Here is a 55485-nt window from a genome sequence, read left to right on the forward strand (position 1 = left end):
ATCCGGCGCTCGCGCGGCGGCAGCTTGGCCAGCAGCGGCTTGAGCGACTCCCGGTACTCCACGCCCTCCAGCGCGAGGTCCTCGTAGCCGAGCCGCTCGGCCAGCGGCCCCTCGCTGTCCTCCTCGCCGGGGCTGGAGTCCAAGGAGGAGGCGGTGTAGGCGTTGCCCACCGCGAGGCCCTCGACCACGTCCTCCTCGCTGACCCCGAGGCAGGCGGCCAGTTCGGCGACGGTGGGGGAGCGGTCCAGCCGCTGGGACAGTTCGTCCCCGGCCTTGGTGAGCGCCAGCCGCAGCTCCTGGAGCCGTCGCGGCACCCGGACCGACCAACTGGTGTCCCGGAAGAAGCGCTTGATCTCGCCGACCACGGTGGGCATCGCGAAGGTGGGGAACTCCACCCCGCGCTCCGGGTCGAAGCGGTCGATCGCCTTGATCAGGCCGATGGTGCCGACCTGGACGATGTCCTCCATCGGCTCGTTGCGGCTGCGGAAGCGCGCCGAGGCGTACCGGACCAGCGGCAGGTTGAGCTCGATCAGGGTGTCGCGGACGTAGGTGTGCTCCGCGCTGCCGGGCTCCAGTGCGGCCAGCCGCAGGAAGAGCGAGCGGGAGAGCGTCCGGGTGTCCAGCCCGGAACCGGGCGGTGCCGCGCCGGCGGCCCCGGCGCCGGGCGCTCCGGGGCCCGGCCTCGCGGGGGACGTGGCCCGCTGGAGCGGGATCCGGTCCCCGGCGACCGCCGTACCCTCGGCCTGACCAGCGTGGATCTCCGCAGTGCCCAGCTCTCCGGACATGCGCCCACCCCCTCGTGACTGACAGTTGAACGGGGGCCGTCGCACGGAGGTTCCCGGCGGGGGCCCAACCCCCTGCATACCGGAACACGGTGCACGGCAAACCCGAACGTCGCAAGATGTCACGCCGGGGTAACGCGCTGCAATCTCACTCTTCCCAGGAGTTGCCGGTCCGAAGCCTGGTCAGGATCCGTGAGAGCAGCCGGGAGACGTGCATCTGGGACATCCCCAGTTCGGTGCTGATCTGCGACTGGGTGAGGTTGGCGAAGAACCGCAGCATCACGATCCGCCGCTCCCGTTCGGGGAGTTGGACCAGCAGGTGGCGCACCATGTCGCGGTGCTCGACCTCGGCCAGCGCGGCGTCCTCGTAGCCGAGCCGGTCCAGCAGGGCGAGGCCGCCCTCGTGCTCCTGGGCGGCCTCCAGCGAGGCGGCGTTGTAGGCGCGCCCGGCGTCCAGGCAGGCCCGGACGTCCTCCTCGGGGATCCGGAGGCTGGCGGCGATCTCGGGCACCTTGGGGGCCCGCCCGTGCAGCACCGTCAGCTCCTCCATGGCGCCGCTGACCTGGACCCAGAGCTCCTGGAGCCGGCGCGGGACGTGCATGGTGCGGACGTTGTCCCGGAAGTAGCGCTTGATCTCGCCCAGGATGGTCGGCAGCGCGTAGGTGGGGAACTGGACGCCCCGGGTCGGGTCGAAGCGGTCGATCGCGTTGATCAGGCCGATGGTGCCGACCTGGACGACGTCCTCCATCGGCTCGCTGCGGCTGCGGAAGCGGGTGGCGGCGTAGCGGACCAGGGGGATGTTCACCTCGATCAGGGCGGCCCGGACCCGTTCCCGTTCGGGGGCGTCGGGGGGCAGCTCGGTGAGCCGCTCGAACAGCACCCGGGTGAGCGTCCGGACGTCCACGGCGGGTCGACCGCCGGGGCCGCGGAGCCCGTCCGGGCGGAGCTCGCCGGCCGGACTGATGATCGCGGCCAACACCTCGTCCACGGACACGTCCCCCCTCCCAAATCGACAACGGTGGGCCCTGCGGATCGGGTGTCGCGGCTGGTTCGGTACCTCGCCATGTCCGGCAAAACCGGTCATAGCATCACAAGGTGGGCGCAGGTCGGGCAAGCACCCGGTGGAGGTGTGTTGGTGGGGTGCGCAGCCGGTGGCCACCCGGTCGGCGAGACGCCGCAAGGATTGTTCCGGGGCAGACGGAGACGCCCCGCCCGGGAGCCGGGCGGGGCGGGCGCGGGCCGTCCGGGGGACGGCGGCGGGGGTCAGACCTCGATGTCGGCGATCACCCAGGTCGCGAACTCGCGCCACAGGCCGGCCGCGGCCTGGTGCGCGGGGTGGGTCAGGTACGCCTGGAGGGCCGTGCGGTCCTCGACCAGGCTGTTGATCGCGTAGTCGTACGCGATGTCGCGCTCGGTGGTGTTCCAGCCGCACTCCCACTCGCGCAGCTCGGGGATCAGCGCGCCGAGCTCCTCGAACGCCTTGGCGGCGGCGAGCACGCGCTGCTCGTCCTTGGCGACGCCTTCGTCGAGCTTGAACAGGACCAGGTGGCGGATCACGATTGCCGCTCCTTACTTGATCAGACCGGTCATGAAGGTGCCGACCGCCTTGGCCGCGTTCGAGATGCCCTCGAAGCCCAGCTGGACGAGTTCGGCTGACCGGGCCGGTGAGGTGATGATCGAGTAGAGCACGAAGATGAGCAGGAGGGCCATGCCGATCTTCTTCGCCTGCGCCATCGTGACCTTCCTCCCTGCGGTGGGCCGCCGTCATCCGGTCCCCGAGCAGCCCTGCACGGCAGCTTATCCACCGGACGGGCTATCAAGTGTGCGACGCGTTCGCCCGGCGGGACGAAGGTCCCCGCGAGTGGGGCCTTTCTCCGGATGCCCGGGCCGGGGCCGGGCGGCAGGATGGATGACGTGCCGAGGATCTGGCAGGAATCCCCGGCACGTGGATCCGGAGCCCCCGCTGTGGGACCGGTGGTCGCGGCTTCCCCCCTCGCGGCCCCGGTTGTGGGACTCCGCCGGGGGAGCGGTCAGTCCCCCCGAGCCGCTCCCCCTCCAAGGCTCCGTACGAGCCGGGCAATGGTGGTCATCGGCCCGGAGTACGGAGCCTTCTCCGCGTCCGGGAGCCTTTCCCGCGTCAGGTGGCGCCCCGCCGCCGTCCGGAGCGCACAAACGCCGAGGGCCCGTCCGTGATCGGACGGGCCCTCGGGCTTTCGAGCGGTAGCGGTGGGATTCGAACCCACGGTGGAGTTGCCCCCACACACGCTTTCGAGGTCTGTGCGGCCGTGTCCGGCGGGGTTCGCCGGGGTTCGGGCCCCTGGTCGGAGGGGTGTCGTTAGGGTGCGGTGAACCCCAGCGAACGGGGGCGAATGAGACCAGAATTGAGACCAGGAACCTGGTCGCTACCTGGGCGTTTGCGCCTACGACTCCGGCTCGATGGTACTGGGCCCCGTACTCAAGGCTTCCATGATCGCTTCCGTGGTCCAGGCGCCGGCCGCCCCGGGCCGGGCGCTCAGGTACGCGGCCGTTTCCTCCGTGGACCAGCCGTGCGCCTCGTGCAGCCCGGACGCAAAGTTGCGCAGGTAGGCAGCTGACGGGCGGGTTACCTTCGCGTCGGCGCGCCGCCACGGGGCGGTGAACGTCAGCACGGGGTAGCCGTCGATCTGCCCGGTGCACACCAACGTCTCGTAGCGTCCGGGGCCGAGGCGGACGCTCCCCAGCCTCAGAGCTGGTGCGAGATCGAGGTCCCGGCCGGGCGGCTCGTGCATCTCCTGGGCGGCGATGTCTGAGAACTGCTCGGGGGTGATCAGGAAGGCCCGGGCAGGCATCTCGCCGTCGTCCGTCTGGTCGTAGAAGCCCATGCCCCCGGTCCACACCTTGGACTCCAGGGAGAAGTAGAGCTGTCCCGGCAGCAGCACCGGCACCGCGGCGCGGGGCGGGCGCTGGTCGCGGCACCCCGGGTAGGCCCGTGTGCCGCCCGGCGGGCGGCCGCCTGCGATGTAGTACATCAGTCGGTCGAGGTGCATGTTCGAGCCGTAGGCGGCGTACCAGACGAGGTCTGGGATCGAATCGCGGTCGGTCAGGGGTTCTGGGCGGCGGGCAGTGCTCAGAGTCGTCATGTCAGTCCGTTGAGACGTCGTAGCGGATGACGTGCCTGTCACCGGGAAGCGTCGTGATCATCACCCGGAGGGGCTTTCCGTCCTTGTCGTAGCCGGTGCGGCGGTGGACCGCCACCGGTGTGGCGGCCGGAAGAACAAGCCGCTCGCTCTCGTCGCGGGTGGGCATCCGGACCGTGATCTCATCGCTGTACCGCACCTGGATCAGGCCGGCGCTGGCGAGCACACCTCCGGGGGCCGACACGTCCTCGGGGAGCATCAGCGGGGTGTTCCGGACCAACTCTTCCGGGAAGTACGAGTCGGCCAGTGCGTACGGCTCGTGATCCACGTAGCGGATCCGCTCGCGGACGACCGTCAGTGCCGTCGCCGGGTCGAGCTGCAGCTGTAGTGCCACCTCCTCCGGGGGGCGCCTGATGGACACCCGGATCTCCTGGCGTGGCTCGTGGCCGTTGGCAGCTATCTGGCTGGCCCACTGGTCGCCGGCGGTGTGGTTCGCCTCATGGACTGACCGGGACTCCATGGTGGTCCAGTTCCACACGGCCGGCTCGTAGCGCTCCCGGACGAAGCTGCCACGCCCTTGGGCGGACACCAGCAGGCCTTCGTCGGTCAGGCGGCCGAGCGCGAGCCGGACCGTGTTCCGGCTGACGTCGTAGGTCGTGGTCAGTTCCTCCTCGGACGGAAGCTTCTGGCCGGGAGCCAACTGGCCCTTCTCGATCTGAAGCCGCAGGTCATCGGCGATGGCGTGGTAGCGCGGGACCGGTTTGGCCATGTCGGATCTCCCTGACTTGGATGCCTTGTTCCAACAAGGTACCTCGAAGTGCTTGACGGGGCGAGTATCCATGCCCCAAGCTCATGCCATCAGCTTGTTGGAACAAGGTATCCAACAAGACCAGGTGAGATTGCATGCCTGGTAGGGCCTTCTTTGGGCTGCTCTGAGCTGCACAAACGCGCCCGGAGGGGTGGGGTGACAGCCCCCCGAAGGCAGCGCTCGACCTTTGAGAACTCAACAGAGTGCTTCACGACGGGGCTGATCCCCGTCCCCGCGCGGACCGGGTGACGTCCGCAGCGTTTCGAGTGTCTTTGGTCCCCGATCCGCCCGCTCGCCGGGCGGGTCGGGGGTCATGGCTGCTCGTGATGTGACGAGTAGCTGAGCCCGCATGAGTCGGGCCGCCGCGCTGTCCTTGGCCGGGTGCGCGGCGGCCCTGCGGGCTCACCCCTCAACTGGATGAGGTGACCCCATGAAACTGTACGTCGGAGGCCAGGAGGCCTTGACGCCCCTGGAGTTCGCGGAGCTGGCGCTCGGCGTCGGCGTCGACATCGAGCTGTTCATCGGCAGCGAGGACGAGTCCGACGAGGACCGGGCCATCCGGCTCGACGCCGCGCGGGACATCCTGCGGGACCTGGACGGCCCGGCGGCCGGCTTCGGGTCCGCACTGATGCACACCGCCGAGCGCTGCCGGATGCGGACCTGGAAGGCGGCGGCCTGATGACTCTCAAGGGCCGGCGGTTCAGGACCGCCATTCGCAACCCGCACCAGAGTGCCCGCTCGGCGGCGACCGTGCTCGCCGAGTACCGGCCGAACCCGGACAGCGACCTGCGCGGCGCCGCCTGCGCGGGCAGTGACACGACCCTGTTCTTCCCGGACCCCGAGGAGATGGGGACCGAGGCGGCCGAGTGGGCCGAGCGCCGCGCCAAGATGCTCTGCGCGGGCTGCCCGGTGAAGTCGATGTGTCTGGCCGACGCGCTGGAGCGCAAGGAGCCGCACGGCATCTTCGGCGGCCTGAACGAACGCGAGCGCGCCAGCGTGCTGCGACGGGCGGTCCGCTCCCGGGCCCGGGTGAACACCGGGGGTGCCGGGTGAACGTTCACCGCCAGGGCGGGGGTGTTCACCCGGTGCTCACCGAGGTGCCCACCCCGGCCCAGATCCGCCGTACGTCGCTCGTGATCAGCATCGGCACGTGGGTGTTGACGGGGGCGGTGGTCGCGGTGAGCATGTCCACCGCCGCGCCGTTCATCGCCGCCCATTCACCCGGCTACGGCACCGGCCCCGTCATGGCGATCGCCACCGACGGGTGCTTCATCCTCAGCCTCCAGTCGGACAGCACTCTGGCCCGCTTCGGGGTGAGCGGCGGACACTGGCCGGCCGCCTTCCGGTGGGTCACCGGGCTGGCCACGGTCTGGCTCAACATCGGGGCCGCCGCGCTGGTAGGCGACCTGGTGGGAGTGGTGATCCACCTGATCCCGCCGCTGTTGCTGCTGCTCGTCGCCGAGGCCGGACCTGCCTACCGCCGGGCCCTGGCCCGCCTCGCCCAGCGGCCCCAACCGCCGCTCCGTACCCGCCCGGCCACGGTCCCGCCGGCCGCCCGGCAGGCGGTGAACACCCCGCTGTTCACCCTCCCGCAGGCACCGTTCACCCCCGCCCCGCGGCCCGCCGCCACCCTGCCGCCCGACCCCGGAGCGGAGCCTCGGGAGGCGGTCGCGGCGGGTCCGGCGCAGGCGGTGAACACCGAGCCCGTTCACCCGGCGCTCACCACCGTTCACCCCGCCCCGGCCGACACCGCCGAACCGATCGCCGCCCCGGCCCCGGAGGTCGCCGACGACGTGATCGACGGCCCGGTGTACCCGGACGGACCGGACGTGGTGAACACCCCGGAGCCCGAGGCGTTCACCGCCGAGGACGAGGTGAACACTCCCTCCGACGAGGTGAACACCGACCCACGGGAACCGGTCCGGCTGGACGAGGCCGAGGCCGCCCGAGTGATCGAACAGTGCTGGCGCGACGGCGTCTCGCAGCGCCAGGCCGCCCAGCGCTCCACCCGCGCCGCCTCCTACGTCAACGTCGTCTACAAGCGGCTCAACGAGCAGTACGGCGCCGATGACGCGCCGGCCGCCGCCTGAGAACCGGGAGAACCCGATGAGCACCGACACCAACGCCGACCAGGTCAGCGCCGCCGGCGCGCTGCTGGCGATCATCACCGCCCACCCGAACCTGCCCGCCGCGAGGGTTCAGCTGCAGCCCATGCCGGTGCCCGGCACGTACGAGTGGGCGTGGGGCCTGTACATCGCGCTGCAGGACGACCTGAGCGAGTTCGAGCAGTGGCGCCAGGCCCTCGACCTCGACCCCGCCCGCGTGGAGCACAAGCACCACGACACGAGCGCGTGGCTGACGGTCACCGGCACCCACAGCGGCGCGCCGGTCGGCCTGTTCGGCTTCTACGCCTTCGACGCGGACGACGAGCGGTGAGCCGCCCGCAGCACTGGGACCCGGACGGCGCCCGCCACGGTGGTACCCCCACCTACCCGTGGCGCATGGCCCCGGCCGGGTTCTTCACCCGCCGGCAGCTCCGCGCCAAGGGCCTGCGTCCCGGCGGGCAGGACGTCGCCGCTCAGATCATGTGGCCCTCCCGCTTCGGCGGGACCCGCCCCGCCTACCTCTACCGGCTCGACCGGGCCAAGCCCGTTCGGCCGATGACCCCGGCGAAGGCCGCCGCGCTCGCCAAGGCCAACCGGGCGCGCCGCACCTGCCCCACCTGCCGACGGGACGCCGGCTACGTGCTCCCCGCGCACCTCGGCACCTGCCTGACCTGCGCCGACCACACCGCCCTCGCGGCCTGAACCCGAAGGAGAACCGCCATGCCCTCGACCGACACCCCGTCGACTGTCGAGCCCACCCACTCCTGGCTGATCACCCTCCAGCACCCGGTGCCCAACGGTTTCACCATCGCGACGCGCACCGGCAGCTCCACCTTCCCGCCCGGCTACCCCCGGCAGGACGCCTACACCGGCATCCGGGACTACCTGGCGCGACGCGAGCCCCTGCTGGCCGCCGCGGACGTCCTGTTCTTCTCCCTGGAGCCCTACCGGCTCTGAGTGCTTCAACTCCCCGCCTTCCCCGCCTGGTTCACGAACAGGAGAACGTCATGGCCGAGCGTGATTCGGTCTACAACGACCCCGCCTACGACATCACCAGCGTGCCGTCCTGGAAGGCGCCGCCGCTGCACGGCGCCTACGCCCCGAACGCCCGGCTGTCCCCCCGAGTCCTGGCCGGGATCGGCGCCGGAGCGGTCGTGCTGGCCGCCGCCGGGATGGTCGCCTACTCCAACTACGCCTCGGCCCAGGCCGACGCCGACGTGAAGAAGGCCCAGATCGCCCTGGACAGCTCGAAGGTGGAGCTGGAACGGCAGAAGCAGGCCGCCGACCTCGCGAAGACCGCCGACCAGGAGACCCCCGCGCAGAAGGCCCGCCGGGAGGCGGTCCAGACGTGCGTCGCCAAGGCCGGCAATGCGTACAACGCCGTCTCCGACTGCGGCAAGGTCTTCCCCTCCGTGGACGCGCCCGGGATGGTCAACACCTCCCGCACCGTCTCCGACGGGGGCGACGACGGCTCGACTCCGGGCGTCGGCCTGGTCGTCCTCGGCGTCGCCGGGAGTGCGGTGGCCGTCGGCTGGATGAAGCGGAAGTTCTTCCGTCCGTAACCGATTGTGACCTCCCCCCACCCACCCCCCATCCGGAGAAGCGTCTTCCCCACCCGCTCAGGGGCGTGGGAGGGGGCTTTCTGCTCGGGTGGGGGGTGGGTGGGAGGTTGCAGAGAGTGAGGAATCGCGATGACCGCACCCGCCGCTCCTGGCACTCCGCTCCCCCCGCCGACCCCGGCCGCACCGCCCGTCGTGGAAGCCGCCGAGGCTTCTCCGGAGGGGGCCGCACCGGGGTCGGGCACCGCCGCCGGTGGTCCTCCGAGCACCCTGGCGCAGATCCTCGCCCCCGTGCGCCCGGCCCGCCAGGGCGAGCCGCTCGGCACCACCGCGGCCCTGGCCCAGACCCCCGACACCCCCACCGGCCCCGCCGGCCCGAACCCCGCCGCCGAGAACCCGGACGGCGGGCCCGGTGCCGACGGCGCCCGGGAGGGCGCCCTCTCGGCGCTAGTGCGGGCGCTGGCCGAGCGGTGGCGCCGCACCGGCACCACGACCAGCATCAAGCGCGCCCACAACATCACCGAGAACCGGGTCTCCGGCACCTCGGCGACCACCACCAACGCCAACAAGTCCGACCGCCTCGCCAAGAACGAGCACGCCGCCCAGCACCGCTCCCAGCGCGACGCGAAGACCGCGGACCTGAACAACAAGACCAGCCAGCAGCAGCACCAGGGCCGCGACCAGCGCGACGTCAGGAAGAACGACACCAACGACGCGAAGAACCGCGACCACCGCACCAAGGCCGACACCGACGCCAAGACCGCCGACACGAAGGCCGCCAAGACCGACAGCTCCACCGCGTCCAAGGCCAACCACGACACCAAGACGGCCGACACCAAGTCCGACGCCAGGGCCGCCAAGAACGACACCTCGGCCAAGACCAGCGGCGACGACAAGAACCACCGCGACACCCGCTCCGCGAAGACCAGCACCTCGAAGGACACCACCACCCCCGTCAAGGCCGCCGACACCAGCGGCGCGAAGCCCGAACCCCCGGTCGGCGGCACGGGCAAGGGCGGGAAGGCCCCGAAGAACCCCGCCGCCCCGAAGCCCGACAAGAGCGGCGCCGGGAAGCCCCCGAAGACGACCCCCGCCGACAGGCCGGACGGCACGAGCGGCGAGAAGCCGGACAAGCCCGGCCCGGGACCGTCCGAGCCGCCGAAGCCCGCCGCCAAGGGCGTGGACAAGGGGCTGGACACCAAGTTCGACGGCGCCAAGGCCATCGAGGACAAGGTCCGCGGCGACAAGCCGAGCCCGCCCGCCCCGGCCGGCCCCACCGAACCGGACGCACCCGGCACGACGGCGAAGCCCCCGGCCACCGCGAAGACCCCGCCCCCGGTAGCGCCCGCCACCGCGGTGGTCGACGGGGAGAAGCCCGCTCCGCCGCCGGTGCCCGGCAAGGCCCCGGCCGGCGCGGACGAGACCGAGAGGAAGAAGCCCGTGCCTGACAAGACCCCGGGGATGGAGCCGGTCCACGGCTCGACCGCCGACATGGCGAAGAAGCCGCCCTCCCCCGCCGGTGAGGCCGGCGGGACCGCTTCGGGCCCGGCGCGCACCCCGCGCCGCCCGGCGCACCCCCCGCAGCCGACCCGCCCGCCGCAGAGCCCGGACGGGAAGCCGCAGGCCGCTCCGGTACGGGACATCGCCGTCGGCGCCGACAGCGTCTCGTTCACGGCCGGGCCGGGCGAGGGCACCCAGCACCGAATGAGCCGCGGCGAGGTGCGCACGCTGCGGCAGTTCGAACTCGGCCTGGCGGTGAAGCAGGAAAGGCTGACCCGGATCGCCGAGGACAGCAAGACCGCCCGCGAGCACGCCGCCGAGCACGCCAAGCGCGCCCAGCAGCTCGCCGAGGACGCCCAGCACGTCAAGGGCGGTATCGCCCTGGTCAACAAGCTGCGGCGCCTGGCCGAGCGCACCGCCGCCCTGGACAGCGCCGCCCAGGAGACCCAGCAGCGCGCCGCCCGGGGCACCGAGGCCGTCACCGTGCTGGCCTCCAACGCCCACACCCGCCACGGCCGGATCTACCAGGCCGTGATCGACAGCCCGCTCACGACGCCCGCCGAACGCGGCTTCTACCAGGCCCACCAGGGAGGCTGACATGGCAACCGACCTCACCTACCGCGAACTCGTACGCCAGGTCCGCGAGTTGTCCAGAAAGGTGCGGCGCGACACCGCCGCCTTCCAGGCCCTTGCCACCGCGCAGAAGGAACAGGCCCAGCAGACCGGCCGGCTCGCCGAGCAGATCGCCACCCTCCACGTGGACGCCGCCACGGTCGCCGAGACCCGCGAGGTCTCCCGGATCATGCAGGGCCTGTCCGACGCCGCGATCGCCTACGCCGCCTCCGCCGAGGAGGCCGGCCGGGAGGCCGTCGCCACCGAGCGGCAGGCCCACACCGACCACGACGGCATCCAGCAGGCCGTCGACTCCTCCCGCGTCCCCATGGCCGACCGCACGTGGTACACCCAGGAGTAGCCGAGATGACCACCCCTCACACCGCCCACACCACCCAGGCCCCCAACCCCGCCACCGAGAGGCGCTTCGCCGTCGCGCAAGTCGCCGCCCCGCTGCTGGCCGCCGGCGTGACGCCGTTCCTCGACCCGCAGGCCGCCGGGACCGTCGCCACGTTCATGGCCGCCCCGGTCCTGGTCGCCGGAGCCAACGCCGCCGGGATGCTGTCCGACCGGCTGCTGGACGACCTGCCCGGCGGGGACGTCCTGCGCGCCCACCGCCGCCCCTTCGCCCTGTCCGCCGTCGCCACCGCGACCGCCGCGGCCACCGCCACCGTGCAGGGCCTGCCCGGCATCGACGCCCTGCTCGCCGGGTGGATGACCATGCCCTCCCTCTCCGGGCTGGTCTCCACCGCCTGGTGGGCCACCACCGGCCTGGTCGCGTTCTCCCTGCGCCGCGTCCTCGGCACCAGCAAGCCCAAGACCAAGACCCCCACCGCCCCGGTCGCGCCGGGCGAACCCGAACTGCCCCCGGCCGTCGCCAAGGTCTTGCAGCTCTGGCTCGCCCACATCAGCGGCGAGTACGGCGCCCACCCGGGGCAGCACCTCACCCTCACCGGCCACGGGCCCGAGGCCTGGGAGGGGATCGTCGAGGCCGACCCCGGCCGGCCGGTCACCGTCACCCCCGGCGCGGTCTCCGGCGTCTACCGCGTCCCCGCCGCCTGGGTGAGCATCACCGACGGCCCGCACGACAGCGCCCGCCGCATCCACGTGCGCCTGATCGCCCCCGCCGAGCAGGACGGCCCCCAGTACTCCGCCCTGGAGGCCCTCTGGCTGCAGCGGGTCGCCCGCCGCGGCGGCTGCATGCCCGGCACCCACCTCGAAGGGCTCGTCCCCGACCCGGCGACCGGTGGTGTCGCGGCGTGGGTCATGGCGGACGAGGACACCGACGCCCTCACCGTCCCCGACCTCTACACGATCGCCGGGGCCCTGCGCACGACCCCGCTGCTGGTCTCCGTCGAGCGCACCGGCAACCCCCGCAAGGCGATCTTCCGCATGATGGACCGCTCCCCGCTGGAGGAGGGCCGCCCGCTGCCCGGCCCGGAGACCCTCGCGGCGAACAAGAACGGGTTCGTGCAGCTCGGCACCGGGGTGTCCGGCAAGCCCGCCCGGGTCCAGCTCTACGACCCCGAAGGCGGGGCCCGCCACGTCCTGGTCGCCGGGGTCACCGGCTCCGGCAAGGGCGGCGTCCTCCAGCTCCTGGGCCTGAGCTACCACGTCAACGGCGCCGCGATCATCTACGCCGACCCCAAGGGCTCCTCCAACCCGGACGTCGAGGACATGGCCGCCTACGCCGGCTGCGGGCTGGACGGGGCGATCGGCGCCCTGCGCGTGGCCTACGCCCTCCTCCTCCACCGGATCGCCGAGAGCCGGGACCTGCGGGCCAAGAACTTCGAGCCCACCCCGGAGCGGCCCTACGTCGTCACCATCCTGGACGAGATGTCCCAGCTCCTCGGCGACAAGAGCCCCCACAAGGCCGAAGCCGCGTTCATCGTGCTGGCCCTCGCCGCCCTGGGCCGCTCCATGGGCATGCCCCTGGTGCTGTGCGGACAGATCATCAACCTCGACCAGATGGGCTCCAGCACCGCCATCCGCGACAACGTCTTCTACGGCGGCGCCCTGATCCTCCTTCGGTCCGACAGCGCGCAGGCCGACCGTGTCGACCTCCCCAGGGCGTTCGACGGCATCGACCCCTCCCAGATCCCCGCCTACTGGAAGGGCGACGACGAGAACCTCATCTACGACCCGAACGTCCCCGAAGACGACCCCCGCCGCACCTTCGGTGTCGGCTACGTCGTCGGCCCCGACGAGCGCGCCGAGATGATGCGCCACTGGATCCTCGAATCCGCCGCCGGCCACTTCGACCCGGCCCGGATCGCCTACCCGGCGGACTTCCCCGACTGGGCCGACCGCGACGCCATCGCCGCCACCCCGGTCGGCCCCGCCGCCGAGGAGGGCGGCAACGGCGGCAGCACGGGGTGGACGCCCTCCTCCGCCACCGCGCCGTCCCTGGTCAAGGAGCCCACCGCCGAGGAGAAGATCCTCACCGTGCTGGACGAGCGCCGCGACCCCATGGGCGCCGAGGTCATGTACCTCCACCTCGACCAGATCACCGACATGACCGGCGTCACCCGCAAGACCGTCGAGAACACCCTCAGCCGCCTCACCAAGAAGGGCGATGTGGTCCGCCGGCCGGGCTCCGCCGGCGAGTACGGCCTCCCCCTCTCCGAGCAGGCCGAGTAGTCCCCGCCGTGGGGGCCCGGCGCCCCCCCGTGCGCGGGGGCCCGGGGGGCCCGGGGGCCCCCCCGCCCCCACCGCGGTCAGCCGAGGGCGTCCAGGTGCCGGTGGAGCTCCTTGTGTCCCGCCGCGTCGGGGTGCAGGCCGTCGACGAGCAGGTGGGGCTGGTCGCGGAGCGGCTCCCACAGGTCGAGGAAGTCGATGTGGTGGTCCGCGCACCAGGCCCGCAGGGCCGTGCGCAGGGCGAGCGCCCGGTCCGTGGTGAAGCGCAGGCCCTCGTAGTCGCCGGTGCGGGTCTCGTCGAGCCAGATCGGCCCGACGACCACCAGGCGGGCGTTGTGCCGCCGGGCCGTCGCGGCCAGCGAGTCGAGGTGGCCGGTGAGGTGGATGAGCCCGTCGTGGCCGTCGCCCGGCGCGGCGAGCGGCACGGCGGAGTCGTTGATCCCCGCCGCCACGATCAGCGTGTCCGGGTGACGGGGAGGCAGGAGCGCGGGGGTCTGCGCGCTGACGTCCGCCAGGGTGCTGCCGGGGACGGCGAGGTTGAAGACCCGGTTCTGGGTCTCGTTCGCCGCGATGTGGGCCGCCGCCAGGTGCCCGGTCCAGCCGCCCTGGGGGTCGCAGCGCCCGTAGGCGATGCTGTCGCCGACGATGACGATGCGTGCCGCCGAGCGCAGCGGGTTCGCGTCCAGGTAGGCCCAGGCGGTCTCGCCCGAGGTGAGCAGGACCTGTCGCCGGGCGTAGTCGGCGACCTCGTACGCGTCGGCCGCGGCCAGCTCCTCGTCGGTCAGCCGCAGGACGGCGCCCTCGACCGTGCTGCCGAGCCTGCGTTCCAGGGTCAGGTGCACGTCCTGGCCGCTGGTGGCGATGACGGCCTCGTCGGTGATGGTGAGGGGCCTGGTCGTGTACCCGGCCAGGGAGGCGGGGGCGGTCGGGACGGTGCGCCCGAAGAGCGCGGTCTGGACCTGCCGGTCCAGCAGCGTGCCGAAGGAGAACAGGAGGTGGGGCAGGGACTCGGTCACCGTGACGCCGTGGCCTTTCACTTCACTCGGAATGATCAACTCACTCTCCCACACGCCCCGGGCGTGGCTCAGCGTCGGTGGCGGCCCCGGTGGCGGGCGGCCGAGGTGGCCGGGGTGGCCGGGGCGGACGGCCGGGCCGGAAGGAAGAGGCGGGCCGCCTCCCGGCCCAGGTTGACGCCGATGGCGAGGGACATCGCGGTGGCGGTGGCGTGCCCGAGGCCGCTGAGCCCGGCCTCCGGTTCGCCGCGGACGAAGGCGAGCAGCCCGAAGTACAGCAGCGACCCGGGCAGCAGGGAGCCCAGGGCGGCGGTGACGTACGGCAGCACCGAGCTGCCCCGGTAGCGGGCCATCAGCTGGCCGGACAGGCCCACCAGGACGGCGGCCAGGCCGGTGGCCATGATCGGCTCCGCGCCGGCGTCGGCCAGCACGGAGTACGTGGTCCAGCCCGCCGCGCTGTTGACCAGGACGGCCGGCAGGGTGGTCGGCTCGGTGTTGAGCAGCACCGCGAAGGTCAGCGCGAGCAGGACGGCGGCCGCGAGTTGCAGCGGCGGGTTGGAGGTGGCGGCCGGGCCGCTCTGGGCGGCCAGGTCGGCGCCGTTGTTGACCCCGATGTAGAGCACGGTCATCACCCCGACGACCACGCCCGCCAGCAGGTACAGCACCTCCAACAGCCGTGCGGCGGCGGTGAGGTAGAAGCCCGCGAGGCCGTCCTGCACGGCCGCTACCATCGGCCAGCCGGGCAGCAGCGCGTACAGCCCGCCGGTGATCACCACCGAGCCGCGCAGCTGGAGCTGGTTGAAGGACATCAGGATGCCGACCACCGCGGCCGGGGTCGCGGCCGCCGCGAGCCGGTAGAACTCCGGCAGGTCGTGCCGTTCGACCCGGGCGGCCAGCGCGCCGCCCACCATGGTGGTGACCACGGCGCTCACGAACACCAGCCAGGCCCGGGCGTCGGCCCGGCCGCCGACCAGCAGGGTGGCGACGCCGGCCAGCAGGCCGGAGGAGAGCACCAGGACCCAGGCCGGGTAGTGGCGGCAGTGCCGGTGCACGGTGCGCAGCCGCCGGTGGGCGTCGTCCACGGCGAGCCCGCCGGTGGTGATCTCGGTGACCAGCCGGAACAGTGCGGCCAGCCCGGCGTAGTCCCCGGTGGGGCGGCGGACGAAGCGCTCGGCCGTCACCGGCGGGTCGCCGCGGCCGGGCCGGTAGGAGATCGCGACCCGGGTGAAGGCGACCTGGGGGTCGCAGGGGCGGACCCGGTAGGTTCGCGCCACGGCGAGCATCGCCGCCTCGACGTCCTCAGCGGCCTCGCCGCAGGTCAGCATCAACTCGCCCACCAGCAGCGCCAGTCCGAGCACGGCGGCGACCTCGCCGGCCCCCGGCTCGGCCGCACCGTCCTCGTCCTCCTCGCCGTGCCCGGCCGCCGGGTGGGCGGAGTTCGGGGAACGCAGCAGCGGCAGCATCTGCTCCGGCCAGCGGACCGCGCCGCCCGCGGCCCGGGGCGGTCTTCCGGAGACGGGATCGGCCTCCTCGGCCGCGCCCGGTCCGCCCTGCGGCGGCACCCGCGGCCCGTCCGGCCCGGTCGGTCCGTCCGTCTCGGCCCGCGCGCCGCTCTCCTCGTGTTCCGACATCGTCGCTCCCTGGACCACCCCCCAACTCGGCCACTCTCGGCACTCATTCGACTACCCGTCGCCATCGATTCGTGAACGTCGCACTCGGAGCGCGGAAAGATCCGCGCGCCCTGTCCGGCGGCTGACGCCGTCTCATCATGCGGACGGTTGTGCGGTTCTCCGGCCGGAAACCGGCGGGCTGCCCGTAGGGTGGCCGGTGCAGCTGGTTCGCCCCGTCCGCCAGGCGGGGCGTCGTAAGAGGGAACCCGGTGACGCCTTTCAACTGGCCAGTCCGGGACTGCCCCGCAGCGGTGAGTGGGAACGACCGCCGTCATACGCACTGGGCCCGGTTCGGGTCTGGGAAGCGACGGCCAGTAGGTGCCGGTCCTCGACGAGGACGGGCGGGCCCGCGAGTCCGAAGACCTGCCACTGCCCGGGTGCGACCGTTCGCGCCCGGCCATCCGGTGACCTCGAGGGCGGGTCGGCGACCACACCTGGCGGAGCCGTACCCGTGTGCGGGAGCCCGTCCGGTCCGTCGTCCCTTCGCGTCCTCGTCCCCGTCGCCGGGCACTTGAGGAACCAGACTCGCGAAGGAGAGTCCCTTGACCACGAAGTCCGCAGCCGCGGCGACCCTCGCCACCGCCCACGGCTACCCCCGCCAGGGGCGGGGCCGGGAGTTGAAGAAGGCGATCGAGGGGTACTGGAAGGGCGCCGTCACCGCCGAGGTGCTGCTGGCCACCGCCGCCGACCTGCGCCGGGGGAACTGGCAGCAGCTCGCCGACTCCGGCATCGAAGAGGTCCCGACCGGCGACTTCTCGCTCTACGACCACGTACTGGACACCACCGTGGCGGTCGGCGCGATCCCGCCGCGGCACCGGGAGGCGGTCGACGCCGACCCGCTGGACGGCTACTTCGCCATGGCGCGCGGCAACCAGGACGTCGCTCCGCTGGAGATGACCAAGTGGTTCGACACCAACTACCACTACCTCGTCCCGGAGTTGGGGCCGGAAACCGCCTTCGCCGCGAACCCGGCCAAGGCCGTCGCCGAACTCAAGGAGGCCCTCGCGCTCGGGCACGGCGCCCGTCCGGTGCTGGTCGGGCCGGTCAGCTACCTGCTGCTCGCCAAGCCGGCGCCGGGGGTGGCCGCCGACTTCCAGCCGATCACCCTGCTGGACCGGCTGCTGCCCGTCTACGCGGAACTGCTCGCGGCGCTCCGGACCGCCGGCGCGGAGTGGGTGCAGCTGGACGAGCCCGCGCTGGTCCAGGACCGGACCCCGGCCGAACTGAACGCCGCCGCCCGGGCCTACCGCGAGCTGGGCGCGCCGACCGAGCGGCCCAAGCTGCTGGTGGCGAGCTACTTCGACCGCCTCGGCGACGCCCTCGCGGTGCTGGCCAAGGCCCCGGTGGAGGGCCTGGCGCTGGACTTCACCGGACCGGCCGCCGCCAACCTGGCGGACCTCGCCGCCGTCGGCGGGCTGCCCGGCAAGCGCCTGGTCGCCGGGGTGATCGACGGCCGCAACATCTGGATCAACGACCTGGGCGCCTCGCTGGCCACCCTGGCCACCCTGCTCGGGCTCGCCGACCGGGTCGACGTCGCGCCCTCCTGCTCGCTGCTGCACGTGCCGATCGACGCCACCCTCGAACGCGACATCGACCCGCAGATCGCCCGCTGGCTCGCCTTCGCCAAGCAGAAGGCCACCGAGACCGCGCTGCTGGCCCGCGCCCTGCGCGAGGGCACCGGCGCGATCACCGCCGAACTCGCCGCCAACCGCGCCGACCTGGCCTCCCGCGCCACCTCGCTGATCACCCGCGACCCGGCCGTACGCGCCCGCACCGAGGCCGTCACCCCGGGCGACGCCCGGCGCGCCCAGCCCTACCCCGTACGGGCCGCGGCCCAGCGGGCTCGGCTCGCACTGCCACTGCTGCCGACCACCACCATCGGCTCCTTCCCGCAGACCACCGAACTGCGCGTCGCCCGGGCCGACCTGACCGCCGGGCGGATCGATGCCGCCGCGTACCAGGAGCGGATGGAGGCGGAGGTCCGCGAGGTGGTCGCCTACCAGGAGAAGGCCGGCCTGGACGTCCTGGTGCACGGCGAGCCCGAGCGCAACGACATGGTCCAGTACTTCGCCGAGCAGCTCACCGGCTACCTGGCCACCCGGCACGGCTGGGTGCAGTCCTACGGCACCCGCTACGTCCGGCCGCCGGTCCTGGCCGGGGACATCTCCCGCCCGCACCCGATGACCGTCGACTGGTTCCGCTACGCCCAGGACCTGACGGACCGCCCGGTCAAGGGCATGCTCACCGGCCCGGTCACCATGCTCGCCTGGTCCTTCGTCCGCGACGACCAGCCGCTCGCCGAGACCGCCCGGCAGGTGGCCCTCGCCCTGCGCGACGAGGTCACCGACCTGGAGGCCGCGGGTGCCGCCGTCGTCCAGGTCGACGAACCGGCCCTGCGCGAGACCCTGCCGCTGCGCGCCGCCGGCCGCCCGGCCTACCTGGACTGGGCCACCGAGGCCTTCCGGCTGGCTACCTCGGGCGTGCGCGCCGACACCCAGGTGCACACCCACATGTGCTACGCCGAGTTCGGCGCGATCATGACCGCGATCGACGAACTCGACGCCGATGTCATCTCCCTGGAGGCGACCCGTTCGCACATGGAGGTCGCCGGGGAACTGGCCTCCGCCGGGTACCCGCGCGAGGTCGGCCCGGGCGTCTGGGACATCCACTCCCCGCGGGTGCCGAGCACCGAGGAGGCCGTCGAGCTGCTGCGGGCCGGTCTCGCGGCGATCCCCGCCGAGCGGCTCTGGGTCAACCCCGACTGCGGCCTCAAGACCCGCGGCTGGCCCGAGACCCGCGCCTCGCTGGACAGCCTGGTCGCCGCCGCCCGCCGCCTGCGGGCCGAACTCGCGGTCTGATCAGGTGGGCTGATCGGGTGGGCTGATCGGGTGGGCCGATCGGACGGGTTCGGGGGCGGGCGCGGCACGGCTGCCGCGTCCGCCCCCCGTGGGGTGGTCAGCCTGCGCGCTGGGTGCGGGCCAGGGCGCTCGCCTCGGTGCGGCGGTCCGAGGAGGCCACGTCCACCGGGGTGCCCGCGCCCGCGCCGGGGCGCTCGGCCCAGCCGCGCAGCCGGTCGGCGAGCCGGTTCACCCGGCGGTCCTGCGGGCCGAGGGCGAGGTAGAACAGCGACTCGTCCACCTCGTCGTCGTCCCCGCCCCAGCGCACCACGCCCTGGCAGTCGGCGAGGATGTCGCGCAGCACCAGCTCCTGGTGGGCGAAGAGCCCGCCCTTGGCCGAGGCACCGGGGCGGATGCGGACGGCGGTGCCGGAGGCGAGGTTCGACTCCGGCAGTGCCGTGCGCAGCCCGCCGATCTCCTGCCAGCCGAGCAGGTCGCCGTCGGGGAGTTCCTCCACCTCGTAGTGGAAGCGCCGGATCAGGTGGACGAGGATCTCCTCGACGTCGCCGATCCGGAGGTCGACCGAGAGCCCGGTGCCGGCGACCTGGCGGGTCCAGACGGTGGAGACGTGGTTGGCCTCCTTCTCGATCGTCCAGCCGTTGGCGCTGGTGGGGAGCTTCCGTTCGGTGAGTTCGGGGAGCCCGGGGGCCTGCGGCGGGGTGGTGACCGGGGCGGCCGAGGCCGTGCCCGGGAGCAGGGCGGCCGTGGCCGCGGCCGCGCCGAGGACGGCGGCGCCCCGGACGGCGGTGCGTCGGGTGACGGTGCGCCGGGTGACGGTGGTCTGCACGTTTTCCAACTCTCTTTCTCCTACAGGACGATGATGAGCACGAAGGTGGGCACCAGGGTCAGTAGGACGCTGGTCGGCCAGTACACCGCGCGGCGGCCGTGCGGGGCGGTGCGGCGCCGCAGGGCGCGGTTGGCGAACCACCACAGGACGGCGGAGCCGAGCACCAGGGGGCCGGGCAGCAGCAGCCACGGCAGGACGCCGTCGTTCTCCGTCGGCTCACGGCTGGTCCAACCGAGCGCGGCGAGCGGCCAGTTGGCGGCGAAGTAGTAGAGCAGCCAGACCGGGACGATGCCGGGCACCCCCAGCAGGAGGTTCACGACGGCGGCGGTGGGGGAGTAGTCGCGGGGCCGTTCGGCGTCCGCCGGGGTGGCGGAGCTCACTTGGTGCGGGAGAGCAGGTTGTAGCCCTCCAGGACGTTGTACAGGCCGATCAGCTCGCGGCCGTACTGCTGGGCGTCCTCGCCGAGGCCGTTGTACCGGGCGAGCAGGGCCTGGGTGTCGGCCGGGCCGGTGGTCAGGTCGGGGCGGGCGATCTTGAGCTGGTGGGCGTTGTAGACCGTCAGGTAGGCGACCGAGCGGATGTTGTAGGCCGGGTCCTGGAGCTTGTCCCAGACCTCCCGCAGGTTGGGCTCGGCCAGCGGGGAGCCGTTGATCAGGCCTTCCTTGAGGCAGTAGTTGCGGGCGGCCATGGCGACCCGGGCGAAGATCTGGCCCCAGCCCGTGCTGCAGTCCTCCAGGATCCCGTTGCGGACGCCGGCGTCGGAGACCGCGTCGAGCGGGTTCAGCTTGCGCAGCTCCCACAGGACGGGTGCCTGGATCAGGGCCTTGCGCAGCTTCAACTCGCGGGCCAGCGCGGTGAACAGCCAGTCCGCGCTGAGTACCAGGTCGTACGCCTTGGTGGTGGAGACCCCGCCGAGGGTGACCCAGTCGGAGTCCGTCCAGCCGGAGCCGCCGGTCTCCGGGACACCGATCGACGTGAGGTACTTCTGCACGTCGCGCAGCATCGGGTCGCGGTAGGCGGTCTTGTCCAGGTCCACGTCGAGCCCGGCGACGCTGGGCAGGCCCGGGTCGAAGTCGCCCTGGCCGGTGTCCCGGCCGGAGGCGATGTTGTTGTCGATCTCGATGGCGCCCGCGCCCGAGCCGACGGTGATGGTGGCGATCTGGTCGAAGGCCCAGTTGGTCGGCATCGGGTAGCCGAGGTTGCCGGAGAAGCCGCTGGACATGTCGGAGACGAAGCTGGTCTCCGCGTAGCCCGCGTCGGCGACCCGCTGGCAGACGTTGCGCGGACCGTAGATCCCCACCCGGTACGGCGAGTTCTCGCTGATCGTGTGGTGGACGCCCCGGAAGTGCGGGACGATCTTGGCGGTGACCTCGCCGTCCATCGCGTCGTAGTCGACGGCGAAGTAGATGGTGGTGCCGGGCTTGAAGCCGTGGAAGCGCGCCCACTCGACCGCGCGGAAGGCGTCGTTGTTGCCCTGCTCGTAGCCGAAGTAGTCCGCCGACCGGCTCCAGGTCTGGTAGATCGGGAAGCAGCGCAGGCCGTACTGCTTGATGGTGGCCAGCTCGCCCGGCTGGATCTGCTTCTCCGGCAGGCTGGTGGTCGAGGCGTTGGAGAGGTACCGGCCGATGTACTGGTAGCCGGCGTCCTTGAGCGCCTGGGCACGGGCCGGGGTGATCTTGGTGACGCCGTCGCAGGCCGTGCCGCGGCGGGTCTGGTCGCCGTAGGAGACCAGCAGCGAGGCCCAGGTCTGGAAGTCGCCCGCGCCGGTGACCGGCAGCTTCACGAAGGACTGGAAGGCCTCCACGCCGCTCTTCACGGTGGCGGTGAAGTCGCCGAGCGGGACGTCCCGCTTGTTGAGGATCATCGCCGCCGTGAACAGCGTCGGCCAGGTGCCGGTGGCGCCGAGCGTGAGGGTGCGGCCCTTCAACCCCGCCTGGGTGCCGGGGCCGAAGGCGCCGTTCGCGGTGCCGTCGGCCATGCCCAGCTCGTACTGGATCGCCAGCAGCATGGACTTGGCGACGTCCCGGGAGTGGTGCCCGTCGCAGGGGATGACGAAGAAGTCCTTGCGGTTGACGTAGCGGCCGTTCAGCCACCGCTGGATGGCCCGGACGCCGTCCGTACCGCCGTTGACGGTGACGTAGGCGTCCATGGTGAGCAGGCCCTTGACCACCTTGGGTTCGAGGGCGCTGCCCGGGAACACCGACTCCAGGCCCATGTGGGTCTTGAGCCTGCCGACCGCGGCCTTCACCCGGTCGTTGTACTTCCCGTCGATCTCGCCGCCGTCGTAGCCCTTGCAGTACAGGGCGGCCTGGAGGATCCGGCAGAAGTTCGCGGACGGGACGGTCGACTCGTCGAGCCTCGGGTACTTGCCCTGGAGGGTCGAGAGGGTGGTCGGGCCGAAGGAGTTCGACAGCGCGGTGATGCCCATCTCGTACTGGAGCGCGCGGGTCAGCGCGTACATGGTCGGCCAGCCGGTCCGGCCGTCCTCCTCCAGCTTCGAGATGCCGAGCGTGGCACCGCTGTTGTAGGTCGTGTTGATGAACTTCTGAGCCAGACGAACCATCTCGTCAGCCATGAGCTGTCTCCCGTGTTCCGGTGGAGCGCCGCCACCCCTCTCCGGGGCACGGGGGAGACCGCGGGGCGGCCGGGCGCGAGCAGGGCGGCACCCCCGCCACCGTGGCGGTCCGGTGGAACGAGGCCGGCGGTGATGCCCCCCCTGGAAACGGCCGCGGTCCCCCCGTTGCGGCACGGGGAGGAACTTTACCAGGGCTTTGGGGAGACTTGACCTGCTGTTTGGTTCTGCTCGGCTCGGCCTGATTCGGCCCGGCGCGGCCCAGTGCTTCTCCCGGGCCCGGTGATCCGGGGTCAGGACGTCCGGTGGGGGTGGAAGCCGTGGCCGCTCTTGCGGCCGAGGAGGCCGGCCTCGACCATCCGGGAGAGCAGCGGCGGCGGGGCGTAGAGGGGCTCCTTGTACTCGTCGTACAGGGAGCGGGCGATGGCCTCGACGGTGTCCAGGCCGATCAGGTCGGCGAGGGCGAGCGGGCCCATCGGGTGGGCGCAGCCGTGGACCATGCCGGCGTCGATGTCCTCCGGGGTGGCGTGGCCGGCCTCGGCCATCCGGATCGCGGACAGCAGATAGGGCACCAGCAGGGCGTTGACGACGAAGCCGGCCCGGTCGCGGGAGTGGACGACGTGCTTGCCGAGGGCGCCCCGGGCGAAGGCCTCGACCCGGTGCAGGGCGGCGCGGTCGGTGTGCAGCGAGGAGACCAGTTCGACCAGCGGCATCACCGGCGCCGGGTTGAAGAAGTGCAGGCCGAGGACGTGCGAGGCGCGGCCGGTGGCGATGCCGAGGCGGGTGACCGGGATGGACGAGGTGTTGGTGGCGAGGATCGCCCCGTCGTCGACGAGGACCTTGTCGAGGGTGGTGAGCACCTCGGTCTTGGCGTGCTCGTCCTCGACGACGGCCTCGACGACGAGCTGGCGGTCCGCCAGCGCCGCCGGGTCGTCGGCGAACAGCAGGTGCGCCCGGGCGGACTCGCGCTCGGCCGGGTCGATCCGGCCGCGGTCGACGGCGCGGTGCAGGGAGCGGTCGATGCGGCCGCGGGCGGCCCGGAGCGCGGCCCGGTCCTTCTCGCAGACGACGGTGTCCAGGCCGGCGCGGGCGAAGACCTCGGCGATGCCCGCGCCCATCTGTCCGGCGCCGACGACGGCGACGCGGCGGATCTCGTTCGTTCGGGTCTCGTTCGTCGGGAGCTCGGTCGTTCGGATGTCGTTCATGGTGCGGTGCCTCCGTGGTGGTGTGGCTCAGGCCGTGGCGCGCACGCGGACCAGGTGGCGGGCGTAGGCCTCGGTGGTGAGGAAGGCGGGGAGTTCGTCGCCGAGGGAGGTCTCGGTGAGGACCCGTACGGCGGCGTCGAGGAGCTCGGGGTCGACGCCCTCGGCGAGGAGGGTGGCGCGCTCGCGGTCGATCAGCCGGCGCACCAGGTCCGGGGTGGCGAGCGAGCCGCCGGTGAGCCGGGTGCAGTGGTGCTGCCACTGCCAGATCTGGCAGCGGGCGATCTCGGCGGTGGCGACGTCCTCCATCAGGCCGAACACGGCGACGGCGCCGGTGCCGCCGAGCCAGGCGGTGAGGTAGCGCAGGGCGACGGCGACGTTGGCGCGCAGCCCCTGGTCGGTGGGCAGGCCGGCGGACAGCCGGTGCACGCCCAGCAGGTCGTCGGCGGTGACCTCGACGTCCGCGCGGGTGCGGTCGAGCTGGTGCGGGAACGCGCCGAGGACGGCGTCGAAGGCGGTGCGGCAGGCGTCCACCAGGCCGGGGTGGGCGACCCAGGAGCCGTCGAAGCCGTCCCCGGCCTCCCGCTCCTTGTCGGCCCGCACCTTGGTCAGGGCGACGGCGTTGGCGGCCGGGTCGCGCTGGGGGATCGCGGCGGCCATCCCGCCGATGGCGTGGGCGCCGCGCCGGTGGCAGGTGCGTACGAGGAGGTCGGTGTAGGCGCGCAGGAAGGGCTGGGTCATGGTGAGGGTGGCGCGGTCCGGCAGGACGTAACGCGGGCCGTGCTGGGCGAAGTTCTTGATCAGGCTGAACAGGTAGTCCCAGCGGCCCGCGTTCAACCCGGCGGCGTGGTCGCGCAGTTCGTAGAGGATCTCGTCCATCTCGAAGGCGGCGGTGATGGTCTCGATCAGCACGGTGGCGCGGACCGTCCCGTACGGGATGCCCAACTCGGCCTGGGCGGCGGTGAAGACGTCGTTCCACAGCCGGGCTTCGAGGTGGTTCTCCAGCTTGGGCAGGTAGAAGTACGGGCCGCTGCCGCGCTCGATCTGGCGTCGGCCGCAGTGGAAGAGGTAGAGGCCGAAGTCGACCAGGGCGCCGACGGCCGGGCGGCCGTCGATCAGCAGGTGGGCCTCGTCCAGGTGCCAGCCGCGCGGGCGGACCACGATGGTGGCCGGGTCGGTCCCGACGGAGTAGTGCTTGCCGTCCGGGGTGGTCTCCTCGATCCGGCGCTCGACCGCGTCGGCCAGGTTCAGCTGGCCGGTGACCAGGTTGTGCCAGGTGGGGGAGGTGGCGTCCTCGAAGTCCGCGAGCCACACCTTCGCGCCGGAGTTGAGGGCGTTGACGGCCATCCGGCGCTCGGGCGGGCCGGTGATCTCCACCCGGCGGTCGGTGAGGCCGGGGCCGGCGCCGGCCACCCGCCAGCTGGGGTCCGCGCGGACGGCGGCGGTCTCCGGGCGGAAGTCCAGGGTGCCGCCGGACGCCAACTCGGCGGCGCGGCGCGCGCGTTCGGCGAGCAGCTCGGTGCGGCGGGCGGCGAACCCGTCGTGCAGCCGGGCGAGGAAGGCGAGGGCCTCGGGGGTGAGGACCTCCTCGAAGCGGTCCTCGGGCTCTCCGAGGACCTCGACGCGACGGGACTGGCTCATCCGGTTCTCCAGGGAAGCAGGCGGGGGCGGGTCAGGTAGGGGCGGGTCAGGCGGGGACGGGTGGGGCCCGGGGCCGCGTCCCTCAACGCGGCCCCGGGCGGGTGGGCGGCACGGAGCTCCCTCGCTCCGCCGTACGCGCCGCCGGGGTGGCACGCTCCGGTGGGTGGACGACCGAATCCACCGGGCGGGCGGGGATCGGAGGATCAGTGGAACTGCTCAGCCTCGGTGGAGCCGGTCAGCGCCAGGGTCTCGGCTTCGGGGTTGAGCGCGGTGGAGACCTGGTCGAAGTAGCCGGTGCCGACCTCGCGCTGGTGCTTCACGGCCGTGTAGCCGTCCGGCACGGCCGCGAACTCGGCCTCCTGGAGGTCTACGTAGGCCGTCATGCCGTGCTCGGCGTAGCCGCGGGCCAGCTGGAACATCGAGTGGTTGAGGGCGTGGAAGCCGGCCAGCGTGATGAACTGGAAGCGGTAGCCCATCGCACCCAACTCCCGCTGGAACTTGGCGATCCGGTCGTCGTCCAGGGCGGCCTTCCAGTTGAAGGAAGGCGAGCAGTTGTAGGCCAGCATCTTGTCCGGGTACTCGGCCTTGAGCGCCTCGGCGAACTCCCGGGCCTGGGCGAGGTCCGGGGTGCCGGTCTCCACCCAGATGAGGTCCGCGTACGGGGCGAAGGCCAGGCTGCGGGAGATCACCGGCGCCATGCCGGGCTCGACCCGGTAGAAGCCCTCGGCGGTGCGCTCGCCGGTGCAGAAGCGGGCGTCGCGCTCGTCCACGTCGGTGGTGAGCAGGTTGGCGGCCAGCGCGTCGGTGCGGGCGACGATCAGGGTCGGCACGTCGGCGACGTCGGCGGCCAGGCGGGCCGCGTTGAGGGTGCGGACGTGCTGGGCGGTGGGGACGAGCACCTTGCCGCCGAGGTGGCCGCACTTCTTCTCGGAGGCCAGCTGGTCCTCGTAGTGGATGCCCGCGGCGCCGGCCGCGATCATGGCCTTGGTGAGCTCGAAGGCGTTCAGCGGGCCGCCGAAGCCCGCCTCGGCGTCGGCGACGATCGGCACCAGCCAGTCCGGGCCGCCGTCGGTGCCCTCGGCGGCGTCGATCCCGTCGGCGCGCAGCAGCGCGTTGTTGATCCGACGCACCACCTGGGGAACGGAGTTGGCGGGGTAGAGGCTCTGGTCCGGGTAGGTCTGGCCGGCCTGGTTGGCGTCGGCCGCGACCTGCCAGCCGGACAGGTAGATCGCCTGCAGCCCGGCCTTGACCATCTGGACGGCCTGACCGCCGGTCAGCGCGCCCAGGGCGTGCACGTAGTCCTGCTCGTGGAGCTGCTTCCACAGGCGCTCGGCGCCGCGGCGGGCCAGGGTGTGCTCCTCGCGCACCGTACCGGACAGCCGGACGACGTCGGCCGCGCCGTACGTGCGCTCGATGCCGGCCCAGCGGGGGTCGGACGCCCACCGGGCGGCCAGCTCCGCCGCCTGCTGCTCCTGCTGCTGCCGAACCGACTGGGTCATGGTGATCGACTCCCGGGGATGATATGCGAAGGACGTTGCGAAGGATGTGAGCGACCTCTCACGAGGTGGTGAGAGGGCGGCCGGGTGGCGCCGGGCAGCGGTGGAACACCGCGGGACGTGGTCACCCGGACGGCAGGTCAGGGCAGTTGACCTGCCCGTTCGCCGCCGTTCTGGGCGCCTCCCGGCCGCAGCACCGACTCTGGCAGCCGGCGCGGCCGCCGTCACCGGTGGAGCCGTGCCAAGTTCCGCGAAGCCCGTCCGGCGAATCCGCGAAGCTTGCGAAGGCCTGCCCGGAGGCGTTGCGGCTAGGCTGCGCCGCACCGGCCCGACCCGACGGCCGGACACGGAGGTGCGGGACGATGGGGAAGGCCTTCGCCGGGGCCAGGCTGCGCCGGCTCCGGGAGGAACGCGGACTGAGCCAGGCCGCCACGGCGCGGATGATCGACCTCTCGCCCAGCTACCTCAACCAGCTGGAGCACGACGCCCGCCCGCTGACCGTCGCGGTGCTGCTGCGGCTCACCGAGGCGTTCGGCGTGGAGGCCGGGTACTTCGCCCCACCGGACAGCGCCCGGCTCGCCGCCGAACTGCGCGACGGCCTCGGCGAGGAGCTCGCGGCCGGCCGGATCACCCCCGGTGACCTCGACGAGGTCGCCACCCGACTGCCCGCCGTGGCACGGCTGTTGACCGACCTCGGGCGGGGACGGCGCGCCCTGGCCGAGCAGCTCGCCGTCCTCGCGGGGGACCGGGGTCCGGCCGCCGACACCCGGACCCCGCACGAGGAGGTCCGCGAGTTCTTCTACCGCCGGCAGAACTACGTCCATGAACTCGACACGGCAGCCGAGGAGTTGGCGGGCGAGATCCGGCTGCGGCGCGGCGGGGTGCGGGCGGTGCTGGCCGAGCGGCTGGCCGACGTGCACGGCGTACGGCTCGCCTCCGGCGGGGAGCAGCTGCACCGGTACGAGCCGCGGACCCGGACCCTGCGGCTGTCGGACCGGCTGCGCCCCGGCCAGCAGGCCTTCCGGCTGGCCACCCAGCTCGGCTACCTGGAACACGACGCGCTGCTCTCCGAACTCGCTGCCCAGGACAGCCCCGAAGGCTCGGCCGCGCACTCGCTCACCCGGATCGGCCTGGCCAACTACTTCGCCGCCGCCCTCGTCCTGCCCTACGCCGCGTTCCACGCCGAGGCCGAGTCCGCCCGCTACGACATCGAGCACCTCGCCGACCACTTCGGCGTCGGCTACGAGACGGTCTGCCACCGCCTCAGCACCTGCCAGCGCCCCGGTCTGCGCGGGGTGCCGTTCTCCTTCGTCCGGGTCGACCGGGCCGGGAACGTCTCCAAGCGGCAGTCCGCCACGCCCTTCCACTTCTCCCGCACCGGCGGCACCTGCCCGCTGTGGAACGTCTACGACGCCTTCGCCGCCCCGGGCCGGGTCCACGTCCAGGTCGCCGCCATGCCGGACGGGCGCCGCTACCTGTGGACGGCCCGGGCCGTCACCCGCTCGCCCGGTGGCTGGGGCCGACCCGGCAAGACCTTCGCGATCGGCCTCGGCTGCGAACTCCGGCACGCGGGACGGCTGGTGTACTCCGCGGGCCTGGACCTGGCCGACGAGGCCGCCGCCACCCCGATCGGCCTGGGCTGCAAGGTCTGCGAACGCCCGGCCTGCGCCCAGCGCTCGGCCCCGGCGATCGGCCGCCCGCTGGCCGTCGACGAGCACACCAGCACCTTCGTCCCGTACCCGGCGTCCTCCTGAGCGGTGCCGCACGGGGCGAGGAAGCCCCCGGAGGGCCGTCGGACGAGTACAACCACCTTTCCTGCCAGCGGGTTTGGCGGTATCGATCGGAGGGCATCGCCTGCCCGGAAGCCCCGTGTGCCACGGGCGGAAGTGAGGTGGGACGGATGGCCGGCGACGAGACGCCACAGCCCTTCGCGACGTTCTGCGGCAACTGCAACTGCGGTTGCCCCCAGGTGTTCCTGGACCGGGAGGCCCCGGCGGACCGGCGGGTGAGGATCACCGACGACTTCGGTCAGCAGATCCGGATGAGCGAGGACCAGTTCCGCGACCTGGTGCGCCAGGCCAAGGAGGGACTGCTGGACCTCTCGGCGGCTTCGGCCGGCTGACCGCGATCGAACGGCCCCCGGGGGCGGCGGTCCGATGACCCGCCGCCGGTCCGGCGAAGGGCCGTGGTCGCGGCCCGGGACTCGCCGATCGGTGTCGGGGGCATGGACACCTCGCTCTACGGGAACGCGTGGCCGACCTTGCGCTGTGGCTCGACCACCACCGGCCCGTCCTGGCCCTGTGACCCGTCGCGGCCCTGTGACCGTTCGGGCCCGCGCCGCGCGGCGGTGGGTCTGGACTTACTAGGACGTCCAACTATATGGTCGACGGCAGGTCCGCGGTGTCAGGGAAGCCGGTGTGAGTCCGGCACGGTCCCGCCACTGTGACCGGGGAGTTCGTCCTCGCAGATGACGGCCACTGGCAGCCAGCCGGGAAGGCCAGGGGGCGGGCGTGGATCCGGGAGTCAGGATACCGGCCGCGGATGATCCGTGTTTTCCACGAGGATGGAGACGACACGCATGACTCCGGGCCGCTGTTCCCGCTCCGCTGCCGTGCTGCCGACCGTCGGGGCCCATCGCCCCTGACGGTTCGTCACTTAACGCCTGCCGCAAGGGCGTACGACCGTACGTCCGATGCCGCGGCGTGCTCTCTCCATTCCTCCTCTCCCCACCCGTGACGAGAGAAGGAACCGATGGTCCGCGAACTGACCCACTTCATCGGCGGCAAGCGCGTCGCCGGGACGTCCGGCCGCTACGGCGACGTCTTCGACCCCAACACCGGCCGGGTGCAGGCCCGGGTGCCGCTGGCCGACTGGGCCGAGGTCGAGGCGGTGATCGCCGACGCCGCCCAGGCCCAGCCCGCGTGGGCGGCCTGGAACCCGCAGCGGCGGGCGCGGGTGCTGCTGCGCTTCCTGCAACTGGTCGAGCAGGAGAAGGAGGAACTGGCCCGGCTGCTCTCCGCCGAGCACGGCAAGACCGTGGCCGACGCCCACGGTGACCTCCAACGCGGCCTGGAGGTGGTGGAGTTCGCCGCCGGGATCCCGCACCTGTTGAAGGGCGAGTTCACCGACAACGCCGGCACCGGCATCGACGTCTACTCGATGCGCCAGCCGCTCGGCGTGGTCGCCGGTATCACGCCGTTCAACTTCCCGGCGATGATCCCGCTGTGGAAGGCCGCGCCCGCGCTGGCCTGCGGCAACTCCTTCGTTCTCAAGCCCTCCGAGCGGGACCCGTCGGTGCCGCTGCGGCTGGCCGAGCTGTTTCTGGAGGCCGGGCTGCCGCCGGGCGTGCTCAACGTGGTCAACGGTGGCAAGGAGGCGGTGGACACCCTGCTGGAGGACGAGCGGGTGCAGGCCGTCGGCTTCGTCGGCTCCACTCCGATCGCCCAGTACGTCTATGCGACGGCGGCCGCCCACGGGAAGCGGGCGCAGTGCTTCGGTGGCGCGAAGAACCACATGATCGTGATGCCGGACGCGGACCTCGACCAGGCCGCCGACGCGCTGATCGGCGCCGGCTACGGCTCGGCGGGGGAGCGCTGCATGGCGATCTCGGTGGCCGTCCCGGTGGGGGAGGAGACCGCGGACGCGCTGGTGGCCAAGCTGGTCGAGCGGATCGCCGCGCTCAAGGTCGGCCGCTCGGACGATCCGGCGGCTGACTTCGGCCCGCTGGTCGGCGCCGACGCGCTGGAGCGGGTCCGCGGGTACCTCGACCTCGGGGTCCGGGAGGGCGCCGAACTCGTCGTCGACGGGCGGGACTTCCGGCTGGAGGGCCACGAGGGCGGTTACTTCCTCGGCGCCTCGCTGTTCGACCGGGTGACCCCGGAGATGCGCGTCCACCGGGAGGAGATCTTCGGCCCGGTGCTCACCGTGGTCCGCGCCGCCGACTACGAGGAGGCGCTGCGGCTGCCCAGCGAGCACGAGTTCGGCAACGGCGTGGCCATCTACACCCGGGACGGCGACACCGCCCGGGACTTCGCCCGCCGGGTGAACACCGGCATGGTCGGTGTCAACGTGCCGATCCCGGTGCCGATCGCCTACCACACCTTCGGCGGCTGGAAGCGCTCCGCCTTCGGCGACCTCAACCAGCACGGTCCGGACTCGATCCGCTTCTACACCCGCACCCGCACCGTCACCTCGCGCTGGCCCTCCGGGGTCAAGGAGGGCGCGAGCTTCACCATGCCGACGATGGGGTGAACGCCGTGCACACCAGTGAACTGACGGAGGATCAGGTCGCGATCGCCGAGGCCGTCGGAGCCTTCGCCGCCGAGTGCCTGGCCCCGCACGCGGTCGAGTGGGACCGGACCAAGCACTTCCCGGTGGACGTGCTGCGCAAGGCCGCCGACCTCGGCCTCGCCGGGGTCTACGTCCGGGAGGACGTCGGCGGCTCCCAACTCTCCCGGCTCGACGGCGTGGTGGCCTTCGAGGCACTGGCGGGCGGCTGCCCGTCCGTTGCCGCCTACCTGTCCATCCACAACATGGTCGGCTGGATGGTCGACCGCTACGGCAGCGAGGACCAGCGCCACCGCTGGCTGCCCGCGCTCTGCACCGCCGAGGACCTGGGCAGCTACTGCCTCACCGAACCCGGCGCCGGCTCCGACGCCGCCGCGCTCGCCACCCGGGCGGTGCGCGACGGCGACCACTGGGTGCTGGACGGCGTCAAGCAGTTCATCTCCGGCGCGGGCGCGGCCCGGGTGTACGTGGTGATGGCGCGCACCGGCGGCCCGGGCGCCGCCGGGGTGTCCGCCTTCGTGGTGGAGCGGGACGACCCCGGGCTCTCCTTCGGCCCCGACGAGCGGAAGATGGGCTGGAACGCCCAGCCCACCCGCCAGGTCGTCCTGGACGGCGTCCGGCTGCCCGCCGACCGCCTGCTCGGCGGCGAGGGCGAGGGCTTCCGGATCGCCATGGCCGGCCTGAACGGCGGCCGGCTCGGCATCGCCGCCTGCTCGCTCGGCGGTGCCCAGAGCGCCCTGGAACGCACCACCGTCCACCTCGCCGACCGGGAGGCCTTCGGCGCCCGGCTGCTGCACACCCAGGCGCTGCAGTTCCGGCTCGCCGACATGGCCACCGAGTTGGAGGCCGCCCGGGCGCTGCTCTGGCGGGCCGCCGCGGCTCTGGACCGGGGCGACCGGCGGGCACCGCAGCTGTGCGCGATGGCCAAGCGGCACGCCACCGACACCGGCTTCGAGGTGGCCAACCAGGCGCTCCAACTCCACGGCGGCTACGGCTACCTGGCCGAGTACGGCATCGAGAAGATCGTCCGCGACCTGCGGGTGCACCAGATCCTGGAAGGGACCAACGAGATCATGCGCGTCATCGTCGCCCGCGGTCTGATCGGAGCCGCCTGATGAGTGCCGAGGAGGTCCTGGTCCACCGCGAGGGCCGGGCCGGGCTGATCGTCCTCAACCGCCCCAAGGCGCTCAACGCCCTCACCCACGGCATGGTCCGGCGCATCGCGCGCGCCCTGGACGACTGGGAGCACGACCCGGCCGTGGCCACCGTGGTGATCACCGGCGCCGGCGAGCGCGGGCTCTGCGCGGGCGGCGACATCGTGGCCATCCACCGCGCCGCCTCCGGCGGGGATCAGGGCGCCGCCGAGGAGTTCTGGCGCGACGAGTACCACCTCAACGCCCGGATCGCCCGCTACCCCAAGCCCTACGTGGCCGTGATGGACGGCATCGTGATGGGCGGCGGAGTCGGCGTCTCCGCCCACGGCAGCGTCCGGATCGTCACCGAACGCACCAGGATCGCCCTGCCGGAGACCGGGATCGGCTTCGTCCCCGACGTCGGCGGCACCTACCTGCTCGCCCTCGCCCCCGGCGAACTCGGCACCCACCTGGCCCTGACGGCCGGCTCCGTCGGCGCCGCGGACGCCCTGCTCTGCGGGCTCGCCGACCACCACGTCCCCGCCGAACGCCTCCCGGCGCTGCTGGACGACCTGGCCGAACGACCCGTGCACGACGCCCTGGAACGGCACGTCGCCGCCGCGCCGCCCGGTCCGCTGGCCGGGCAGCGGGGTTGGATCGACCGCTGCTACGCGGCCGGTTCCGTCGAGGAGATCCTCGACCGGCTCGGCGACAGCGGCGAACCGGAGGCGAAGGCGGCCGCCGACCGGATCGCGGCCAACTCCCCGAGCGCCGTGAAGGCGACGCTCGCCGCCCTGCGCCGGGCCCGGGCGCTCGGCCCGCTGGAAGCGGTGCTCGACCAGGAGTACCGGATCTCCTGCGCGGCACTCGCCACCCCGGACCTCGCGGAGGGCATCCGGGCCCAGGTGATCGACAAGGACCGCTCACCGCGCTGGCACCCGGCCACCCTGGCCGAGGTCGAGGACGCCGTCGTGGCCCGCTACTTCGCCCCGCTCGGCGAGCGCGAACTCGGCCTCGCCGCCACCACACCCCTGGAGCGCTGGTGACCCTCGCGATCGGATTCGTCGGACTCGGCAACATGGGCGGCCCGATGGCCGCCAACCTGGTCAAGGCCGGTCACCGGGTGACCGGTTACGACCTCTCGGCCGCCGCCCGGGAGCGGGCGGCCGCCCACGGCGTGACGGTGGCCGGCTCGGCGGCGGAGGCCGTCACCGACGCCGAGGTGGTGCTCACCATGCTGCCGACGGGACGTCATGTCCTGGATGCCTACGAGGAGTTGACGCTCGCGGCGAGCGGGGCGCTGTTCGTGGACTGCTCCACCGTCGCGGTCGGCGACGCCCGGGTGGCCGCGGACCTCGCCCGTACGGTCGGGCACCGGGCCGTGGACGCGCCGGTCTCCGGCGGCGTCCCCGGAGCCGAGGCCGCGAGCCTGACCTTCATGGCCGGCGGGGATGAGGCCGAGTTCGCCGAGGCGGAACCGGTGCTGGCCGCGATGGGCCGCAAGGTGGTGCACTGCGGAGGCTCCGGCGCAGGGCAGGCCGCGAAGATCTGCAACAACATGATCCTCGGCGTCTCGATGATCGCGGTGAGCGAGGCCTTCGTCCTCGGCGAGCGCCTCGGCCTCAGCCACCAGGCGCTCTACGAGGTCGCCTCCACCGCCTCCGGCCAGTGCTGGGCGCTCACCACCAACTGCCCCGTCCCCGGGCCGGTGCCGACCAGCCCGGCCAACCGCGACTACGCCGCCGGGTTCGCGGCCGCCCTGATGGCCAAGGACCTGGGGCTGGCCGCCGACGCCGCCACCGCGACCGCCGCGCCGACCGAACTCGGCCGCCGGGCAGCCGAGTTGTTCGCCGACTTCGCCCGGGGCGAGGGCGGCGGTCTGGACTTCTCCGCCATCATCACCACGCTGAGGGAGCGCGTATGACGTACGGGACGATCCTGGTCGAGCGCAAGGGCCGGGTCGGGCTGATCACCCTCGACCGGCCGAAGGCGCTGAACGCGCTGAACACCCGGCTGATGAACGAAGTCGTCGCGGCGGCAACGGAGTTCGACCGGGACCCGGAGATCGGCTGCCTGCTGCTGACCGGCTCGGCGAAGGCCTTCGCGGCCGGTGCGGACATCAAGGAGATGCAGTCCCTCGACTTCGTCGACGCCTACCTCGGCGACTGGTTCGCCGCCTGGGACCGCTTCGCGGCCCTGCGCAAGCCCGTGGTCGCGGCGGTCGCGGGCTACGCGCTGGGCGGCGGCTGCGAGTTGGCGATGATGTGCGACATCCTGCTGGCCGCGGACACCGCGAAGTTCGGCCAGCCGGAGATCAAGCTCGGGGTGATCCCGGGTATCGGCGGCTCGCAGCGCCTCACCCGCGCCGTCGGCAAGGCCAAGGCGATGGACCTGTGCCTCACCGGCCGGATGATGGGCGCCGAGGAGGCCGAGCGGGCCGGCCTGGTCGCCCGGATCGTCCCGGCCGACCAGCTGCTCACCGAGGCGCTGGCCACCGCCGAGACCGTCGCGGCGATGTCCACCCCGGCGGCGGTCATGCTCAAGGAGAGCGTCAACCGCTCCTTCGAGACGGCGCTCGCCGAGGGCGTCCGCTTCGAACGCCGGCTGTTCCACTCGGTGTTCGCCGCGGCTGACCAGAAGGAGGGCATGGCCGCCTTCGCCGAGAAGCGGGCGCCGAAGTTCGAGAACCGCTGACGCCGGGGGCGGCGGGCCGAGGCCGGGGCCGGGGTCGGGTGATCGACCCGGCCCCGGCCCTTCCCCGATGGCCGCGTCCTACCTCCCGGCGCGTCGGCCGCCGAGCCGCAGGCCGCCGAACACCAGGCCGCCCACGAAGAGGACGATCCCGATCAGGAGCAGCCACAGCAGCCCCTTCACCAGGACGCCCACGAAGCCGAACACCACCGCGATGAGCAGGATGAACAGGAGCAGTGCCATGTCGTTCCCCTTCCGCTTCCTCGCCTCGTCCTCGTGCCCGCCGGTGGGCGCCGCCGTCAGCGCTCGCGCCCGAAGGCGCCCTTGACCCGGTCGGCGGCGCCGCGCACGGCGTCCTTGACGTCGTCCGCGGCCTGCTCGGCCTTCGATTCGACCTGATCGGCCTGACCCTCGCCCTTGAGCTTCTGGTCGCCGGTCACGTCCCCGGCCTTCTCCTTGGCCTTGCCGGCCAGCTCCCGCGCCTTGTTCGACAGGCTGCCCATCCGGTCCTCCCATGGTCCCTCGTTCGTCGGCGACGTGGCTCCGTCGCCGCTGTTCGTCTCCGTTTGCCCCGTAATCGCCCTTCCATGCACCGGGGCGGATCGGTGTCCGGGCGGGCCCGGGCCGCCTCGAACGCGTTCGTTACGATCGGGGGATGACCGCGAGAAGAGAGCCGATCAGCCGCCGGGAGCGCCCGGCGAAGCCCGCCCTGTCCCGTCGGTGGATCGTCGACACCGCCGTACGGGTCATGCGGGCGGAGGGGCTGGAGAAGGTCACCATGCGCCGCCTGGCCGCGGAGCTGGACACCGGCCCGGCCTCGCTGTACGTCTACCTGGCCAACACCGCCGAGCTGCACGCCGCCGTCCTGGACGCCCTGCTGGGGGAGGTCGACCTGACCGGCGGGCGCCCCGACGGCGCCGCGGCCGTCGAGGGGGACGACTGGCGCGAGCGGCTGCGTGCCGTCCTGGCCTCCTACACCGCCGTGCTCTTCGCGCACCCCCAGCTCGCCCGCTCGGCCGTCGTGGCGCGGCCCAGCGGCGAGAACTACCTGCGACTGGTGGAGTGCGTCCTCGGCCTGCTGTCCCGCAGCGGCGCCCCCCGGGAGCAGGTCGCCTGGGGCGTGGACAAGCTGCTCCAGGACGCCACCGCCACGGCCGCCGAGCACGCGACGCAGGCGCAGGACCCGGCGTCCGACGAGGCCTGGAGCGCCACCACCCGGGCCCTGCGGACGGTGGACGAGGGCACCCACCCGGCGATCCGGGCGCACATGCCCGTCCTGGTCGGCGGCTCGGCCGAGCAGCGCCTGCGCTGGGGCTTCGACGTGCTGGTCAACGGCATCACCGGGACGCCGGTCCCGGGCGCGGAGGGCTGAACCCGCTGACTCGGGGCCCGGGCGTCCGGGGTGCTGGGCGTCGACATGCCCATCGACGAACTTGTTCGGAACGAACATGTTCGTTACCGTGGAGGAGTCCGGTCAATCCTCAGGAGGCACCCATGAGCACCCACCACCCCATCGCGATCATCGGCGGCGGTCTCGGCGGTCTCACCGCCGCCCGCGTGCTGCACGTCCACGGCGTCCCGGCCGTCGTCTTCGAACTGGAGGCCTCCGCCGCCGCCCGGTCCCAGGGCGGCATGCTCGACATCCACGAGGAGACCGGTCAGCGGGCGCTGCGGGCCGCCGGCCTGTACGAGGACTTCCTGGGGCTCGTCCACGCGGGCGGCCAGGAGATGCGCCTGGTCGGCCCCGACGCCGTGGTCCGCGTCGCGGAGCAGGACGACGGCACCGGCGGCCGCCCCGAGGTCGACCGCGGCGACCTGCGCGACCTGCTGCTGGCCTCGCTGCCCGAGGACACCGTCCGCTGGGGGAGCAAGGCCACCGGCGTCCGACCGCTCGGCGACGGCCGCCACGAGGTGACCTTTGCCGACGGGTCCACCGTCACCACCGACCTCCTGATCGGCGCCGACGGCGCCTGGTCCCGGGTGCGGCCGCTGCTCTCCGACGCCGTACCCGCCTACACCGGCATCTCCTTCGCCGAGGCCGACCTGCACGACGCCGACGCCCGCCACCCGCGCAGCGCCGCCCTGATCGGCGGGGGCTTCTTCCTCGGCCTGGGCGGCGGCCGCGGCTTCCTCGCGCACCGGGAGAGCGACGGCAGCCTCCACGTCTACGCAGCCGTGCGGGCCGACGAGGGCTGGCTCGACACCGTCGACTTCACCGACCTCGCCGCCGCCCGGGCCGGCGTCCTCGACCGCTTCGACGGCTGGCACGACGACCTGCGCGCCCTGGTCGCCGACGCGGACACCCTCACCCCGCGCCGCATCCACGCCCTACCGGTCGGCCACCGCTGGGAGCCGACCCCGGGCGTGACGCTCCTCGGGGACGCGGCCCACCTGATGTCCCCGTTCGCGGGTGAGGGCGCCAACCTGGCGATGCTCGACGGCGCCGAACTCGCCGCGGCCCTGGTCGCCCACCCCGGCGACACCGCGGCCGCGCTGGCCGCCTACGAGACGGCCCTGTTCCCGTGCGCCGAGGCGTCCGCCGCGGACTCCGCCGCCAGCCTGGAGTCGATGTTCGGCGAGGACGGGCTCGACCGGATGGTCGAGTTCTTCACCTCCGCCCCCGCCCCCGCCCCCGCGGCCGAGTGACCGGCTGACCGGCGCGCCGGTGCTCCTGGCGCGTTGCGCGGCGGGGTGCGGCCGCCCGGCTGAGATGCTCGCCCGGTGGAGACCAGGGACACGGGCCGGATCGAGGCGTTCAGCGACGGGGTGTTCGCGATCGCGATCACCCTGCTGGTGCTGGAGATCAAGATCCCGCAGGCGCACGGGGCGGCGGAGCTGTGGCGGGCGCTCGGGGCGCAGTGGCCGTCCTACTTCGCGTACGTGGTGAGCTTCCTGGTGATCGGGGTGGTCTGGGTGAACCACCACACCCTGTTCGCCCACCTCGCCCGGGTCGACCGCACCCTGATGTTCCTCAACCTGCTGCTGCTCATGCTGATCTCCGTGCTGCCGTTCCCGACCGCCGTGGTCGCGCAGAACCTGCGCAACGGCTCGGCGGCGAACGTCGCGGCGGCCGTGTACGGCGCGGTGATGGTCGGTCAGGCGGTGCTGTTCTCCGCCTTCTGGAACCACGTCACGCGCACCGGCCGCTGCTTCGACGAGCAGGTGGACGTGCCGGCGGCCCGGGCCGCCCGTTGGCGGTTCGAACTGGGGCTGGTGGTCTACCCGCTCACCGTCGCGCTGGCCTTCCTCTCCGCCCCGGCCGCCCTCGCCGTCCACGGGCTGCTGGCCGTCTACTACGGGTTCAACCAGGTGCGGGTGCCGCTGCTGGCGCAGGGGGCCTGACCGGATCGCGGAAACCACGGCCGGGGGAGCGGCGGTTGTCGTAGCGTCCGGGCCATGGACCACGCCTTCGCCACCCGCTTCGCCCAGGACTGGGCCGCCGCCTGGAACTCCCACGACCTGGAGCGCATCCTCGCCCACTTCACCGAGGACGTCGTCTTCGCCTCGCCCCGGATCGTCGAGCTGATCGGCGACCCGTCCGGCGAGGTGCGCGGCAAGGAGGCCCTGCGCGTCTACTGGCGCAAGGGCCTCCAGCACCTGCCCGACCTGCACTTCACCGTCGAGGACGTCCGGGCCTCCGTGGACACCCTCGTCATCAACTACCGCAACGAGCGCGGCCGGGCCGTCGCGGAGGTGCTCACCTTCCGCGACGGCCTGGTCTGCCACGGCCTCGGCGCGTACGGGCCGGAGGCGTAGGCCCTGTCCGGCCGTCACCGCCGCCGTACCGGGCCCGTCAGACGACGGTCAGGACGATCTTGCCGGTGGTGCGGCCCTGCTCGCCGAGCTCATGGGCCTTGGCGGCCTGGTCGAGCGGGAGGACGGCCTCGACCACGGGCCGCAGTGCGCCCCGCTCGGCGAGGGCGGTGAGCTCGCGCAGGCCCAGGTGGTCGGGCTCGACCAGGACCCAGCTCGCGCTGACGCCGTCCCGCGCCGCGGGGACGTCGCCCGGGCCGGGCAGGGTGATCAGCCGGCCGCCGGGACGCAGCACCTTCATGGACCGTTCGGCGGTCTCGCCGCCGAGCCCGTCGAGCACCACGTCCACGTCGGACACGGCCTCCTCGAAGCGGACCTCGCGGTAGTCGACCACCTCGTCCGCACCCAGGTCGCGCACCAGGTCGTGCTTGCCCGCGCTGGCCGTGCCGATGACGTACGCGCCGCGCGCCTTCGCGATCTGGACCGCCAGGTGGCCGACGCCACCGGCCGCCGCGTGCACCAGCACCCGCTCGCCGGGGCGCACGTCGGCCGCGTCGACCAGGGCCTGCCAGGCGGTCAGCCCGGCCAGCGGCAGCGCCGCCGCCTCCACGTGCGACAGACCGGCCGGCTTCGGGGCGAGGTGCCGGGCCGGGGCGACGACGTACTCGGCGTAGCCGCCCGCCTGGCGCGGGAACAGCGGCATGCCGTAGACCTCGTCGCCGGGGCGGTGGTTGCTCACCCCGGGGCCGACGGCCTCCACCGTGCCGGAGACGTCCCAGCCGACCGCCGGCACCTCGCCCCACTCGATGAGCGCCCCGCTCGCCCTGGTCTTCCAGTCCACCGGGTTCACCCCGGCCGCGTGCACCTTCACCAGGACCTCGTTCATCCCCGGCTCGGGCCGCGCCAGCTCCCGCTCCACCAGCTGCTCCGGGCCGCCCCACTGCTCCACCACGACTGCACGCATGTCCGTACGCCTTGCTCTCGTCGGATCCGGTCGATCCGTTCCACTGCCGGGCCTGCCCGGCGCAACGAGGTCAACCATTCCGTGCCCGGGACCAGCGCGGGGTTGGCCGTCCGGCCACTATGTGACAGGATCTGGCCATGGCAAGGATCCGGCCGGAGGGCCCGCGGAACTGCTCGGAACCGGCGCCGATGGCGCCCGATCCGCACCGGGTCGCGGTGCTGGCCCTGCCCGGGGTCCCGCCGTTCGAGCTGGGCATCCCCTCCCGGGTGTTCGGCAGCGCGGAGGACGTCGAGGGCCGTCGGCTCTACGAGGTCACGGTCTGCACCGCCGACGGGGCGGCCGTCCTCAGTGACGCGGGCTTCACCGTGCAGCCCGCCGCCGGGCCCGAGGCCCTGGCCGCGGCGGACACCGTGGTGATCCCGCCCACCCATGCGATGCCCGAGCTGGGCACCGGCGGCCCGCTGCCGCCCGAGGTCGCCGCGGCCGTCGCCCGGATCCGCCCCGGCACCCGGCTGGTGTCGATCTGCTCCGGCTCCTACGTGCTCGCCGCGGCCGGACTGCTCGACGGCCGGCCGGCCACCACCCACTGGAACCTCGCCCCCGAGTTCCGCCGGGCCTACCCCGCGGTCAAGGTCGACGAGGAGGTGCTCTTCGTCGACGACGGCGACGTGCTCACCTCCGCCGGGGTGGCCGCGGGCGTCGACCTCTGCCTGCACCTCATCCGCCGCGACCACGGCGCGGCCACCGCCAACCGGGTCGCCCGGATGTGCGTCGTGCCGCCGTGGCGGGACGGCGGGCAGGCCCAGTACATCGACCGTCCCGTCCCCGACCCCACCATCGCGGACACCACCGCCACCCGGGCCTGGGCGCTCGCCCACCTCGACGAGCCGCTGCCGCTCACCAGGCTCGCCGAGCACGCCCGGATGAGCCTGCGGTCCTTCACCCGGCGCTTCCGCGACGAGGTCGGCATGACCCCGGTCCAGTGGCTCACCGCCCAGCGGCTCGAACTGGCCAAACAGCTCCTGGAGACCACGGACCTGCCCATCGACCTGGTCGCCCACCGGGCGGGCTTCGGCACCGCGAACTCCCTGCGCGCCCACATGCGGGCGACCTTCGGCATCTCGCCCGCCTCCTACCGCCGCACCTTCGGCACGGACGACCGGGTGGCCGCGCTCAGGTGACCGCCTCCGGCCGGTCGCGCGTGCCCGGATGGCTGGGCCCAGGTGGCCGTGCCCAGGTGGCCGGGCCCGGTCAGGGCGGCGCGGGCAGCTCCACCGTGACGCGCAGCCCGCCGCCCGGGCGCGGACCGAGGGTGAGCGTCCCGTCGTGGGCCTCGGCGATGGACCGGACGATCGCCAGGCCCAGCCCGACGCCCGCGTGGTGGTTGCGGACGCGCCCGATGCCGCGCTGGAACGGCTCGGTGAGCGTCGCGACCAGCTCCGGGGCGAGCGTCTCGCCGGTGTTCTCGACGACGAGCAGCGCGGCCCCCGGGCGGACCCGGGTGTCGACCCGTACGGTGCCGCCCGCGGGCAGGTTGTGGACGATCGCGTTGTGCACCAGGTTCACGGTCAGCTGGAGCAGCAGCGCCGGGGAACCGGCGGTGGGGGCGGCGCTGCCGGAGGTCTCCACGGTGACGCCGTGCCGTTCCGCGAGCGGCAGCAGGGTCTCGGCCGCCTCCTCCGCCAGCAGGGACAGGTCGACCGGTTCACGGGTGTAGGAGCGCTGGCCGGCCCGGCTGAGCAGGAGCAGCGCCTCGGTGAGTTCGATCGCCCGGGCGTTGACGATGTGGAGGCGGTCGATGACCACGCCGGGGTCCCGGTCGGGGTCGCTCCGGGCGACGTCGAGGAGCGCTTTGGAGGTGGCCAGCGGGGTGCGCAGCTCGTGCGAGGCGTTGGCGGCGAACCGCTGCTGCTCGCCGACGTGGGCTTCGAGCCGGTCCAGCATGGTGTCGAAGGCGTCGGCGAGCTCGCGGAACTCGTCCGCGCGGCCCGGCAGCCGGATCCGGTGGGCGAGAGATCCAGTCGAGGCCAGCCTGGTGGCAGCCGTGATGCGGCTCAGCGGGGCCAGGACCCGGCCGGCCAGGACCCACCCGCCGACCAGGCCGAACACCAGCAGGAACGCCAGCACCAGGGCGGCCCGCGGGGCGAAGACGCGCAGCAGGTTGGAGCGGACCGGGAACACCCCGCGGGTCGGGAGGTCGGTGGAGCCGGGGATGAGGAACGCCCGGTCGGGGACGTACCGCAGCAGGAACAGCCAGACCGCGGTGAGCAGCAGGACCGCGGCGACCATCAGGAACCCGGCGTAGCTGAGGGTGAGTTTCAGCCGGACGCTCGGCCCGGGCGCCCTACCCACGCGGCCCGCCGCCCTCGGGGCCGGAGCGGGAGCCGTATGCGGAGCCGGGGCCGGAGCCGGAGCCGGATCCGGGCGGCGGCGCGTCGATGCGGTAGCCGACGCCCGGCACGGTGGCGATGATCCACGGCTCGCCGAGCCGCTTGCGCAGGGCCGAGACGGTGATCCGCACGGCGTTCGTCAACGGGTCGGCGTTCTCGTCCCAGGCCCGTTCCAGCAGCTCCTCGGAGCTGACCACGCCGCCCTCCGCGGCGACCAGGACGTCGAGCACGGCGAACTGCTTCCTGGTCAGTGCGACGAACCGGCCGTCCCGGTGGACCTCGCGCCGGAACGGGTCCACCCGCAGGCCCGCGAGCTCCCGTACCGGCGGCCTGCTGTGGCCGCGCCTGCGGTCCAGGGCCCGGAGCCGGAGGGCGAGTTCGCGCAGCTCGAAGGGCTTGGTGAGGTAGTCGTCGGCGCCCAGTTCGAACCCGGAGGCCTTGTCGTCGAGCCGGTCGGCCGCGGTGAGCATCAGGATCGGCTGGCCGCTGCCGGAGGCGACGATGCGCCGGGCGATCTCGTCCCCGGAGGTCCCGGGGACGTCCCGGTCGAGGACGGCGATGTCGTAGGCGTTGACGGCGAGCAACTCCAGCGCGGTGTCCCCGTCCCCCGCGATGTCGGCCGCGATCGCCTCCAGCCGCAGACCGTCCCGGATGGCCTCGGCCAGGTAGAGCTCGTCCTCGACGATCAGCACTCGCATCCCCCGATGCTACGAGCCGGCGCCTATCGTCCGCGTATCGGAAAACGCATACGCCGGGGCAACGGACCGTTGCGTTGACTGGCGGCATGAACCACGAGCAGGGCAGGACGAGAACGGCCGCGCACGACCGTGCGGAGCGGACGACGGAGCCGACCGCAGGACCGGGGGAGCCCGGCGCCCGGCGCGCGGCGCCGCTCCGGGTGCTCCGGGTGCTCCGCGCCACCGCCCGGCCGGAGCCCTGGAAGCGGGGGCCGGTCCTCACCGCGCTGGCGCTGCTGCTCGGCCTGCTCCTGCTGCTGCACGCGCAGGTCCCGAACGCCGGGTGGCACCTCGGCAGCCTGGTGGAGAACCTCCTGCCGTGGTTCGGCCTGTTCGTCCCGCTGCTGCTGGCCGCCGCGTTGTGGCGGCGCTCCGCCGCCGCCGTGCTGGCGCTGTTGCTGCCGGTCGCGACGTGGCTGAACCTCTTCGGCGGCCTGCTCACCGACAAGTCCCGCCCGGGCGGCGACCTCACCGTGGCCGAGCAGAACGTGAACGCCGACAACCCGGACCCGGACGCCACCGCACGCCACCTGGCCGGCTCCGGCGCGGACCTGCTGGCCCTGGTGGAGCTCACCCCGCAGGCGGCGGGAGCGTACGAGCGGGGGCTGGCGGCGGCGTACCCGTACCACGTGGTGCTGGGCACCGTCGGCCTCTGGAGCAGGCTGCCGCTGGGCGAGGCCGAGCCGATCGACGTGATGAACTACGGGCCGCTGGCGGAGCGCGCGCCGGCCGCCCGCGACCTGGCTGAGAACCGGGCGCTGCGCACCACGGTGACCACCGCCCGGGGGCCGCTGACGGTCTACGTCGCGCATCTGGGGTCCGTCCGAGTGACTCCCGCCACCGGCTTCTGGACGGCCTCCCGCGACATCGGCGTGCAGGCCCTCGGCCGCTCCCTCGCCGCCGACCGGAGCGAGCGGGTGCTGCTGCTCGGCGACCTGAACGGCACCCTGGACGACCGCGCGCTCGCCGGCCTCACCGCCGGGATGCGCTCGGCCCAGGACACGGCCGGGGACGGCTTCGGATTCACCTACCCGGCCTCCTTCCCGATGGTGCGGATCGACCAGATCCTGCTCCGCGGTGTGACGGTGACCTACTCCCGGGTTCTGCCGGACGACGGCAGCGACCACCTGCCGGTGGCGGCCGGCGTCCGGTGGTGAACCGCCCGCCCCGGTCGGGGCGGGCGGGAGTCCGAACTGCGGTCGGATCAGGCCGACTTGGTGATGGTGTAGACGACGTAGACGCCGCACTGGGCGCCGGAGCCCTGCCGGCTGACGACCCAGCCGGCCGGAATCGTGGAGGGCCCGCAGACCTGCATGCTGGTCTGGTCGGTGACCTTGACGATGGTGTACGTCCCGTAGGTGCCGCAGAGCGAGGAGTTGCTCTGGATCGCGGTGATCACCCAGCCCGCCGGGACGGCGGACTGCGCGCAGTCCTGGAGGGTGGTCTGGGTGGTGACCTTGAGCAGCGAGTACAGCGGGTAGTTGCCGCAGCCCACGCCGTTCTGGGTCGAGGTGATCACCCAGCCGGTGGGCACGGGCGAGTTGCCGCAGGCCTGGATGCTGCTCTGGTTCGACAACTGGACGATGGTGTACGTCCCGTAGGTGCCGCAGGCGGCGGAGGTGGTCTGGATGGCGGTGATCACCCAGCCGCTGGGGAGGGCGGACTGTCCGCAGTCCTGGAGGGTGGTCTGGGTGGTGACCTTGAGCAGCGAGTACAGCGGGTAGTTGCCGCAGCCCGCGCCGTTCTGCATCGCGGTGATCACCCACCCCGTGGGCACGGGCCAGTTCCCGCAGGCCTGGACACTGGTCCGGTCGCCCAGCGGGACCAGGGTGTACGTGCTGTAGGTGCCGCAGGCCGGGGAGACGGTCTGGATGGCGGTGATCACCCAGCCCGGCGGGATCGGGGACTGTCCGCAGTCCTGGAGGACGGTCTGGGTGGTGACCTTGAGCAGCGAGTACAGCGGGTAGCTCCCGCAGGTCCCGGCGCCGCTCTGCATCGCGGTGATCACCCAGCCGCTCGGCACCGGCCCGTTCGAGCAGGCCTGGACGGAGGTCAGGGCCGAGGCGTCGGCGATGGTGAACAGCCCGTAGCCGCTGCACCCGGACCACTGCTCACTGACGATCACCCAGCCGGTGGGCACCGGGGTGTAGCCGCAGATCGTCGTCGTGCCGGCGGCCTGCGAGGCCTGCGAGGCCTGCGAGGCCTGCGAGGCCTGCAAGGTCTGCGAGGTCTGCGAGGCCTGTACGGTCCGGGCAGGCTGGGCCGCCTGTGCGGCCGGGGCGACCGCGAGGGTCAGGCCGCCCAGGATCAGCGCCGCCACCGTGAGCCAGCGGGACAGGGACCGTATCGGTCCGAGCAGTCGCATCCGTCGTTCTCCTGATCGTTCGGGCCGGTTGGCGCCTGAGAGCTTGGCAGGCCCGGGCACGCGTGACCAGACCCTCGGCGGCCCGGAGCTTCCGCTGCTGTGCCGCAGCCCGCCGCCGGACGGGTGGATTCCGTGGGGGACAGCGCGCGGCGGCGGCCTGGGGCGCGTGCCGACGTTCACACTCCCGCCGTACGGCGGACGGCGGCACCGACGGACCTGGTGCCGCGCCGCCTTGACGAGGGAGGACCCCGATGGATCGTCACGGCGCAGCCCGCCACGCTGCCGGCCACCCAGCCGGCCTCGCAGCCCGCCGCACCGCCCACGGCCCCGGCCGGGCCGTGGGCGCACCGGCGCTGGCGGCCCTGCTGCTGAGCGGCCCGCTGCTCGCCGGGTGCACCTCGGCGGCCGCCACCGACCCCGAGGCCGCGCCCACGCAGTCCCCCTCCGCCGCGCCCTCCTCCGCCCCGGCCACCGCGCCGCCCGCCCAGCCGGCGCCGCAGCTGACGGACCAGCAGGTGAACTCCGCCGTGGGCCGGATCGACGGCTACGTGCAGGACGCCATGGCGAAGACCGGCGTCCCCGGGGTGGCGGTCGCCGTGGTGTACCAGGACAAGGTGATCCACGCGAAGGGCTTCGGCGTCCGGCAGCTCGGCAAGCCCGACCAGGTGGACCCGGACACCGTGTTCCAGCTGGCCTCGGTCTCCAAGCCGATCTCCTCGACGGTGGTCGCCGGGGCGGTCGGCCAGAAGGTCGCCACCTGGGACGACCCGGTCACCTCCCACGACCCGGGCTTCGCGCTGGCCGACCCGTACGTGACGGACCACGTGACGATCGCCGACCTGTTCTCGCACCGCAGCGGCCTGCCCGACCACGCCGGTGACCTGCTGGAGGACCTCGGCTACCAGCGCGACTACATCGTCCAGCACCTGCGCGACCAGCCGCTCAGCCCGTTCCGGGCGACCTACGCCTACACCAACTACGGCCTGACCGAGGCGGCGGTGGCCGTCGCCAAGGCCAAAGGGGTGGCCTGGGAGGACCTCGCGGCGGACGTCCTCTACAAGCCGCTGGGGATGGGCTCCACCAGCTCGCGGCGCTCCGACTACGACGCCGCGGGCAACAAGGCGGCGCCGCACGTGAAGACGGACGGCGGCTGGCAGGTCAGCACCACCGAGAACGCCGACTCGCAGTCCCCGGCCGGCGGGGTGAGCTCCACCGTGCAGGACCTCGCCCGCTGGATGCGGTTGCAGCTCGCCGACGGGAAGTTCGAGGGCCGGGCGGTGATCGACCCGGCGGCCCTGAACGAGACCCGCACCCCGCACTACGTCAACAGCCCGCCGAGGGCGCCGGCCGCCACGGCGGGCTTCTACGGCCTGGGCTGGAACGTGAACACCGACGCCGAAGGGCGGTTGCGGCTGAACCACTCCGGCGGCTTCGAGCTGGGCGCGGCGACCACGGTGACCCTGCTGCCCTCCGAGCAGCTGGGGATCGTGGTGCTGACCAACGGCCAGCCGACCGGCGTCCCGGAGGCGGTCGCCGAGGAGTTCTTCGACCTCGCCCAGAACGGTCACGAGACGGTTGACTGGCTGTCCTTCCTCGGGAAGGTGGTCCCCGCCGCCGCGGCGAGCCCCGTCTCGAAGACCGACTACACCAAGCCCCCGGCCGGCGCCGCCCCGGCCAAGCCGAACTCCGCCTACACCGGGACGTACGGCAGCGGCTACTACGGGCCGCTGACCGTCGGTGAGCAGGACGGCGGGCTGGTGATGACGGTGGGGCCCGCCGGGCTGCGGTACCCGCTGACGCACTTCGACGGCGACGTGTTCAGCTTCGCCAGCAAGGGCGAGAACGCGGTCGGCCTGTCCGGGGTGACCTTCACGGTCGGCGGCGACGGGCGGGCCGCCAAGGTGGTCGTCGAGCAGCTGGACGTGGACGGCCTCGGGACCTTCACCCGTTCCTGACACCCGCTTCTCGGCGTCCCGTTCCTGACGTCCTGTGCGTGAGGCCACCGGGCCCCGACCGCCCCCGGAGCTGCGACGGACCGTCCGTCGGCCGCCCCCGGGAGGGCGGTGCGGGGCCCGCTGCGCGAAGTTGTCTGACCAAGTTCGGCCCGTGTTCGCCCGCGCGCCCTTCCCCGGGCGGCGCGGAACCGGTACTTCTGTGTCCCGCCCGTGGTGCACCGCCACCGGCACTCACCCTCACGCAACCACACGGGACGAGGTACCCCCATGCGACTTCGCTGGAGCCCCTTCGGCGGACTGCTCGCCACCCTCCCGCTCGTCGGCGCACTGGTCGTCGGCGCCCCCGCCGGCGCCCAGGCGGCGGGCGGCAGCGGCAACCTGATCGTCAACGGCGACGCCGAGGCCGGCGGCTACTGCACCAACGACTGGAGCGCCGCCACCACCGTCCCGGGCTGGACCGTCCAGGCCGGCGGGATCGACGTGATGTGCTCCACGGTCGGCTCCTTCGGCCTGCCGGGCGACGGGCAGAGCGCCGGCAAGGCCTTCTTCGCACCGGGCAACTTCGGGGACGGCTCGATGAGCCAGACCGTCGACGTCTCCTCGGCGGCCACCGCGATCGACGGCGCCGAAGTGCACTACAACCTGGCCGGCTGGCTGGGCGGTTGGACCACGTACGGCGGCTACGCCGCGGTGAGCCTGCACTTCCAGGACGCCGGCGGCAACCCGATCGGCGCCACCGCCAAGCTGCCGACCGTCTCCGCGACCGACCGCGGCCTGGGCACCAAGTTCCTCTCCCGCAACGCCACCGGCGCCGTCCCGGCCGGGACCCGCTCGATCCAGGTCGAGGTGCAGTTCCTCTCCACCACGAACGAGACCGGCTACCTGGACAACCTCTCGCTCACCCTCGACACCCCGGTCGCCGCGCCCGCGCCGATCGCCCCGCCGGCCTCCCGAGTGCCGGGCTACGACCACGTGTTCACCGTGATGATGGAGAACACCGACTACGCCCAGATCATGAACGACCCGGCGGACACCCCGTTCATCCACAGCCTGATGTCCCAGGGCGCCACCCTCACCGACTCGCACGGCGTCTACCACCCCAGCGACGAGAACTACCTGGCGATCGCGGGCGGCGACACCTACACCAAGGGCGCCACCTACTGGCCCAACATCAACTCCCCGCAGCGCAACCTCGGCGACACCATCGAGGACGCCGGCAAGACCTGGAAGGCCTACGAGCAGGGCATGGGCACGCCCTGCAACACCACCAAGGCCTACGACAGCTCTTACATGCCCGACGACGCGCCGTTCATCAACTACACCGACATCAGCGGCAACCCGGCCCGCTGCGCGGCCCACCTGTTCGACACCTCGCAGCTGACCACCGACCTCAAGTCGGCGGCCACCACGCCGAACTTCTCCTGGATCGCCGCCGACGACTACTACGACGGCGAGGCCTCCGGCAACGGCAGCGCCACCAGCCTCAAGACCCAGGACGGCTGGCTGCAGCAGACCCTCGCCCCGGTGCTGTCCTCCCCGGCCTGGACCCAGCAGCGCTCGCTGCTCGTGCTGACCTGGGACGAGAGCCAGAACGAGGGCTACAACCACCTGGCCACCGTCGTCGTCGGCTCCCAGGGCACCGTTCCGGCCGGGACCAGCAGCCCGCTGCACTACGACCACTACGGCATCGGCCGGACCTTCGAGTCCGCCCTCGGACTGCCCGGCCTGACCGCCAACGACACCTACGCGACGCCGCTGAACGCCGCGTTCGCGCCGTCCACCGCGACCGGCCCGACCCTGACCGGCGACCTCAACGCGGTCGCCGCCGGCGGCAACCTCACCCTGCGCTACGCCCTGCCCACCGCCGCCCAGGCCGGGGCCAAGAACTGGATCGGCTTCTACCCGGCGGGCGTCACCCCGGGCTCCCGCTCCTCGCTGACCTGGTCCTACGCTCCGAACCAGAGCGGCGCCCTCACCTTCGCCAGTGGCAAGCTCGGCGGCGCGGGCCGGTACGACGCGTACCTCCTGGCCAACGACGGCTACTCGGTGCTGGCCGGTCCGTTCACCGTCACCGTCGGCTGACGACGGGCGAGAGCCGAGGGGGTCTGCCCGGAGAAGTCTGGGCAGGCCCTTTGCCCTTCCCCCGTCCGGGGTGCGGCCGCCGACGGCCACGGGCGTGACCGACCGTGCCGCTGAGCTGGACCTGAGCCGGAGCTGAGCTGGATCTGAGCTGGACCTGACAGGCAACTTGCCCGAATCGCTGCGGAGTTCGGCGATTGGTTGAGACCATTCCGGTGAAATCGAGACCGGGAGTGGCCTTGTCCGTGTCGACCGCCGGGTTGTCCGTGCGCGCCCGCATCCTGCTGACCGTCACCGCCGTGCTGCTGCTCGCGGCGGCCGCCTTCGGCTTCCATCGCGCGATCGGGGTGCACAACTCCGATCGTTTCAGGGGGTGCTGGCAGCTCACCCCGGCGCCCCGCGCCCCGCACCGCTGCGGCGCCCCACCGTCGTCGGTCCGGACCTCGGCCGCCGCCCCGCTGCCCGGCGTGAAGGTCACCCGGCGGGCGACACCGGGCGGCGCGGTGTCGAAGTGAGGGCGGGGCGGGACGGCGAACATCGTCCCAGCGGCCCGTCTGGGGGCTACGCCTGCTCGGCCGACGTGTCCGGGGCGGGGAGGGTCCCGACCGCGCGGGCGATGTCGGAGCGGAGCTCGTCCAGGCTGTGGTCGGGGCCGAAGACCATGCGGCGGAGCTGGGGCATGGCCAGGCTCCAGCCGACCAGGCCGAGGGCGAAGAACAGGCGGGTGCGGGGGTCGCCGCTGCCCTGGGCGGCCCGGAGCTTGTCCTGGTAGTGGCGGGTGCGGGCCTCCTCGCCGGGGACGGGCCCGTCGCCGAGTTCGAGGGCCTCCCACATGAGCAGCCGCAGTGCCTCGGGGTGGGCGCGGTGGTAGTCGAAGAGGCGCTCGGCGTAGGCGGGCAGGTCGTCGTCGCCGGGCGGGACGGCCTCGGCGAGGTCGGCCATCAGGCGTTCGAGGACGGCGGCGAAGAGCTTGTCCTTGTCGCCGAAGTAGTCGTAGATCGCCCGCTTGTTGGCCCGGGCCTGGGCGGCGATGCGGTCCACCCGGGCGCCGGCGACGCCGTGGGCGGCGAATTCGGCGGCCGCCGCCGTGAGGATCCGCTCTTTGGTCGCCGTCGAGTCGTAGGCCATGGAGCGATGGTAACGAACCGGTTCGTTTGACGATCCCGCGGCGGTCTGCGACGCTCTCTTCGAGCTTCCGAACCAACTGGTTCGTTCGAATGGAGTGGTGATGCCCAGGACCGATCCGCCCGCGCCTACCTCGCTCGTGCCCGCCTCGCCCGCATCCGCCCCGCCTGCATCCGCCCCGCCCGTGCCAGTTCCGTCGCCGCCCGCCGAGCTGGGCCGGCGGATGCCGCTGGTGATGGCGCTGGCCTGCGGGGTCAGCGTGGCGAACGTCTACTTCCCGCAGGCCCTCGCCCCGCTCGTCGCCGACGGCTTCGGCATCGCGCCGGGCGCGGCGGCGGGCGTGGCCACGGTCACCCAACTCGGCTACGCCGCCGGGATCTTCCTGCTCGTCCCGCTCGGCGACCGGCTGCCCCGCCGCCCGTTGATCAGCGCGCTGCTGGCCGTGACGGGCTGCGCACTGCTGGCCGCCGGGCTCGCCCCGAGCAGCGGTCTCCTGCTCGCGGCCGGTGCCGTCGTCGGCCTGGCCACGGTCGTCCCGCAACTGCTGCTGCCCCTGGCGGCCGGCCTCGTCGCACCCGACCGGCGCGGCGCCGTGATCGGCACCCTCCAGGGCGGCCTGATCGGCGGGATCCTGCTGGCCCGCACCTTCGGCGGCGTGCTCGGCGACCACCTCGGCTGGCGCGCCCCCTACCTGGTCGCCGCCGGGCTCACCGGCCTGCTCGCGCTCGTCCTCGCCCTGGTCCTGCCCAGCACCGCGCCCGCCACCCGCGAGCGGTACCCGGCGCTGCTCGCCGACACCGTACGGATGCTCGGCACCGAGCCGGCCCTGCGCCGCTCCGCGCTCTACCAGGCCACCCTCTTCGCCGGGTTCAGCGCCGCCTGGACGGCACTCGCCCTGCTGCTCACCGGGCCGCACTACCGCCTGGGCGCCCAGGCGGTCGGCCTGCTGGCCCTGATCGGCGCGGCCAGCATGTTCTGCGCCCCGGCCGCCGGCCGCTGGGTCGACCGGCACGGCCCGGACCGGGTGAACGGCTGGTGCATCGCGGCCACCCTCGCCGCGGCCGCCGTGCTCACCGCGGGCGCGGCGGGCGGAGCGATCGGCCTGGCCGGGCTCGTCGTCGGCCTCCTGCTGCTGGACGTGGCGGTGCAGTGCAGCCAGGTCGCCAACCAGGCCCGGATCTTCGCCCTGAACCCGGCGGCCCGGAGCCGACTGAACACCGCCTACATGACCTGCTCGTTCCTCGGCGGCAGTGCCGGGTCCTGGCTGGGCATCCGGGTCCACGCCCGGTACGACTGGCCGGGGGTGTGCGCCCTCATCGCCCTCGCCGCGGCCGTCGCCCTCGCCGCGACTGCGTCGACCCGGCCGTCCGGAGACGCCGTCAACGCCCCCGGCCGAGGCCGGGTGAACGGCCGCCGGGCCTCCGCCGCTTCCACGCCCCCGACCCTCCCGCTCCACCATCCGAAAGGACCTTCCATGACCTTCCCCGCCATGCCCGCCGCCGTCCTCCAGTTCTTCCGCGCCTCCCAGGACGGCGACGCCGACGCCTGGGCGGCCGCCTTCGCCGAGAACGGCGTCTTCCACGACCCCGTCGGCACCGCGCCGATCACCGGACGCGCAGCGATCCACGAGTTCATCGCCTCCGTGCTGCCCAACTTCCGGCCCTTCCTCGGCCTCACGCCCCTGGAGGCCCACACCGTCGGCCACCACGTCGCCGTCTCCTGGCGCGGCGCCGCCGTCGCCCTGGACGGCAAGCCGGTCAACTGGTCCGGCATCAACGTCTACGAACTGGACGACACCGGCCTCATCCGGGAGGCCAGGGCGTACTTCAACAGCGCGGTCTTCCAGGCCCAGTTGACCGGCTGACCACCTCAACCCGTCCGCCCAGGGGCCGGTCGGCTGCGTTCCAGGCCCGGACGGAGCGGAGGTCGAGGGCGCGCACCACGGTCTCGCCGGCAGCGGGCCGCGTCCGACGGAAGGGGGAGACCTCCACCGATCGAGATCAGGGCGCGCGGGGGCGTAGCGTGGTGACGGTGACGAGCCGCGCGACGGGCGGAGCGGGGGTGCGTCTGGCGGAGCTGGTGGCCGCGCTCTCCCTTGGCGTGGACCTGGGGTTCGGCCAGCCGATGGAGCACGTGCTGCGCCAGTGCCTGATCGCGTTGCGACTGGCCGAGCGGCTCGGCCTGGACGACGACACCCGGTTGGTCGTCTACTACACCGCGTTGCTGGTCAATGTCGGCTGCCATTCGGACGCGCACGAGCAGGCGAAGTGGTTCGGCGACGACATCACGTTGAAGGCCGGCAAGTACGCCTACGAGCAGCGCAGTCTGGCGGGTGCGGCGGCGACGCTGCGGTTGATCGGATCGGGCAATCCGCCGCTGCACCGGTTCCGGGTCGGCCTGGAGTTCACGCTCGGCGGGTTCCGCGAGATGAACGGGATGATCAGCTCGCACTCGGCGCTGGCCCGCGAACTCGCCCGACGGCTCGGTCTGCCGGACGCCGTGCAGGAGGCGGTGGCCTGCTCGTACGAGCAGTGGGACGGACGCGGCTGGCCGGGAGAGCTCAAGGGAGAGGCCGTCCCGTTGCCCTCCCGGCTCGCTCAGCTGTCCGAGTACGTCGAGGTGGCACACCGGATCGGCGGGACCGGCGCGGCCACGGCGCTGGCCAGGCGTCGGGCGGGGACGCAGTTCGATCCCGGACTCACGGCCGAGTTCTGCCGCGAGCCCGAGGAGATCGTGGGCGGACTGGACACGGTCCGTACCTGGGAGGCGGTGATCGGGGCCGAGCCCGCGCTCGGCGTGCGGCTCGGGGAGGAGGAGTTCGACGCGGCGCTGCTCGCGGTCGCCGACTTCGTGGATCTGAAGTCCCCGTACACGCTGGGCCACGGCCGTGCCGTGGCGGCGCTGGCCGAGGCGGCGGCGCTCGGGCTGCGGATGGATCCGGCCGAGGTGACGACGCTGCGCCGGGCCGGCCTGGTGCACGGCCTGGGCCGCCTCGGCGTCTCCAACGCGATCTGGGACAAACCGGGACCGCTGGGCGCGGGGGAGTGGGAACGGGTCCGGTTGCAGCCCTATCTGACGGAGCGGATGCTTCGGCAGTCCCCGGCGCTCGCCCCCCTGGGCGAGGTCGCCGTGCAGTACCGCGAGCGGCTCGACGGCTCCGGCTACCCGCGCGGGCTCGCGGGCGGCGCGATCTCCTGGCCGAGCCGGATCCTGGGCGTCGCGGACGCGTACCGGTCGATGATCGAGCCGCGCCCGCACCGGGCGGCGCTCCAGGCGGCGGAGGCCGCCGCGCAGCTGCACGCCGAGGTCGCCGCCGGACGCCTGGACGGCGAGGCGGTCGCCGCGGTCCTCGCGGCCGCCGGGCACCGCACGCCCCGGCGCGGCGCCGGGCCCGCGGGCCTGACCACCCGCGAGATCGACGTGCTGCGGCTGCTGGCCCGCGGCTGCTCCAGCAAGGAGATCGCCGCACGGCTGGTGATCTCCCCCAAGACCGCGCGCAACCACATCGAGCACATCTACGCCAAGATCGGGACCTCGACCCGGGCCTCGGCCTGCCTCTTCGCGGTGCAGCACGGTCTGCTCTGAGAGCGGGGCCGGCTCCGGGAGACGACGGCCCGGAGGAAGATGCCGAAGATGAGGCATCCGCCCCATGTGCCGGGCACGGCACGGGCCTAGCGTCGAGGCAGAACCGTCGAGGCAGAACCGTCGAGGCAGAACCGTCGAGGCAGAACCGTCGAGGCAGAACGTCGGACCGTGAAGCGAGGCAGTCATGGGCGTCAGAAGCACACTGTTCGCGGTGACCTACGACCGGATGATGGCCAAGGCCGAGCGCCAGGGCCTGACCGACCTGCGCCGCCGGTTGATCGCCGAGGCCGGCGGCCGGGTGCTCGAAATCGGCGGCGGCACCGGGGCCAACCTCGCCCTCTACGGCGAAGGCGTGGAGTCGCTGACGGTCACCGAGCCCGAGCCGGCGATGGTCCGCCGGCTGGAGCGCCACGCCGCGGAGCGGGCTCCGCGCACCACGGTCCTGCGGGCGCCGGCCGAGGACCTTCCGTTCGAGGACGACAGCTTCGACGTCGTCGTGTCCACGCTGGTGCTCTGCGGGGTGAGCGACCAGCAGCGGGCACTGCGCCAGCTCGGCCGGGTGCTGCGCCCCGGCGGGCGGCTGCTCTTCCTGGAGCACATGCGCTCGGAGGACCCGAAGGCGGCCCGCCACCAGGACCGGATGAACTGGCTGAACCGGCTGGTGGTCTGCTGCGAGTGCAACCGTCCGACACTCGACTCGATCCGGGCGGCCGGATTCGTCGTCGACCACGTCGAGCGCCAGGTCTTCCCCGCGAGTCCGTCCTTCATCGGCCCGGCCGTGCTGGGCAGCGCCAGGCTCCCGGCGGCGACCCCCTGGTCGGGCCGCCGCCCTGCTGCGGCCCGACCGAGCGACCAGGCCACAGAGCCGAGGGCCGAGCCACCAAGCCGAGAGCGTCAGATCTTCACGCCACGGGCGATGCGGTACAGCACGTTCGGACGCAGCGGCCCTTCGGGCGCGGTGGCGTCCTCGAAATCGTCAGCCGGGTCTCGGGTCATGCCGATCCGGCGCATCACTGCCTGGGAACGGAGGTTGGTCGCAGTCGTCACCGCGAGGATCTCGGGGAGTTCGAGCGTGTGGAAGCCGAAGGCCAGGCCGGCGAGGGCGGCCTCGGTGGCGTAGCCCTGGCCCCAGGCCGAGCGGGCGAGCCTCCAACCGATCTCCACCCCGGTGAACGGCAGTCCGTCATCCACCTGGTCCAAGCCCGCGAAGCCGACGAACTCGCCCGTGGCCCGCACCTCGACCGCCCACCATCCGTAGCCTCGCTGGTCGAACTCGGCCTGGAACCGCGCCACGGAGGCATCGCTCTGTTCACGGGTGAGCGGGTCCCCCAAGTGCTCGCGAACCTCGGGATCAGCATTCATCGCAGCCCACGGTTCAAGGTCGGAGTCTTCCCATCGACGAAGGATGAGGCGGTCGGTACGCAGTTCAGCCATGCTGCCCAGCCAACGTGAGCTCCGGCCTCAAGGCAATCCATTTTCCTCAGGACGAACGGGTCGGCCGGAAATCCCGGCCGCATCGTACTGGCCTGTACCGTCGGAGGCGCCTGACGCTGGCCCGCGCGGACGGGGCCACGAGCGTGGCCGTGGGATCAGAGGGTCATCCCCCTGGCGAGGAGGTCCATGGTCCGGTCGACGAGGTCGTGCAGGTCTTCCTGCTGGCCGCCGCTGACCCACTGCCACAGGGTCTCGTCGACGGCGGCCATCACGGCGACGCAGATGACGCGGACGGGCAGGGAGTCGGCGGGGTGTCCGGCGCGTTCGGCCAGGACGGCGGCGAGCATGTCCGCGTCCCGTGCGGCCTGTTCGGCGGTGCGGCCGCGGATCACGGGCACTTCTCGCACGAGGCGGGTGCGCTGGACGAGTTCGGTGCGGTCGGTGGCGTGGAGGTGGTCCAGGGTGTCGAGGACGGCGTGGCGCAGGGATTCGAGGACCGGTTCGCCGGCGGGGCGGGAACGCAGTCCGGCTGCCAGGAGCGGGTCCTGCTCGTCGGTGAGGACGATGTCCTCCTTGGTGGCGAAGTAGCG

Annotated in this window: 52 protein-coding genes, 1 tRNA gene, 2 pseudogenes and 2 riboswitches (2 of these 57 running past the window's edge); of the genes and pseudogenes, 31 read left to right on the forward strand and 24 right to left on the reverse strand. The window is 73.2% G+C overall.

Annotated features, from left to right (window positions below):
- The 7 genes from ACFV8H_RS04330 to ACFV8H_RS04360 all read right to left on the reverse strand — a co-directional run.
- Window positions 1-785, reverse strand: the 5' portion of a protein-coding gene (locus tag ACFV8H_RS04330) for an RNA polymerase sigma factor SigF (RefSeq protein WP_380396449.1). 136 nt of this gene lie to the left of the window's left edge; the window shows 785 of its 921 coding nt (coding positions 1-785); its start codon is at window positions 783-785; the stop codon falls past the left edge of the window.
- Between the two features lie 145 nt (window positions 786-930).
- Window positions 931-1770: an RNA polymerase sigma factor SigF gene (locus ACFV8H_RS04335; RefSeq protein ID WP_375882921.1), complete on the reverse strand. Its 840-nt coding sequence runs from the start codon at window positions 1768-1770 to the stop codon at window positions 931-933.
- A 275-nt stretch (window positions 1771-2045) separates the two neighbouring features.
- Entirely contained in the window at window positions 2046-2339 is a 294-nt protein-coding gene (locus ACFV8H_RS04340) for a Dabb family protein (protein ID WP_380396450.1), read from the reverse strand.
- Window positions 2340-2351: 12 nt separating this feature from the next.
- The gene (locus tag ACFV8H_RS04345; RefSeq protein ID WP_188304848.1) at window positions 2352-2516 is read right to left on the reverse strand and encodes a hypothetical protein; all 165 of its coding nucleotides are present in this window, start codon (window positions 2514-2516) and stop codon (window positions 2352-2354) included.
- A gap of 487 nt (window positions 2517-3003) precedes the next feature.
- A tRNA-Ser gene (locus ACFV8H_RS04350) sits at window positions 3004-3099 on the reverse strand.
- A 103-nt stretch (window positions 3100-3202) separates the two neighbouring features.
- Window positions 3203-3901, reverse strand: a complete 699-nt coding sequence (locus ACFV8H_RS04355; protein WP_380396451.1) for a histone deacetylase — start codon at window positions 3899-3901, stop codon at window positions 3203-3205.
- Between the two features lies 1 nt (window position 3902).
- The gene (locus ACFV8H_RS04360; protein ID WP_380396452.1) at window positions 3903-4667 is read right to left on the reverse strand and encodes a GntR family transcriptional regulator; all 765 of its coding nucleotides are present in this window, start codon (window positions 4665-4667) and stop codon (window positions 3903-3905) included.
- Window positions 4668-5136: 469 nt separating this feature from the next.
- On the opposite strand from ACFV8H_RS04360, the gene ACFV8H_RS04365 reads away from it, so the two are divergent.
- From ACFV8H_RS04365 to ACFV8H_RS04410, 10 genes are all read left to right on the forward strand, one after another.
- A complete protein-coding gene (locus tag ACFV8H_RS04365) occupies window positions 5137-5385 on the forward strand; it encodes a hypothetical protein (RefSeq protein ID WP_380396453.1) in 249 nt (82 codons plus the stop codon).
- Entirely contained in the window at window positions 5385-5759 is a 375-nt protein-coding gene (locus ACFV8H_RS04370; RefSeq protein ID WP_380396454.1) for a WhiB family transcriptional regulator, read from the forward strand. The genes ACFV8H_RS04365 and ACFV8H_RS04370 overlap by 1 nt, the downstream gene beginning before the upstream one ends.
- Window positions 5756-6796 carry a hypothetical protein gene (locus tag ACFV8H_RS04375; RefSeq protein WP_380396455.1) on the forward strand — a complete coding sequence of 347 codons (1041 nt, stop codon included), beginning with the start codon at window positions 5756-5758 and terminating at the stop codon, window positions 6794-6796. Before ACFV8H_RS04370 ends, ACFV8H_RS04375 begins: the two co-directional genes overlap by 4 nt.
- A 16-nt stretch (window positions 6797-6812) precedes the next feature.
- Window positions 6813-7142, forward strand: a complete 330-nt coding sequence (locus ACFV8H_RS04380; RefSeq protein WP_380396456.1) for a hypothetical protein — start codon at window positions 6813-6815, stop codon at window positions 7140-7142.
- Window positions 7139-7513, forward strand: a complete 375-nt coding sequence (locus ACFV8H_RS04385) for an RRQRL motif-containing zinc-binding protein (RefSeq protein ID WP_380396457.1) — start codon at window positions 7139-7141, stop codon at window positions 7511-7513. Before ACFV8H_RS04380 ends, ACFV8H_RS04385 begins: the two co-directional genes overlap by 4 nt.
- An 18-nt stretch (window positions 7514-7531) precedes the next feature.
- Window positions 7532-7768, forward strand: a complete 237-nt coding sequence (locus tag ACFV8H_RS04390; protein ID WP_380396458.1) for a hypothetical protein — start codon at window positions 7532-7534, stop codon at window positions 7766-7768.
- Window positions 7769-7818: 50 nt separating this feature from the next.
- Entirely contained in the window at window positions 7819-8373 is a 555-nt protein-coding gene (locus ACFV8H_RS04395) for a hypothetical protein (protein ID WP_380396459.1), read from the forward strand.
- A 129-nt stretch (window positions 8374-8502) separates the two neighbouring features.
- Window positions 8503-10467 (forward strand): hypothetical protein, encoded by a 1965-nt coding sequence (locus ACFV8H_RS04400; protein ID WP_380396460.1) that lies wholly within the window; start codon window positions 8503-8505, stop codon window positions 10465-10467.
- Between the two features lies 1 nt (window position 10468).
- Window positions 10469-10843, forward strand: a complete 375-nt coding sequence (locus ACFV8H_RS04405; protein WP_380396461.1) for a hypothetical protein — start codon at window positions 10469-10471, stop codon at window positions 10841-10843.
- A gap of 5 nt (window positions 10844-10848) precedes the next feature.
- The gene (locus ACFV8H_RS04410; RefSeq protein WP_380396462.1) at window positions 10849-13122 is read left to right on the forward strand and encodes a type IV secretory system conjugative DNA transfer family protein; all 2274 of its coding nucleotides are present in this window, start codon (window positions 10849-10851) and stop codon (window positions 13120-13122) included.
- A 77-nt stretch (window positions 13123-13199) separates the two neighbouring features.
- Here ACFV8H_RS04410 and ACFV8H_RS04415 read toward each other — a convergent pair whose 3' ends face one another.
- Both ACFV8H_RS04415 and ACFV8H_RS04420 read right to left on the reverse strand, forming a co-directional pair.
- Window positions 13200-14135 (reverse strand): GDSL-type esterase/lipase family protein, encoded by a 936-nt coding sequence (locus tag ACFV8H_RS04415; protein WP_380396463.1) that lies wholly within the window; start codon window positions 14133-14135, stop codon window positions 13200-13202.
- A 68-nt stretch (window positions 14136-14203) separates the two neighbouring features.
- Window positions 14204-15763: a threonine/serine exporter family protein gene (locus ACFV8H_RS04420; RefSeq protein WP_380396464.1), complete on the reverse strand. Its 1560-nt coding sequence runs from the start codon at window positions 15761-15763 to the stop codon at window positions 14204-14206.
- Between the two features lie 234 nt (window positions 15764-15997).
- Window positions 15998-16167, forward strand: a riboswitch (cobalamin riboswitch).
- A 177-nt stretch (window positions 16168-16344) separates the two neighbouring features.
- On the opposite strand from ACFV8H_RS04420, the gene metE reads away from it, so the two are divergent.
- Window positions 16345-18660, forward strand: coding sequence for a 5-methyltetrahydropteroyltriglutamate--homocysteine S-methyltransferase (metE, locus tag ACFV8H_RS04425; RefSeq protein WP_380396465.1), 2316 nt, complete (start codon window positions 16345-16347; stop codon window positions 18658-18660).
- A gap of 97 nt (window positions 18661-18757) precedes the next feature.
- On the opposite strand, the gene ACFV8H_RS04430 is transcribed toward metE, so the two are convergent.
- The 6 genes from ACFV8H_RS04430 to aceA all read right to left on the reverse strand — a co-directional run bounded on the left by ACFV8H_RS04430 (window position 18758) and on the right by aceA (window position 26400).
- The gene (locus tag ACFV8H_RS04430; RefSeq protein ID WP_380396510.1) at window positions 18758-19486 is read right to left on the reverse strand and encodes a hypothetical protein; all 729 of its coding nucleotides are present in this window, start codon (window positions 19484-19486) and stop codon (window positions 18758-18760) included.
- Window positions 19487-19506: 20 nt separating this feature from the next.
- A complete protein-coding gene (locus ACFV8H_RS04435) occupies window positions 19507-19866 on the reverse strand; it encodes a hypothetical protein (protein WP_380396466.1) in 360 nt (119 codons plus the stop codon).
- Window positions 19863-22061: a glycoside hydrolase domain-containing protein gene (locus tag ACFV8H_RS04440; RefSeq protein ID WP_380396467.1), complete on the reverse strand. Its 2199-nt coding sequence runs from the start codon at window positions 22059-22061 to the stop codon at window positions 19863-19865. The genes ACFV8H_RS04435 and ACFV8H_RS04440 overlap by 4 nt, the downstream gene beginning before the upstream one ends.
- 290 nt (window positions 22062-22351) lie before the next feature.
- Window positions 22352-23263 (reverse strand): 3-hydroxybutyryl-CoA dehydrogenase, encoded by a 912-nt coding sequence (locus ACFV8H_RS04445; protein WP_380396468.1) that lies wholly within the window; start codon window positions 23261-23263, stop codon window positions 22352-22354.
- A 27-nt stretch (window positions 23264-23290) separates the two neighbouring features.
- On the reverse strand, window positions 23291-24901 hold the full coding sequence (gene aceB, locus ACFV8H_RS04450; RefSeq protein ID WP_380396469.1) for a malate synthase A: 1611 nt from the start codon (window positions 24899-24901) through the stop codon (window positions 23291-23293).
- A 203-nt stretch (window positions 24902-25104) separates the two neighbouring features.
- Window positions 25105-26400, reverse strand: coding sequence for an isocitrate lyase (aceA, locus tag ACFV8H_RS04455; protein ID WP_380396470.1), 1296 nt, complete (start codon window positions 26398-26400; stop codon window positions 25105-25107).
- Between the two features lie 359 nt (window positions 26401-26759).
- Here aceA and ACFV8H_RS04460 point away from each other — a divergent pair, with 359 nt between their 5' ends.
- The 7 genes from ACFV8H_RS04460 to ACFV8H_RS04490 all read left to right on the forward strand — a co-directional run bounded on the left by ACFV8H_RS04460 (window position 26760) and on the right by ACFV8H_RS04490 (window position 34511).
- A complete protein-coding gene (locus tag ACFV8H_RS04460) occupies window positions 26760-28151 on the forward strand; it encodes a short-chain fatty acyl-CoA regulator family protein (RefSeq protein ID WP_380396471.1) in 1392 nt (463 codons plus the stop codon).
- Between the two features lie 146 nt (window positions 28152-28297).
- On the forward strand, window positions 28298-28519 hold the full coding sequence (locus ACFV8H_RS04465) for a hypothetical protein (RefSeq protein ID WP_380396472.1): 222 nt from the start codon (window positions 28298-28300) through the stop codon (window positions 28517-28519).
- A gap of 241 nt (window positions 28520-28760) precedes the next feature.
- A riboswitch (cobalamin riboswitch) is annotated at window positions 28761-28952 on the forward strand.
- A gap of 196 nt (window positions 28953-29148) precedes the next feature.
- Window positions 29149-30648, forward strand: a complete 1500-nt coding sequence (locus ACFV8H_RS04470) for a CoA-acylating methylmalonate-semialdehyde dehydrogenase (protein ID WP_380396473.1) — start codon at window positions 29149-29151, stop codon at window positions 30646-30648.
- 5 nt (window positions 30649-30653) lie between these two features.
- A complete protein-coding gene (locus ACFV8H_RS04475; RefSeq protein ID WP_380396474.1) occupies window positions 30654-31799 on the forward strand; it encodes an acyl-CoA dehydrogenase family protein in 1146 nt (381 codons plus the stop codon).
- The gene (locus tag ACFV8H_RS04480; protein ID WP_380396475.1) at window positions 31799-32863 is read left to right on the forward strand and encodes an enoyl-CoA hydratase/isomerase family protein; all 1065 of its coding nucleotides are present in this window, start codon (window positions 31799-31801) and stop codon (window positions 32861-32863) included. Before ACFV8H_RS04475 ends, ACFV8H_RS04480 begins: the two co-directional genes overlap by 1 nt.
- Window positions 32860-33741: a 3-hydroxyisobutyrate dehydrogenase gene (mmsB, locus tag ACFV8H_RS04485; RefSeq protein WP_380396476.1), complete on the forward strand. Its 882-nt coding sequence runs from the start codon at window positions 32860-32862 to the stop codon at window positions 33739-33741. The genes ACFV8H_RS04480 and mmsB overlap by 4 nt, the downstream gene beginning before the upstream one ends.
- A complete protein-coding gene (locus ACFV8H_RS04490; protein WP_380396477.1) occupies window positions 33738-34511 on the forward strand; it encodes an enoyl-CoA hydratase in 774 nt (257 codons plus the stop codon). The genes mmsB and ACFV8H_RS04490 overlap by 4 nt, the downstream gene beginning before the upstream one ends.
- Before the next feature lie 78 nt (window positions 34512-34589).
- Here ACFV8H_RS04490 and ACFV8H_RS04495 read toward each other — a convergent pair whose 3' ends face one another.
- Together ACFV8H_RS04495 and ACFV8H_RS04500 are read right to left on the reverse strand one after the other, a co-directional pair.
- Entirely contained in the window at window positions 34590-34751 is a 162-nt protein-coding gene (locus ACFV8H_RS04495; protein WP_380396478.1) for a hypothetical protein, read from the reverse strand.
- A 56-nt stretch (window positions 34752-34807) separates the two neighbouring features.
- Entirely contained in the window at window positions 34808-35011 is a 204-nt protein-coding gene (locus ACFV8H_RS04500) for a CsbD family protein (protein ID WP_380396479.1), read from the reverse strand.
- 152 nt (window positions 35012-35163) lie between these two features.
- Between ACFV8H_RS04500 and ACFV8H_RS04505 the strand changes: the two genes are divergently transcribed.
- The 4 genes from ACFV8H_RS04505 (at window position 35164) to ACFV8H_RS04520 (ending at window position 38264) form a co-directional block, all read left to right on the forward strand.
- Window positions 35164-35880: a TetR/AcrR family transcriptional regulator gene (locus ACFV8H_RS04505; protein ID WP_380396480.1), complete on the forward strand. Its 717-nt coding sequence runs from the start codon at window positions 35164-35166 to the stop codon at window positions 35878-35880.
- Between the two features lie 122 nt (window positions 35881-36002).
- Entirely contained in the window at window positions 36003-37154 is a 1152-nt protein-coding gene (locus ACFV8H_RS04510) for an FAD-dependent oxidoreductase (protein ID WP_380396481.1), read from the forward strand.
- Window positions 37155-37229: 75 nt separating this feature from the next.
- Window positions 37230-37850: a TMEM175 family protein gene (locus tag ACFV8H_RS04515; protein WP_380396482.1), complete on the forward strand. Its 621-nt coding sequence runs from the start codon at window positions 37230-37232 to the stop codon at window positions 37848-37850.
- A 54-nt stretch (window positions 37851-37904) separates the two neighbouring features.
- Complete coding sequence (locus ACFV8H_RS04520; RefSeq protein WP_380396483.1) at window positions 37905-38264, forward strand: nuclear transport factor 2 family protein; 360 nt, start codon at window positions 37905-37907, stop codon at window positions 38262-38264.
- Between the two features lie 37 nt (window positions 38265-38301).
- Here the strand turns inward: ACFV8H_RS04520 and ACFV8H_RS04525 are convergent, their stop codons facing one another.
- Window positions 38302-39225, reverse strand: coding sequence for an NADP-dependent oxidoreductase (locus tag ACFV8H_RS04525; protein ID WP_380396484.1), 924 nt, complete (start codon window positions 39223-39225; stop codon window positions 38302-38304).
- A gap of 137 nt (window positions 39226-39362) precedes the next feature.
- Between ACFV8H_RS04525 and ACFV8H_RS04530 the strand changes: the two genes are divergently transcribed.
- Window positions 39363-40406, forward strand: coding sequence for a GlxA family transcriptional regulator (locus tag ACFV8H_RS04530; RefSeq protein ID WP_380396485.1), 1044 nt, complete (start codon window positions 39363-39365; stop codon window positions 40404-40406).
- Between the two features lie 70 nt (window positions 40407-40476).
- On the opposite strand, the gene ACFV8H_RS04535 is transcribed toward ACFV8H_RS04530, so the two are convergent.
- On the reverse strand, window positions 40477-41577 hold the full coding sequence (locus tag ACFV8H_RS04535; protein WP_380396486.1) for a sensor histidine kinase: 1101 nt from the start codon (window positions 41575-41577) through the stop codon (window positions 40477-40479).
- Entirely contained in the window at window positions 41570-42313 is a 744-nt protein-coding gene (locus ACFV8H_RS04540) for a response regulator transcription factor (RefSeq protein WP_380396487.1), read from the reverse strand. The genes ACFV8H_RS04535 and ACFV8H_RS04540 overlap by 8 nt, the downstream gene beginning before the upstream one ends.
- Window positions 42314-42399: 86 nt before the next feature.
- On the opposite strand from ACFV8H_RS04540, the gene ACFV8H_RS04545 reads away from it, so the two are divergent.
- A complete protein-coding gene (locus tag ACFV8H_RS04545; protein WP_380396488.1) occupies window positions 42400-43509 on the forward strand; it encodes an endonuclease/exonuclease/phosphatase family protein in 1110 nt (369 codons plus the stop codon).
- Between the two features lie 47 nt (window positions 43510-43556).
- Here the strand turns inward: ACFV8H_RS04545 and ACFV8H_RS04550 are convergent, their stop codons facing one another.
- Window positions 43557-44717 carry a hypothetical protein gene (locus tag ACFV8H_RS04550; protein WP_380396489.1) on the reverse strand — a complete coding sequence of 387 codons (1161 nt, stop codon included), beginning with the start codon at window positions 44715-44717 and terminating at the stop codon, window positions 43557-43559.
- 251 nt (window positions 44718-44968) lie between these two features.
- On the opposite strand from ACFV8H_RS04550, the gene ACFV8H_RS04555 reads away from it, so the two are divergent.
- The 3 genes from ACFV8H_RS04555 to ACFV8H_RS04565 all read left to right on the forward strand — a co-directional run bounded on the left by ACFV8H_RS04555 (window position 44969) and on the right by ACFV8H_RS04565 (window position 49266).
- Window positions 44969-46672 carry a serine hydrolase gene (locus ACFV8H_RS04555; protein ID WP_380396490.1) on the forward strand — a complete coding sequence of 568 codons (1704 nt, stop codon included), beginning with the start codon at window positions 44969-44971 and terminating at the stop codon, window positions 46670-46672.
- A gap of 267 nt (window positions 46673-46939) precedes the next feature.
- Window positions 46940-48754, forward strand: a complete 1815-nt coding sequence (locus ACFV8H_RS04560) for an alkaline phosphatase family protein (protein WP_380396491.1) — start codon at window positions 46940-46942, stop codon at window positions 48752-48754.
- 236 nt (window positions 48755-48990) lie between these two features.
- Window positions 48991-49266: a hypothetical protein gene (locus ACFV8H_RS04565; protein WP_380396492.1), complete on the forward strand. Its 276-nt coding sequence runs from the start codon at window positions 48991-48993 to the stop codon at window positions 49264-49266.
- Between the two features lie 46 nt (window positions 49267-49312).
- On the opposite strand, the gene ACFV8H_RS04570 is transcribed toward ACFV8H_RS04565, so the two are convergent.
- On the reverse strand, window positions 49313-49879 hold the full coding sequence (locus tag ACFV8H_RS04570; protein WP_380396493.1) for a TetR family transcriptional regulator: 567 nt from the start codon (window positions 49877-49879) through the stop codon (window positions 49313-49315).
- A gap of 220 nt (window positions 49880-50099) precedes the next feature.
- Between ACFV8H_RS04570 and ACFV8H_RS04575 the strand changes: the two are divergent.
- The 4 genes and pseudogenes from ACFV8H_RS04575 to ACFV8H_RS04590 form a co-directional block, all read left to right on the forward strand.
- Window positions 50100-51278 (forward strand): annotated as a pseudogene (locus ACFV8H_RS04575) (MFS transporter); the annotation flags it as partial.
- Between the two features lie 87 nt (window positions 51279-51365).
- On the forward strand, window positions 51366-51740 hold the full coding sequence (locus ACFV8H_RS04580; RefSeq protein WP_380396511.1) for a nuclear transport factor 2 family protein: 375 nt from the start codon (window positions 51366-51368) through the stop codon (window positions 51738-51740).
- Between the two features lie 167 nt (window positions 51741-51907).
- Window positions 51908-53461: an HD domain-containing phosphohydrolase gene (locus tag ACFV8H_RS04585; RefSeq protein ID WP_380396494.1), complete on the forward strand. Its 1554-nt coding sequence runs from the start codon at window positions 51908-51910 to the stop codon at window positions 53459-53461.
- Between the two features lie 229 nt (window positions 53462-53690).
- Window positions 53691-54092 (forward strand): annotated as a pseudogene (locus ACFV8H_RS04590) (class I SAM-dependent methyltransferase); the annotation flags it as partial.
- 263 nt (window positions 54093-54355) lie between these two features.
- On the opposite strand, the gene ACFV8H_RS04595 reads toward ACFV8H_RS04590, so the two are convergent.
- Window positions 54356-54895 (reverse strand): GNAT family N-acetyltransferase, encoded by a 540-nt coding sequence (locus ACFV8H_RS04595; protein WP_380396495.1) that lies wholly within the window; start codon window positions 54893-54895, stop codon window positions 54356-54358.
- A 155-nt stretch (window positions 54896-55050) separates the two neighbouring features.
- On the reverse strand, window positions 55051-55485 hold the 3' portion of the coding sequence (locus ACFV8H_RS04600) for a TetR/AcrR family transcriptional regulator (RefSeq protein ID WP_380396496.1). Its footprint extends 201 nt past the window's final position; 435 of the gene's 636 nt are visible here — the last part of the coding sequence; its start codon lies off the right edge, out of view; its stop codon occupies window positions 55051-55053.

Source organism: Kitasatospora sp. NPDC059827 (assembly GCF_042731675.1).
Taxonomy (GTDB): domain Bacteria; phylum Actinomycetota; class Actinomycetes; order Streptomycetales; family Streptomycetaceae; genus Kitasatospora.

Excerpts from the sequence above, each read along its gene's own strand:
- ACFV8H_RS04345 (WP_188304848.1), bottom strand. The coding sequence starts at position 2,516 with ATGGCGCAGGCGAAGAAGATCGGCATGGCCCTCCTGCTCATCTTCGTG.
- ACFV8H_RS04355 (WP_380396451.1), bottom strand. The coding sequence starts at position 3,901 with ATGACGACTCTGAGCACTGCCCGCCGCCCAGAACCCCTGACCGACCGC.
- ACFV8H_RS04360 (WP_380396452.1), bottom strand. The coding sequence starts at position 4,667 with ATGGCCAAACCGGTCCCGCGCTACCACGCCATCGCCGATGACCTGCGG.
- ACFV8H_RS04365 (WP_380396453.1), top strand. The coding sequence starts at position 5,137 with ATGAAACTGTACGTCGGAGGCCAGGAGGCCTTGACGCCCCTGGAGTTC.
- ACFV8H_RS04370 (WP_380396454.1), top strand. The coding sequence starts at position 5,385 with ATGACTCTCAAGGGCCGGCGGTTCAGGACCGCCATTCGCAACCCGCAC.
- ACFV8H_RS04380 (WP_380396456.1), top strand. The coding sequence starts at position 6,813 with ATGAGCACCGACACCAACGCCGACCAGGTCAGCGCCGCCGGCGCGCTG.
- ACFV8H_RS04390 (WP_380396458.1), top strand. The coding sequence starts at position 7,532 with ATGCCCTCGACCGACACCCCGTCGACTGTCGAGCCCACCCACTCCTGG.
- ACFV8H_RS04395 (WP_380396459.1), top strand. The coding sequence starts at position 7,819 with ATGGCCGAGCGTGATTCGGTCTACAACGACCCCGCCTACGACATCACC.
- ACFV8H_RS04400 (WP_380396460.1), top strand. The coding sequence starts at position 8,503 with ATGACCGCACCCGCCGCTCCTGGCACTCCGCTCCCCCCGCCGACCCCG.
- ACFV8H_RS04405 (WP_380396461.1), top strand. The coding sequence starts at position 10,469 with ATGGCAACCGACCTCACCTACCGCGAACTCGTACGCCAGGTCCGCGAG.
- ACFV8H_RS04410 (WP_380396462.1), top strand. The coding sequence starts at position 10,849 with ATGACCACCCCTCACACCGCCCACACCACCCAGGCCCCCAACCCCGCC.
- ACFV8H_RS04420 (WP_380396464.1), bottom strand. The coding sequence starts at position 15,763 with ATGTCGGAACACGAGGAGAGCGGCGCGCGGGCCGAGACGGACGGACCG.
- ACFV8H_RS04440 (WP_380396467.1), bottom strand. The coding sequence starts at position 22,061 with ATGGCTGACGAGATGGTTCGTCTGGCTCAGAAGTTCATCAACACGACC.
- ACFV8H_RS04445 (WP_380396468.1), bottom strand. The coding sequence starts at position 23,263 with ATGAACGACATCCGAACGACCGAGCTCCCGACGAACGAGACCCGAACG.
- aceB (WP_380396469.1), bottom strand. The coding sequence starts at position 24,901 with ATGAGCCAGTCCCGTCGCGTCGAGGTCCTCGGAGAGCCCGAGGACCGC.
- aceA (WP_380396470.1), bottom strand. The coding sequence starts at position 26,400 with ATGACCCAGTCGGTTCGGCAGCAGCAGGAGCAGCAGGCGGCGGAGCTG.
- ACFV8H_RS04460 (WP_380396471.1), top strand. The coding sequence starts at position 26,760 with ATGGGGAAGGCCTTCGCCGGGGCCAGGCTGCGCCGGCTCCGGGAGGAA.
- ACFV8H_RS04465 (WP_380396472.1), top strand. The coding sequence starts at position 28,298 with ATGGCCGGCGACGAGACGCCACAGCCCTTCGCGACGTTCTGCGGCAAC.
- ACFV8H_RS04470 (WP_380396473.1), top strand. The coding sequence starts at position 29,149 with ATGGTCCGCGAACTGACCCACTTCATCGGCGGCAAGCGCGTCGCCGGG.
- ACFV8H_RS04480 (WP_380396475.1), top strand. The coding sequence starts at position 31,799 with ATGAGTGCCGAGGAGGTCCTGGTCCACCGCGAGGGCCGGGCCGGGCTG.
- ACFV8H_RS04490 (WP_380396477.1), top strand. The coding sequence starts at position 33,738 with ATGACGTACGGGACGATCCTGGTCGAGCGCAAGGGCCGGGTCGGGCTG.
- ACFV8H_RS04495 (WP_380396478.1), bottom strand. The coding sequence starts at position 34,751 with ATGGCACTGCTCCTGTTCATCCTGCTCATCGCGGTGGTGTTCGGCTTC.
- ACFV8H_RS04500 (WP_380396479.1), bottom strand. The coding sequence starts at position 35,011 with ATGGGCAGCCTGTCGAACAAGGCGCGGGAGCTGGCCGGCAAGGCCAAG.
- ACFV8H_RS04505 (WP_380396480.1), top strand. The coding sequence starts at position 35,164 with ATGACCGCGAGAAGAGAGCCGATCAGCCGCCGGGAGCGCCCGGCGAAG.
- ACFV8H_RS04510 (WP_380396481.1), top strand. The coding sequence starts at position 36,003 with ATGAGCACCCACCACCCCATCGCGATCATCGGCGGCGGTCTCGGCGGT.
- ACFV8H_RS04520 (WP_380396483.1), top strand. The coding sequence starts at position 37,905 with ATGGACCACGCCTTCGCCACCCGCTTCGCCCAGGACTGGGCCGCCGCC.
- ACFV8H_RS04525 (WP_380396484.1), bottom strand. The coding sequence starts at position 39,225 with ATGCGTGCAGTCGTGGTGGAGCAGTGGGGCGGCCCGGAGCAGCTGGTG.
- ACFV8H_RS04530 (WP_380396485.1), top strand. The coding sequence starts at position 39,363 with ATGGCAAGGATCCGGCCGGAGGGCCCGCGGAACTGCTCGGAACCGGCG.
- ACFV8H_RS04540 (WP_380396487.1), bottom strand. The coding sequence starts at position 42,313 with ATGCGAGTGCTGATCGTCGAGGACGAGCTCTACCTGGCCGAGGCCATC.
- ACFV8H_RS04545 (WP_380396488.1), top strand. The coding sequence starts at position 42,400 with ATGAACCACGAGCAGGGCAGGACGAGAACGGCCGCGCACGACCGTGCG.
- ACFV8H_RS04550 (WP_380396489.1), bottom strand. The coding sequence starts at position 44,717 with ATGCGACTGCTCGGACCGATACGGTCCCTGTCCCGCTGGCTCACGGTG.
- ACFV8H_RS04555 (WP_380396490.1), top strand. The coding sequence starts at position 44,969 with ATGGATCGTCACGGCGCAGCCCGCCACGCTGCCGGCCACCCAGCCGGC.
- ACFV8H_RS04560 (WP_380396491.1), top strand. The coding sequence starts at position 46,940 with ATGCGACTTCGCTGGAGCCCCTTCGGCGGACTGCTCGCCACCCTCCCG.
- ACFV8H_RS04570 (WP_380396493.1), bottom strand. The coding sequence starts at position 49,879 with ATGGCCTACGACTCGACGGCGACCAAAGAGCGGATCCTCACGGCGGCG.
- ACFV8H_RS04580 (WP_380396511.1), top strand. The coding sequence starts at position 51,366 with ATGCCCGCCGCCGTCCTCCAGTTCTTCCGCGCCTCCCAGGACGGCGAC.
- ACFV8H_RS04595 (WP_380396495.1), bottom strand. The coding sequence starts at position 54,895 with ATGGCTGAACTGCGTACCGACCGCCTCATCCTTCGTCGATGGGAAGAC.